Genomic DNA, 57,671 nt, shown 5'->3' with positions numbered 1-57,671 from the left:
ACATGTTTCTAACAAAAAGTAATGGCCTTCCATTATCCCCGAAGTTCAGCTATGACGGAAATTGGGTTTACTTCTCTGAAAACAACAATAATCAAGTTTCAGAAATTAAAAGAATATCTGTGAATGGGGGTTCACCTGAATTACTATCCATAAGCAAATGGGATTGGGGAACACCAACAGGTAAACTTAAAATCACCAGTCGTGTAGATGGGAAAAAAGATGCTGTTAGAATGAGTATTACAGATAATAACGGACATCCCATTATTCCTGAATCGGGTATGATTCATTCTGAAGGACAACATGGGATTGTTTTTTTCTATTCGCCTGGCGAAATTGAAATAGAAGCTCCTGTTGGCTTGATAAATATACATGTCGTTCGTGGTTTTTCTACTGTTGAACACGTTCAAAAAACTAAATTAAAAGCAGGTACAACAAGTGTTGATTTAAATTTAGAGAGAATTTGGGATGCAAACAAAGCGGGTTGGTATGCTTTAGATAATCATTTTCACCTTAATTATGGCGGCACCAATCAATTAGCTCCTGAAGATATCCTTCTGGATCTTAAAGCTGAAGACATTGATGTGGCCTTTCCATTAGTTGCGAATCTGGGAAACAGGTTTCTTGAGCAGGATTTATTTGGTTGGGAAAACGAAGCAAAGCCTTTAATTTCCTTCGGTCAAGAAGTGCGCTCACACTTTTTTGGTCACTTAAATCTTATCAAAACGAAATCGCTTTTCTGGCCGTGGGTTTGGGGTCCAAGATATGACATCTATAAAACAGACGACAGACCTAATGCAGAAGCCTTACGTTTCGCACGAAAGCAAGGTGGTCTTGGTGGTTATGTTCATCCGGTATCCATAAAAGACCCTTTCAAAGAAGGAGGAGCAAAAACCATTCCTGTGGGGTTTGTAGCTGATGCTGTTTTGGGAGAAGTAGATATTTTAGAATTAGGATGCCTATGGACCGATGAAATTGGTACAGCGGCATTATGGCATGAAATTCTTAACTTGGGTATCCCAATGGCGTTATCAGCCGGTAGTGATGTTATGAACAATATGTATCGAACTATGGCCATTGGTGCAACAAGACTTTATATTAAACCCGATGAAAATTTAACTCTTAGCAATTGCCTGAATGCTATTAAAAACGGCAAAAGCTTTATAAGTAATGGTCCACAGCTGTTACTAACTCTAGAAAACAATGAAGTTGGAGATGTCGTAAATATCAAAAAAAATAAAGCCAAATGGAAGGCGGTTGTCCACTCGCCGGTTCCATATGAAAGCATCGAGATATTTGTTAATGGCCTTGTTGTCGATACTAAAAAAAGTAAAAGGGGTAATACACAAACCTATTCCGGCACCATTAATATTCCGAAAGGTGGCTGGGTTACAGCAAGGGTTTCAGGTAACGCATCAAAATGGCCTATGATGGACAGCTATGCTTTTGCGGAAACTTCTCCTATTTGGTTTCATCAAAAAGGAAGTACCGTTCCGGAAGCTAAAATGCAGGCTGCCAAAAAGCTACTTAAAATATTAAATGTCTCGGAGGAGACCATGAAACAAGGGTATGGCGATAGTAAAATACCCCATTTACTTGATCACTTTTCCAAGGCAAGGCTGAAACTAGAAAATATAATTTCAGAAAGCAAGAACAACTAATCACCATTTACTTGTTTTCTTTGATGCTTTCAACAGTAAACTAAAAACATAACCAAACACAAAACAGGAAACTACTCCAAAAAAGGAATACATTAAAAAGTTAATATCGGTATACATACTTATGTACCAGGTTATCAAAGCACTTAATACAAGTCCAATTAATGTGCCAATAGCGTTAGCTTTCTTAGTAAGCATACCTAATAAAAACATGCCCCCTAAACCACCTGTAAAAAGACCGAGGAAACGGTAAAACTGGTCCCAAAGCGATTTAATATTAGAGTTAGCCATCCAAAGTGCTAATAAAACTCCAATAACACCAGTTAAAACAGTTACTAAACGTGCGGTTTTTAACAAGTTTTTATCTGCTGTATGAGGTTTAAAATGCAGGTGAAAATCATTACAATAGGCCGTAGAAACCGAATTCAAACTACTGCTAATGCTCGACATGGCTGCGGAAAAAATACCTGCAATTAATAAGCCTGAGACTCCAACGGGTAATTCCTTTACAATATACCACGGAAAAATAGAGTCGTTATTAGAAATTGTGGGTGATAATTTTGTAGGCATTTCGGTGTAAAAAATAAACAATAGCGTTCCGATACCGAAAAAAATTATCGAAGCCGGCAAGGTTAAAACGGCATTGGTATACAACGTTTTTCTGGAATCTTTAATACTTGAACTGGTTAAATAACGCTGTACAATGGTTTGATCGGTTCCTTGAGTAACCATAGCAGAAGCCAACCCGCCAATTAAAACGACCCAAAACGTGGAATCGCTAAAATTGAAATCCATATTCATGACGTTAAATTTATCTCTTTCAGAGGCATAGGTAAGCATATCCCCAAAATGCATTTCGGTGTGTAACATAATCCAGACTATTGCAAGAATACTTCCTCCCATTAAAACAATAACCTGCATAACATCAGTCCAGATGACAGCTTCTATACCACCAAAAGTGGTATAAAAAACGCACAATACACCCATAATTAAAATGCTTATTTCAACGGGTATACCTGTAACAATGGAAATAGCCAATGAGGGCAAAAGTAGCACTATACCAATGCGTCCCAATTGAAAAATAATAAATGACAGACTTCCAAATGCTCTTGCTGTATAATTAAATCTATCCTCCAAATACTCATAGGCTGTTTTTATTTTTAGTTTATTAAAAAATGGAATAAACAAAAACGCGATAATCGGGGTAATAAGAATAGCCGCTATATTCAGGAAAAAGAACGACCAGTCGGTTATAAATGATTTAGCAGGAATCGCCATAAAGGTGATGGCACTCAATAAGGTACCGAAAACACTCAAGCCTGAAGCCCACCAGGGTATACGTCCTCCTCCAACAAAATAGTCTTCGGTAGAATTCTGCTTACGCGAGAAATAAACACCTATTAAAACTGAAATTAATAGATATAAAATTAATACGCTGTAATTAACAATTCCAAAAGCATGGGCGGTTTCTTTTACTGTTATTCTTTGAACTTGGGGCGTTCTGATTCCGGGGGATATTTCTCCTGAAACGATAATGAAATCATCTCCATCCTTAAAACTTAATGCCGTTACCGGAAATGAGGTGTTGGATTTAGCATATACAAACCATTTTTTTGTAATAGTATTATAGGCTAAAACCTCCTTCGAAAATCCCGGATGATGATCTAAAATATCGTTTCTTTCAATTTTTAAAATATTACGAATAGAATCATTTTTTACCGATTGTATTTTATGAGTTAAATGTTCCAGTTTATCAAATAAAAGAGCATCACTTCCGCCATAAATTAAAATATGCATTGAACCAAGTGCTTCAGATGATGCCCCCATAATAACACGTGGCTGACTTTCAATTAAAATATCTCCCTCTTCTTTCCAACTGCTATGTTTTAAATCATAAGACAAATAACTACTTAAGGCTTCCGATTTTTGTCCTGTTATTTCATTTCTACCACCAAAAACGAACAGCTTTTTACTTTCAGAAGTTTCCTGAATTACTGAGGTATGAAGTGCTCTTGGGGGACCTGGAAAATCTTTTAATCTTTCCCAGTTATCTGGCTGCTCTATATTTAATCTGTAAAAAGCATTAGTCGTTTGGCGCTCATTTTTACCTCCTATCACGTAAACATATTCATCGGAAACAACAGCCGAGGAAAACGCCAGTGGCTTGGGTAAATCGGGAAACTTTTTAATTTGAACTTTTTGGTTTTCAGAATCATAACTAATTAAAAACACACCTTTACTTGTCTTTTCATGATTATTTCCACCAACACATAAAATCCCTTCTTCTATGGTTACACATGCCGCATATGCTATTGGTTCTGGTAATTGTTCTGAAGAAAGTCGCCAGTTTTCATTTTCATAAATATAAATTTTCTGACTCCATTGTTTAGCGCCTCCTTTCCATGGCATACCATTCGGAAAATTTGCACCTCCAGCTGCAATAAGAACACCTTGATGACGACCTCCTATCATACCGGCAAAACCTAATGATGATTCATTTTTTACTTGAGCTGGTAAAACTTGTAATTGAGTTTGTTCTATCTTAGAATCATCTTGTCCTGATGCTGTTAAACCTATGGACAGGATAACCAAAAAGACAAGTATGTTATTAATTTTCTTCATTACATCGGATAGTTACAATCGTAAAACAGTTAATTAAAACCATTTTCTAAGATTATTAATCGTGCTAATATAGGTATTTTTTCAATAAATGTATTATGTATTACATATTAATTATTATTAACCTATATAATAAAAACAAATTATAAAAAAAGACCTTAATTTCTTAAGGTCTTTTTACTGTTTATCGACACTGAAACGAATTTACTGTTTATCGACAGGCATCATCCAATAAGAATATGAATAATCCTTAAAAGGTAACACATATTGCCCTAAGGGTAATGCTCCCCAACTATTTATACTACCCAATCCTTGCTGAAAACCATCAATATTTACGTATACCTCTGGTCGGGCATCAAGTTCTCCGGCATGTTTTTGTGTTTTATCATCGCCGGAATCTAAATCCTCCTGACTGTAATTAAGGGCTGAAAAATAAAACGGTTTTTCACTTAAAAATTTAATTCCAGTGCCGTCCTCTTGAATTAATTCTGCCCAGCTCACATCTAATTTATTACCGGTTTCCTGCGGACGTATATAAGGAAAATACTGTTCCGCTATAGTTTGTTTGTATAAACCAAACTTTGCTGCGTGTTGTCTGTCGGCATAAGCCTCAAATGGCCCTTTTCCATAGTAATTTATCCTATTATAAGTCCTAGGCAATACCATGGTATTCCCGAATTTATACATTGCCGAATGTTCCCCCTTTATCGCTTTAAATTGATTAGAAACTTTCAGAACACCATCACCATGTATTTGATATGTAACCGTTACTTTTGCATCGCCATCAAACAAGTCGGTGGTAAACACTATTTCTATTTCAGACTGATTAATCTGCTTAACCGAGGTAGTTACATCTCCATCTTGAGCGGCATTTTTCCATTCTTTGTATTTCTTCTGAGTCCTTGCGCCATAATCGTTATCGTTAGGTGCTCGCCAAAAATTAATCTGAGGTCCCTTTTCGATAAGATTTTTACCTTTATACGTATATTCTTCCAGTAAACCCGAAGTTTTATTGAATACTAAATTAAAATGATTTCCTTTAACTGAAATCAGATTGTCTTTTGTTATGTAAGTTACAGGTAATGTTGACAATTCAGGCGCATTAAACAATCCCTTTTGCAACTGAAATTGTTCGTAGGCAATGGTGTAACCAGCTTCCAACAAAGGTTCATCTTCCTTTAACTGCACATAAATATTCAGGAAATATTCAGCTCCTGATTTGAAGCTGGTTTTAAACGGAATTCTTACCTCTTTTTTAGCTTGAGGTTGTGTCGTAATATCTTCTAAAGTTCCACTTTCAACCACCATACCGTTTTCTAAAACTTCCCAGTTTAATTTGTAATTTGACAAATCATTAAAGAAGTACCAGTTTTTTAAATCTACTAAACCATTAGCTAAATCGTTTTCATAAAACTTTACATTTTGATGAATGTATTTCACTTCATAAATATGTGGGTTTGGAGTTCGGTCTGGTTGAACTAAACCATTATTTAAAAAGTTATTGTCACTAGGGGTGCCTTCCGGACCAAAATCACCGCCATAAGCATAAATTTCACGGCCATTTTTTTCAGTTTTAAGTCCCTGATCTACAAAATCCCAGATAAATCCACCTTGTAGTTTATCGTACTTCTCGTATAAATCCCAATACTCTTTAAAGCCTCCCATACTGTTACCCATGGCATGGGCATATTCACATTGTACCAAAGGTTTATTAAATTCATCATTGTTTGCATAATTTTCTACACCTTCAGGCGAGGCATACATAGGAACAAATAAATCGGTATTCCATTCATGACCTGCTCGCTCGTATTGCGTTGGTCTTGTGGTATCCATTTTCTTAGCTAAAAGGTAAGTATTATAAAAATTATAACCATTACCAGCCTCGTTTCCTAAGGACCAGATAATAACAGAAGGGTGGTTTTTATCACGTTCTATCATACGTTCGGTACGCTCTAAATGCGCTTTTAACCAATCTGGATTATTAGCTAAAGTTCTATGTAACGCATAACCCATACCATGAGATTCTATATTAGCTTCATCAACCACATATATTCCATATTCATCACATAATTCATAGAAATAAGGATCGTTAGGATAGTGACAGGTTCTAACGGCATTAATATTATATTGCTTAAATAATTGTATATCCTTTAGCATATCTTCCTTTGATACAACATGACCTGTAATCGGATCGTGTTCATGGCGATTTACACCTTTAAATAAAATAGGTTGTCCGTTTAAAAGGTATTGTCCATCTTTAACTTCAGAAGTTCTGAAACCTAGTTTTCTTGAAATTGCCTCTAATACGTGCCCCTTTTTATCTTTTAAAGTAATATTCAAATTATAAAGGTTAGGATGTTCTCCCGACCAAGTTTTAACCTTTTCTATAATTTTTGAGAATGATACATTTGTCGCAGCACTTCCTTCTATTTCAAAATTAGACGAAGCGTTAAAGACTATTTGTTGCTCTTTTGTAAGGCTAACTTCAACAGTTCCCTTTTGCCTTTTTTCTTCTATATTTTTTATTTCCAAAGAAATATCTAAAGCGCCATCTTTATATTGATTAGTAAGTCCTGCTTTAGCAAAATAATCATTTAACTGAACTTTTGGTCTGGCATACAAATATACATCGCGTTCAATACCCGAGAATCTCCAAAAATCCTGACACTCCAAATAACTTCCATCACTCCATCGGTACACCTCAAGAGCTATAGTATTTTCACCTGGTTTTACAAATTCAGTTACGTTAAATTCTGCTGGTAATTTAGACCCCTGACTGTACCCTGCTCTTTCGCCATTTATCCAGATGTAAAATGCCGACTTCACAGCTCCCAAATGAATAGTTATATCTTGACCTTCCCAGTTATCAGGGATTTCGAAAGTACGCTTATATGAACCTACCGGGTTGTGTCCATCTGGTATATCTGGTGGTGACACCTTTCCTTTCGCGAATGGATAACTTTGATTCACATAAATAGGAATTCCGAAACCTTCCACTTCCCAGTTTCCAGGAACTTTTATATTACTCCATCCAGAAGTATTAAATTCTTCTTTGTAAAAATCCTTTGGTCTTTGTTCTGGCGATTCACTGTAATTAAACTTCCATATTCCATTTAGTAACAGATAATTATCGGCTTTCGATAATTCATTCTCCTGAGCTAATTCTATTGAACGATAAGGAAAAAAGCTTGCTCGTGCAGGCAATTTATTTATTTCGGTAACTGCCGGATTCTCCAGTACGGGATCCAAGGTTTGAGCATTAAAAAAAAGGATTCCAGAAAAGAATCCCATAATAAAAAGTGATGTTTTAAAATAGTGCATTGGTTTGTTTTGTTCTTGTTTTACTGTTAGGTTCAAAAAAATTGTTGCTGAAATTACGGAATTTTTTTTATTCGTAAAGGTTATCTAAATCTGCATCATCCAATTCTTTTAAAAAAGACGCTATTTTTTTGGTAACACCCTTAAAAAAGTGTTCACCTTTTTTTTTAGATGCCGATTTTGGGTTTCCAACACCCGTATCAACAGTAACAGAAGTCCATTTGCGTTGTGCCGTTACCCAACCTTCTTGCAATGCTTTTAATTTAAATTTTTTAGCCTTGACGTTTCCTGCCTGATCTAATGCTAGAACCAATTCTGGTGTTAAATGCATAATTACCGAAGTTTCCAATGCTCCAGCATGATCACCAGGTTCTTCAAAATAATTTTTAGTATTTTCTGCTTGCCACCAGTTTAAAGCACATATAAAAACATTGGGGAATTCGAGATATAACTCGCGTATCATTTGCTTAAAATGATTCCCTCCATGACCATTTACAATAACCAGTTTATGAACTTTGTTTCGATCTAACACATTTACGATATCTCGCAAAACTGCCGGTTGCGTGCTTGGATTCATATTCATGCAAAATGGAACATCCAACTGTCCTGTATTAACGCCAAATGGTAAATTTGGTAAGACCATTACTTTGGCGCCGTCTTCCCAGGCTATTCTGGCTGCTTCTATCGCGGCTGATTCAGACAATATACTATCTGTTGCATACGGCAAATGATAATTATGAGCCTCGGTGGCTCCCCACGGTAAAATGGCAACCCTATATTCCGAATCTTTTACTGTTTTATAATTTGTTTCAGCTAAAACGTAAGGTCTGGCACTTGTTTCCATAATGACATTAATTTACAAATTTGTTAATCTCTTTTTTCCATTTTTTATAACCTGCTTCCGTTAAATGCAATCCATCATGCGTATACTTTTCCTTCAAATACTTATTTTGATTTCGCATAGCTTTATGAATATTTATAAAGTGAATTCCCATCTCATCTGCGAGCTTTTGAAGTTGAATGTTAGCTTCCATTATTTTAATATGATTAGCCTTATGCCCTGAAAATTTATTTCCAACATCAGGATTAATTGGTAGAATACTCTGTAAATAGATTATGGTGTTTTTAGACTGGCTTTGAATCGCTTTAATAATTTCTTCCACACCCTTTAAAACATAGTTTATACTTCGACCTCTAGCCATATCATTGGTTCCTACCAGCAAAAAAACTTTTGAAGGTTGTGATGATGTTACCTCTTCTATACGATTTAAAATACCATCGGTTACATCGCCACTTATGCCTCGATTCACCACATTTTCTTTTGGAAACAAGGCCTTCCAGTTTCCTCCTTCTGTAATACTGTTTCCTAAAAAGATGATTTCATTTTCAGTATCACGCTCACTTTCAAATATATCTAATCGTTTATGATAATGACTGGAATAAGTTTTTAAAGGTTCTAAGGGAGCAAAAGTGAACATCCAGTTTTGATAATCGGAAGTTGAAGGCACCCTAAGTACAATAGTGTTTTTTCCTTTTTTAAGAGGAATTAAAACAGGTTCTCTGGTCCAGTATAATTCCTCATTACGCCACGGAATTTCTTGATCTTCCTTAGATCCCCAACCTGAAGATTTTGATGGTTTCCAACCAGGATTTGACCATACTGGTGCGGTAATTTCCTTTCCGTTAACCCAGATGGTGCCGCCGTTAGAATCCCATTTTCCTTGCTCTGCAATTCCTGTATAAACACGATTTGCTCTCAAAGGGGTCTCAAAACCAAGCCATACTTTTAAAGTTTGAGGCTGATCGGTTTCTAAAGTCCTTACAGCATAAACTGTTTTTCCTGTTTTGGCCTTCGGAAAATAACCTCCCTGCTTAAATCGATCTTTTAAAATTATAGTATTGCCATTTGCTTTTACCCATTTGGTTGTATCAATATCCAATCTCTCCTGAAGTTCCTTTTCTAACACCAGCGTTTCTTCGTGGGTTAAGGGTTGAGATAACCACCAGTCTGCTTCGGTTTGGCGTACATACTGAAACGATTTTTTACCGAAAAACCTATGCTTATGTTTTAGTAAATAATCTTCAAACACTTTAAAATATTGAAACGCCATCGTTCCTTTTCCAGGTAACATGGTGAGATAGCGGTCGGATGTTTTGGAAACATCGGCAGTCCAGCTTGTCCAAGCATAAGTTATTAAAGATGGATATAGCGGATTCTGCTCGATAAAATCGGTTTCATTAGCCAGGCGTACATCGGGCCAAAGGCTAATAATGCCTCCTAAAATGTTATTATTAGATTGATACCCAATAGGCTTAAATAAAATTTTAGGAATTGCAGTCATCGGTTCGCTGTTATTGATGTAACTATTCCAGGAATCAATTTCTCTATACCCTTGATTTTCTAGATTCTTAGATTGCCAGGTTTGTCTAATCACATCCTGATCTATTTTTAACCCTGGATTCCACACAATCACCTCACGTTCATTCGCCTCACAAACCTCTATCATTCTGTCCATAAATTCCTTTGGATTTTCAATATGCACTTCGTCGGAGCCTAAATGTACGACGGGGCACATGCTTTTAGGTATTTCTTTAAAGAATTCATTTAAAATTACTTCCAAAGCTTTCATACCTTCCTCTGAATGCATTGTGAACCCCATTGCTGTTGTGAACGCATCGCTATGCCCAGGCATATCAATTTCTGGAATCACATGAATTTGCCTTTCTTTAGCGTAAGCAATCAATTCTCTTATGTCATCGTAAGTATAATATTTACCTGGATTTCTGGTTGGTCTGTGATTTTTGGCTGCATTAAGTTCGGGATAAGCTTTACTTTCAATACGCCAGGCCGGTCTGTCGGTTAAATGCCATTGAAAAACATTCAACTTGTATTTAGCCATAATATCGAGTTGTTCTTTTAATACATCTAGGCTTATAAAATTACGCCCTACATCTAATAAAAATCCTCGAATCTTGTGTTTAGGGGCATCAATTATTTCACATAATGGAATTTCCGTTTCCTCTCCCCTCTTGGTACTTAGCTGAGACAAAGTTTGCAGGGCATAATATTGTCCTGCCTCATCTTTAAACTGGATGTCTATGCCGCTTTCGTTAACTTTTAAAATATACCCTTCTGGTTGAATCCCTGAATTAAATGATAATTTCAATTTAAAATCAGAAGAAGTTTTATTATCGTTTATTTCATTAAAAATATCTTCTAAAAGTGTTCTTGAAGTTTCACTTAAGACAATATCTCCTTCCATTTTTAATGTCGGTATCGTCACTACACCTTTGTTCCATTTCACTGTTTTCGGATATGGAATAAGTTTTACAGGGGCATTCTCAAGTTCTTCAATAGAAAGCCTGCTTTCAAATGTATTGCCGAAATCCTGTGCGTTTAAATTGGTTATCAAACCTAAAACAAACACCAGGATTAATTTAAAAAAAGAATTCATTTATGGTACTTTAAAAATTAGTTTTATTCATTGCTAAATGTAGATGCAGGCAACCCTGTAATGTTGGTTAAATTTCCCTCCGTAAAGGAAGTATATCCATATTTTACATAACGAGGCTGACTAATATCTTCAGACCAAACATAAAGTAAATCATTTACAATTTGTGTTTTGGCCTCAACAAATATTTTATCTGAACCGGCAATCTGAATATCCTTTACCGGTCCTCCTCCCCTTGTACTCAAACCATTTGAATAGGTAAAATGTATTTCGAGCTTATTATTAACAACATTGGTATAATCGAATAAAGGTCCTGAAAAATTTAGGTTTTTATGGTAAGTCTTTGCTAAAGCAACTTTAGCTAATCGCTCACCTACTATCCATTTTCGCTTAGGGTGCACATCGGTTGGATGACCTACATCTAAAGTGACCGCCATGCCCGTGTACTCTAAATCTAAAAGTTTTCTCTGACTATCTCTAAACCTTCCCCAGTACGGTCGGTTGATACTGCTTAATTGAGAAAAGTAAAAAGGTAATTGTGATTTTTTAAAATGCACCCGCCAATCTTTTACGAGCATTTTAAATAATCTTGAATGTAATTCTGAATTTTCGGTATTCGATTCACCCTGATACCAAATAACACCCTTAAAATTATAATTTAGAATGGGTAAAATTCCAGAATCGAACAAAAATGTGGGATCATATGGATGTCTGACACTTAATTCCCTGTTTCCAAAATTTTCGGCCTTTCTTTTAAAAACCCAGTCATCCACCATTGGATTAAACCAAGTATCATTTAATAAGCTAATTGTCTCATGAGTTTGTTCCATTTGTTCCCTACTAATCCATGCCTGGGTTGGAGAACCGCCAACAGCGTTACACAAGATACCTACCGGAACTTTTAATGCCTTTTGAAGATTACTGGCAAATGCGTAAGCAATAGCCGAAAACTCTTTAATTGCGATAATTTTGTTACTCGTCCAACCGGAATATTTAAAATAATTATTTGATGTACATAAGGTTAAAGCTTCATCAGAAAACTGTTGAGATCCAAGGATTTTAGGATCCATTGAAAACACAAAAACATTCGGGTTAATTGAATCTCTTAAAACCGTCTCTACGCCTTGCATTTCCTTTACTTTAAAGTCCATATTGGATTGTCCGGAAGCCAGCCAAACCTCACCAATATACACACTGTCTAAATCAATATCTTTAGACATTTTAGAATTAATTTCAAATTTATATGGCCCTCCAGCCTCCATAGCAGGAAAAACAACCTGCCATTTTCCGTCATTTCCTGGGCTTGATACGCGTTTGCTTCCGTTTAAATTAACAGTAATTTTATCGTTTGGATTTGCAATACCAGATACACGAATAGGTTCATGGCGCTGAAATACCATATTTTCACCATAAAGTTTTGAAACTTTTAAACCTCCAAAGTTTTTAGTTATCGCGCTGTAAACTTTATTCGCAATAACCAAAGCTCCTTCTTTTGTTGGATGCAACTGATCCGGAAAATATTCCGGAAAGCGGTACAGCGGTTCGTGCAAATCAATCAATTCAACCTGTGCTAATTCCGCAATGGTTTCAATTTTATTCTGAACGTCTTTAAAATTTTCGCGCATCCCTTCTTCAAACCAATGATGCCCAGAAAAAGTTGGTGTCATTCTGCAAATAAACACGTCTGGTTTAGTTGGAAGGTTTTTGTAAACAGAAATCAACTCTAAATAATCGTCTATAAATGCTTCCTTGTGTTCTGGCCAATTGTTATTTCCCTGATCATTCAAGCCTAGATGAATAATCACAATATTGGGTTGGAAAGCTATTGAGTTTTTAAAAGCCTTCTGATTCCAATAAGGTTTATGACCATTCTTAAGCATGGTCGCTCCCGAATGCCCAAAATTACCTACTTTGTATTGATTTCCTAATAACGTTTGCAGCTGAGCTGGATAACTTAATGTTTCCCTGTTTTCGATATTGTAACCGAATGTAACACTATTACCAACACAGGCCACCTTAATTTTTTGGGCATAATTAGATCCTGTAATAAGCAATATAAATAATGCTGCTAATTTTGAAAACATCGAAAATCGATTATGGTTAATCTAATGTATCTTTACCATCTGTTAACCATTCTAATGTACACCTTACAAAATCGTTTTTGGTGTATTCATCTTTTTCAAAAAAGACACCTATATCTCCATTCTTTAAAACAGTTAACGAAGAGTAAGCCGACGAACCTGCATAAATAGTTTTACCTTCGCTCCATGTTTTACCTTCATCATAGCTAATTCTTAAAGTTAAATTGACACGATTAGATTCCGATTTCGTATTAGAAAAAAGTAATCTGTTTTTGTTGTCTCCATTCTTTACAGATGTGTAGCGAACGATACTTGCATTACATCCAGGATCAATTAATTCAGGAATCATTTTTGTTTTCCAGGTTTTACCATCATCATTTGATGTATGCACATAACGCATTCCTTGCTTATTTACGCGTGCATTAATCATTAGACTACCATCGGCAAGTTCAATAATTTTAGATTCATCTGCCGGCATAATAGGACTATCAATAAAATACCAGGATTTACCATGGTCGTTACTACCAAAAACATGTAATCCGCGATTCAAATTCACCATAGTATGCAATAACTTGCCAGAACTGGTTTGAATGCCACGTCCTGAAGTGATGAATTTAAAATCGTTGTGCCATTCTGGTTTTGAAATTTGGATAGTAATATCTTCTGGACTAGACCAGCTTTTACCATTATCGTTACTTTTTACAACGTGTAAATAATAGACATCCTTTTCCTTATCTAAATCCATAAAGTTATAAAACATAAAAATTTCACCGGTTACCCTATCTACAATCATAGAAGGATCGGATGCCGATTTCCCTTCAGGAAAATCCACTACAGTTTCAATAGGAGTCCATGTTTTGCCATTATCCTTACTTCTTCTCACAATAATATTAATATCTCTGCTCCATTTTAAATCTCCACAAGACGGCACTCTTTGGTCTATTGCGGCTATTAAATCGCCATTAGGCGCTGTAACTATGGATGGAATTCGGTAACAATTCACACCATTTTCCATGCCTTTTTCAAATAAGGTTACAAACTCAGGATTCTCAATTATCTGATTTTTATTTTCCTCTTTAACATGACTCTTACAGCAACTCAAAATAATTATTGCGAAAAAGACTAAATAATTTTTTATCATTAGTATTCTATTTTTAAATTTTAAGTTTTTTGGCTTCAATATTTTCAAAAGATTTCCAGCATTGATACATGGCTCGGGGCACATGAAAACAGCCTTTCCATTTTCCGCCTTTTAATGGTAATAATACCTCACCCCGCCTATTAAGATATCCAAACCATTCGCCATTTTCAGGGTCTGAAAAATGCTGCCAGGTATAATCATGAACTTTATTGTACCAACTTAAAACCATTTTACTCTGAGTATGCTCATAGGATTTTGCTAATGCCACCAAGGTTTCAAGGTGTACCCACCAAAGTTTTTGATCCCACTCCAGTTGCTGGGGAGGATGCCCTTTAACATCCATAAAATAGAAAATACCTCCATACTTTTTATCCCAGCTATAGTCTAAAATAGTTAAAATGGTATCTGTAGCTTTTTGTATTAACACCTGATCTTTTCTTCTAACGCCAATATCAATCATAAACCACATAGCTTCTATACCATGCCCCGGGTTTAACAATCTACCGTTAAAACTGTCGTGGTGGCTACCATCGGGCATAACATTTTCAAATATTAAACCAGAAGATTCGTCCAGAAATACATTCATAACTTGATTGATACTAAAATCAATTGTTTTTTCAATCTCATCATCTAACAATATTCCCTCTAGTTCTAAAACTAAATTAGATAAAATCATAGGTAAAGAAAATCCAATTAATGGCCTAATATCGGTTTGCTTCTCATATATTCCTTTCGGGTTATTAATACGGTTAAGAATATTATAATAAACTGTTTTAGCCAATGTTTTCAGTGATTCGTCGTTTGTCGCTATAGCAAACTGACTAAATGCCATGGCTGCAAAACAATCTGAAAAAATGTTATAGGCTTTAACTAAAGGCTTTCCTGTTTGCGTTACTGAAAAATAAAACTGCCCTTCAGAATCCATCGCGAAGCGTTTTAAAAAGTCTATTCCGTTTTTCGCTATGTCCAGCCATTTCGGATTTTTTTCAACGTTATTATACAACATTGAAAATGTCCATGCCTGCCTGGCCTGTAACCAGATAAATTTATCGGTATCATAAACTTGGCCCTGCGTATTTAAACAAGTGAAATAACCACCATGCTCCCAATCGATGGAGTATTCTTCCCAAAATGGTAAAATATCATTTAATAAAGTATTTTTATAAAGTGTACTGTAGTTCATTACGCTATTTTTATTCCATACCTATTGAAAAAAAGATTATCTTTGTTTTAATATGTATAACATAATACAAATTTAGTAAAATAAAATTTATAAATTACATTTGTCTACAAATTAATTCCTGATGAAAAAAGATTTAAATATTACGCCATTAAACACCCTTAGTTTAGTTGACAAGGTTGAAATGCGTATTACACAGTATATTAAAGATAATAATCTTTCGGTTGGCGATACTATTCCTAAAGAATTACAATTTGCTGAAGCTTTAGGTGTGAGCCGAACAGTAATAAGAGAAGCCTTGTCTAGACTACGAACTATAGGTATAATTGACTCGAAAAAACATAAAGGTATGGTACTTTCTCATCCAGATTTTATTCAAAATTTCGAGAAAGTTATAGACACCAATTTACTAGAAGATGAAACTTTAAAAGATATTTTTGAGCTTCGATTAATTTTAGAAATGGGAATGGTGGATGTATTGTTTGCCAGAAAAACCAAAGAAGACCTTAAAGAACTTGAAGAAATTGTTGACCGAATGGAAACGAATAATTCTGAATCTACCATATTTAAGCTTGAAAATGAAGTCGCTTTTCATGGAAAATTATACGAAATGTCGGGAAATAAAACATTGCAACGTTTTCAAAATCTGCTACTTCCAGTGTTTCAATATGTTCATGAACACAAATTACCAGACGCAGAACCCTACAAATACTCGAAAAAATTCACCACCCACCGCGAGCTTTTAAATTACCTAAAAGAAGATGATATTAAAGCTTTTAAAAAAGGTCTATCTAATCACTTGGAACCACATTTAGACCGCATTTTGGAAAAATCTAAATCTTAACTTTTACGACCACTTTCTTAATATCTGAAATCTTACAGGAGGTGATTTCGGGTAAATGGATATCATCGGGAAATAAAATCACAAACATACCTTCATTTAAAGTAAATATGTCAAATAAAGATTCGTATAAGGCATAATCTCCCTCAGAGGTGTATGCCTTAATCTGTTTTTGTTCGGACAATAACTTTATCCCTACCTGCTCTTTACCTTTAATCAAAAAATGAATATCTATATATTTCATGTGACCTTCTAAAATCTGAGTCTTTTCAAAAACCCTTTTAGTCTGACAAGATTTAATTATAGCATAAATACGATCTCCTTCTACCACATACGCACCTTCTTCCATGCCTAAAAAATTGGTATTGCTGATGTACTTTAACGCTTTATCCAGATATTTATGCGTACCTGTATACATGTTTATATTTTCAATTTTGTCTAAAATCATTTTTAAATACGTTATAAAAAAACCCAAGCAAAAATTAACTTGCCTGGGTTGAACTATTATTAAACAATAAATTATTTACCTAAAAATTCGGAAAGTCCAATATTATCCAGTTCCTTCTGAATCTGTTTGAAAGTATTATCATCTAGGGTTGTATGTGGGAATCTACTCGGTCCGCAATCAATTCCATAGAATTTCATGAAGCTTTTAGCAACACCATTAAATCCGCCTTTTGCATCTAAAATTTCAACAAATCGAATGGCTTTTGTTTGTAATTGAGCTGCGTCCTCAATATTTCCTGCTTCAAACAGTTCTTTTATTTTATAATACAACGATGGTATATGATTGTATGTGCTTCCCACCCATCCTTTAGCACCTAACGGTAGGCTCGATAGAAAAATTTCGTCATATCCAAAAAGAATATTATACTTACCATTATCGAAATTTTTGGCATGCAAATAATCTATTAAATTGTTATTAGTAAACTTAATACCAGCAAATGTTGGTATTTTCTGAGGTGCGATTTTAAGAAACTCATTCATATTCAAATTGGCACCACTCAATACAGGAATATGGTAATAGTAAAACGGTAAATTTGGTGCACAATCGGCAATAGCTTTACAATAGTCTACCAGTTTTTCAACACTATTTAATCTAAAATAATATGGTGCCAAAACCGCAATAGCATCAACCTTATCGGAAGCATAACTTGCTAATTCCTTTGAAACCTTTAAACTAGGGTCTCCAACATGATCTATAAGATATAAATCCGAAGTTTTATTTTCAAACCACGCTAAGGTTATAGCCTTACGTTCCTCTACAGACAAGGAGACAAAATCTCCAGTAGACCCATTCATGAATACGCCGGAAACCTTATTCTTAATCAAAAACTGTGTATAATCATTTATGACTCCGGTATTCAATGAACCATCCTCATACATTGGTGCGTAAGTCGCCGCTATTAAATTTTCTATTATCATGTTAAATGCCATTATTGCTTTATCTTCTCTTAAAAACAGTAAGTAAAAGAGGGGTTAGGCTTTACCCTTTGCCCTCTTTTAAGTACTAACTCAACTAAACTTAACTATTAACTTAATCTGTATATCCTTCTGTTTGTTCAAGTAACGGATTTCTTCCTATCATATCATTGGTGATTGGCAATACTAATTTATACTCATCACCAGCATTTAAGAAGCCTATATTATCTATTACATAATTGTCTCCAGCGCGACGCAAATCCCACCAGCGTTTTCCTTCTCCTATAAATTCTTTGTAACGCTCGTTCAAAATGGCATTGGCATTGGCTGTTTTAGAACCATTTACATAGGCATGGGTTGCTGGTATATAGTTAGCGCCATATGCTCTTTGACGAATTAAATTGATTTCAGCCGAAGGGTCTTCACCTAATAAATTTTTTGCTTCAGCTAAAAGCAATACTACATCGGCATATCTGTATAAGGGCACATCATTTTCGAAAATACGCTCAGAACCTTTAACTATACCCAGAAATTTATTAAAAACAGAACCGAAATATTTTGATTCATTATATGTTGGATATCCTTGTCCAGCATTATCATCGACATACAATCTAATAAATGTAGCACCTTTTCTTGAGTCTTGGTTATCATCAAGAAGTAAAATAGTTTTCTCCGATTGCCCGTAACGGTTTGCTCCAGCTATCACAAAATCACTCATAGAAGTACCTTGATCATTAAATTGAGGGTTAATCTCGGTGCTTCTTCCTGTTAAACTGTTATAAAAGTTAGAAGCTTCATCCTGCTTATATTGTATGGCAAAAATGAATTCATTATTGTTTTCATTTTCTACCCCCCATAAATCAGAAATACTAGATTCTAATGCTATCCCAAAAGTGGCTATTTGCTGTAGAGCTGTTTTTGCTTCTGTAAAATCGGCATTTCCACCTCCCAAAAGATTACCAGACCATATAAAAACATCTCCTTTTAAAGCTAAGGTTGCTGCTTTAGACCAATAAATTTTTTGTCCTTCAAAGAAACTATTATCAGAACCAAAAGCCGATAATGACGCCGAAATATCAGATTTAATCTGTGCCATGACCTCAGTTTCTGATGCTCGTGCTCTACTTAAAGATGAAGGATTAACTGTTGTTAAAGGCTCTAAAATAATAGGCACATCACCCCAGGTTTTTAAAAGTGTAAAATAATACAAAGCTCTCAAACCATAGGCCTGCCCGATTAAATGATTTTTATCTGCCTCATTAATAAAACTCACATTAGGTACGTTAGCCAAAAAATCATTAACTCTGTGAATATTGGTATATAATCCTGCCCAACCGCCAAAAGGAGCTGTAGCAACTGTAATATTAGATTCTATTAAAGCTTCGTTAGCAGGAGACTCATAAGTTCTACCTCCCCAAATATCACTTCGCATTTCTCCTAAAAGCCATAATGTACTTGCCGAAGATCTAAGATTGGCATACATTCCTGTTTGAGCTGTTCGCGCACCTTCTTCTGTGTCCCAGAAACCGGCTGCTGTTAATTGACTCGGACTAGTTAATTCCAACTCACTTTCACAAGCACTGAATGTGCATACTGCCAATAATATATAAATATACTTTTTCATCGTTTTTAAAATTTAAAATGTTACGTTAAGTCCTATTGTAAAAGTTTTAGGCACGGGAAATTCACCATACTGTACACCTCCAACTTCAGGCGTATCTCCACTCATACTTTTAAAATAATGTAAGTTGGTTCCGGTTACATAAACGTTTAGCCTTTTAATTACATCTTTAAAATACTGGGCAGGAACATTATAGCTTAATGTAATTTCGCGTAACGCCAGATAATCTCCTTTCTCCCAGAATTGACTATTTGCTTCGGTTTGCAGGCTACCCGCACTTTCATTGCCTCGCCAAACATTTTTAGCACCATTTACAAACACAAAACGAGGCCAGTTTGTTTCGGTATTATCTGGTGTCCAGGAATCCAGCACTTCTATAGGTTGTTCTAAATTACCTTGTGTTTGTCCATATCCTTTGGCTCTTATATGATTCCATACTAAATGCCCGGTGGCAAAATCCGTTTTTACAAATAAGCTGAAATTTTTATAGGCCAAACTCGTTGTAAATCCTCCAACAAAATCTGGCGTTGTGCGACCTATAACTTTTCTGTCCAGATTATCTATAACCCCATCGCCATTCTGGTCTACCCATTTTACATCACCTGCCCAACGTTTGTTTCTGCTTGCTGCTGGCATGTATTGGTCGGTAATGGCATTATCGGCATCGGCTTCTGTCTGAGTCGCATATATTTTTTCCTGCTCGAAGGCTACTACCAAATCACCACCAAATCGTTTTCCTTCCTGTAATCCGCCAACCCATTCTTCCTGACCAGTCTTTGGATTCCAGATTAAGGTTCCGCCTTGTCTGTTGAACTCGTTATCATTCTCCGGAAGTTTTACGACATAATTCTTGTTTGCTGTAAATGTTGCACCGAAATTCCATGTGAATTGATCATTTTTAATGATATCGGCATTCAATTGTAATTCAAAACCTTTATTTCTTAAAGTTCCGTTATTTGTTAAAATAGATCCGAAACCTGTATAGTATGGTAAAAGCTGATTTGCTAACTTATCTTCAATATCTCGAGAATACACATCGGCAATAAAGGACAATCTGCTATTAAAAAAGGACATATCTAAACCAACATTAAAGGTGGTGGATTTTTCCCATTGTAAATCTAAAGTAGGTAAACCTGAATTTGCATACCCGGTTTGTCCGTTATAAACGCCCTGCTCTCCATATGAACCATAAACTCCATAGTTACTTAAAACATTCTGGTTACCATTAACACCATAACTTAACCTAGGTTTTAAAGTAGTAATAACATTGCTTAAAGATGAATTTTCAAAAAAGCTCTCATTATGCGCATTCCAACCAAAAGAAACCCCTGGAAAGAATCCAAATTTCTCATTTCCTAATCTGGATGACCCATCATTTCTGAATGTGAAGCCAACTAAATATTTATTATCATAATCATATAATAACCTACCAAAAGCCGATACGATAACATATTCGGTTTCTGAAGTAGAGGGAATCCCATCGGCCTCGGCGCCAGCATTTAACGTTTCTATTAAATCGGTTGGAGAGTTTCTGGTACCTGCTGAAGACGCAAAAAAGTTGTCTTTAAAATATTCGGTACCCAGTAAAGCATTCACATTATGATTTCCAAAACTCTCCATGTAATTTAATGTTCCGGTTAACTGATTTCTTAACGTTCTTCCTAATGATACTGAAGCTTCACGTCCGGTTCTTAAGGGGCCTGTTGTACTCCCAGTACGATAAGCGCGATTAAAATTTTCGTTATGATTATTAACTGCAAAATGACTTCCATTTACCGAAAATGTTAATGGATCAATAATTTTCCAATCTAATCCAACCGAAGCCGATAATCGTTGTTCTAAATTTTTTCTAACAAACTTATCCTGATAATATAAAGGATTACCGAACCCCTGATTAGTTCCTACAGCATATTGATCGGACCACGTACCGTCTGGATTGCTATCATAGGTTCTTGATGTGGCTGCCTGCCCTTGAAACCTTCTAAAAACGGTGTCTTCTCCTCCTAAAGGACTTAAACTTAAATTAGAATGCGAGTATAAAATGTTGGAATTCACCTTTACTCTATCGTTCACTTTATAAGATCCGCTGAATTTTCCTGAATATCTTTTAAAACCAGAGCCCAAAATCAATCCGTCATTATCCAGTAATCCTAAACCTAAATAATAAGAGCCTTTTTCATTACCGCCATCGAATGATAAATAATGATCCTTTGTTGTACTGTTTTGATAAATACGGTCCCCCACATTTTTGTTATCATAAAACAAAATACTTTGATTCGGATTTAATATATCTGGAATTGAACTCCATCCAGGCTGACCAAGTAAATAATCATTTTGAGCTGTTAAAAGCTGTGTGGTATAAGGATCATTTGTAGCATTATTTCCTGTAGCGGCACTGTTTTGGCCGTTTAAAAAAGCCCCAAATGCTCCAGGATTATTCGCCACTTCTCTAAACCAGGCAATACCTTGTCGGTTGTAATTAATATGATCGGCTGCACCAATATATTGTTGATCATCTCTTTCCTCATTTATACTGTACTTGTATTTATAATTAATAGAAGATTTGCCTACTTTACCTGTTTTTGTGGTTATTAAAATTACCCCATTTGCTGACCTTGCGCCGTAAATTGCAGTAGCCGCGGCATCTTTTAAAACCTCAATAGACTCGATATCATCGGAATTCAATGCATAAAATGAACTCGGAATACCATCAACTAAAATTAAAGGAGCGTCATTCCCGCTAAAATTAGTTCCTCCACGTAAAACAATTGATGGCGTTGCCCCAGGTTGCCCCGTGGTATTGGTTACTCGTAATCCTGCAATGGTTCCTTGTAAAGCGGTTGCCGCATTAGAACGGGTTGAATTTTCTAAAATTTCAGTATCTAGTTTGGAAACAGAAGTCGTTAAGGTCGCTCTGGTTTGTTGGCCATATCCTGTGATAACCACCTCATTAAGCATGGCCACATCGGCCTTAAGCATAATATTAATGGTTGATTCGGCTCCTACAGAAACCTCACTTGCGGCATAGCCCACATAAGTAACTACAAGCACTTCACCAGAATTGGCTTGAATGGTATAATTGCCATCAAAATCTGTAGTTGTTCCCCGCTGCGTCCCTTTTACTATAACGGTAGCTCCTGGCAATGGGAGGTTATCTCCCTCAGAAACAACTTGTCCTGTAATTGCTTTTCCTTGTCCGTAAGTAAACATTGGGAAACTAAAAAGCAATAAAAATACCATAGAAATGATATTAATGTCTTTGTTTTTCATACTTAGTAAATTGATTAGTTAATTTTGCTTTATCGTATTATGTAATACATAATGCAATTTTATAATAAAATTATAAGAATCCCATACTTATTTTCAAAAAACTTTGAATTAGAATAGCTTTTGTATAAAAAATCAACTTGATATTGTAAAAAATGGCCTCAAAAATGCCATTAAATGTTTGGAATAACTTTTACACGCAGTTTCAATAAGTTTATTAATATGTCCTATATGTTTGTTGATTGTAGACTTCATAAACTTCACCTAAAATATTACTAACAAAGAACAACCAATACAACTAAAACCTTCATTTACAAGAACATAATTTATAAATTCAAAAGAATAATAGTTATATTTAAGGAGACAATTATAATATAGACATATCTAATTGTGATTCTTAATTGTTGTAATTCAATATGGTAAAATCTTAATTGGTTTAAATTCCAGGTAAACTGACCAAAAATGGATATGGAAAAAGAAACTTATGAGTATTTAATAACCAACTGAAACTAAACTAATGAAAACTGAAGAAAACATTAAAAGCATTAATATATTGTATAATGGGTTCGAAACAGGCGATATGCCTACTGTAAATTAACTAAACTAATAGTGATTAAAAAATTAAGACAGTACCACAGCGACTATAACTCATTGCGTGTCAAAAGTTAAACCAAAAATAGCTATCTTTAACTTAATTCCTACGTCAGAAAATCCATAGGTTTTTTTAATAATCATAAGCCTCAAACCGTTGCGCATATTAAGTTTTAATGGATGATACGAGACTTTACAAATATTGAATATCTAAAATATGGAAATAAGGAGCAGCAGCAAGCCTATATCGAATTAACTAAACTTTCAATTTTTGAGGACCTACAAGCTTACAGTCCCATTTTAACAGGAACTATACCAATTGGGATTAACATACCAGGAAGTGATTTAGATATTATTTGTGAATGTTCCAATCACCAGAAATTTGCAGAAACGCTTACCTATTTGTACTCGGATAAAGACAAATTTGAAATCCGAACAAATACTAGAGCCAACCTATTATCAACAATTGCAAGCTTTCAAGTAGGAGGGTTTGAAATAGAAGTTTTTGGACAAAATTGCCCGACAAAAAAGCAAAATGCATACAGGCATATGCTTGTTGAGCATAAAATCCTGAATTTAAAAGGTGGTACCTTCAGAAGAGAAATCATTCGACTTAAACAAGAAGGGTTTAAGACAGAACCTGCATTTGCAAAATTGTTAGCATTAGCTGGAGACCCTTATGTTGAATTGTTAAAATTAAAAGTATAATATTCAATACCAAAAGATATTAAAGTGAAATGTAAAAAAAAGAATTAACACTTATTAGTATTAGCCTACAGCCGATCTATTTGACCGTTGGCTACAATAAAATTTAAAAGAAATGAAACAATCTAACATTTTAACCCATTTTAAACCAAAATCTTACTTAACTATTGTTGTTTGGCTAATCATATCTATCCTTGCAGCCAAATTTATTATTAAGGACGCTATCCCGTACTTCAGTTTTGAAAAAGAAGCCTTTGGAAGATTTTTTAACAATAGACATATACTAATTCTACATATCAGTTGCGGGATTTTAGCTATGCTTTTGGGACCATTTCAATTTTGGAAATCTTTCAGAACTACTTATCCTAAGAGACATAGATTTATTGGTCGGTTTTATATCATTGCTATAATTATTGGAACTTTATGCGCCACATTTTTGGCTTGGACTTCAGGAATCGCCATTCACTGGTCTTGGGCTTTTGGGCTCCAAGCTTCAGCATTGGTTTGGATAATCTGTGTCCTACTTGCTTATAGGGCTATTATTCAAAAACGATTTCAGCAACATCGCGAGTGGATGATTAAAAGTTATGTTTCAACTTATTCATTTGTCTTTTTTCGCTTAATGAATGACGCGCCTTTTGCAGAACATTTAGGTAATTTTATAGAACGTGGTCCAACCTTAGGGTGGATATCATTTGCTGTACCGATTTTTATCACAGAGATTATTCTTCAGTGGAATAAAAAATAATTTTTACCAACATAAACGAATACTCATGAGAGTAATGAACCAACAAAATAGTAGTATAAACTTTAAATGGATTGCGCTCATGTTAATGTTACATGGTGTATGCAACTTTATTCATGCACAAAACGACACTACAAGTATCTCTAATGTTATCTGGAGCAAAATAGAATCTTTGACACCCACCATCGTTACGCTGCCAAATGGTTATAATTCTAAAAAAAGTCATACTCTAATCATAGGACTTCATGGTTTTGGAAGTACCGCCAAGAGTTATCAAAATATAAGCAAACCTTTTACTGATGCCGGATTTATTTTTGCAACGCCTGAAGCGCCATATAGCTACCTAAGACAAGATGGCACTATTGGGTATGAGTGGTTTCTTTACGATATTTCCACATATATTATGCTGGAAAGACCTGCTACCGATCTAGAAATATCTGCAATGCGGGTAACCACTGAAAAGCATATGGACCAGGTTATTACGGATTTAAAATCGCAGTACAACATAGGGGAAATTTATTTTGCAGGCATGTCTCAAGGAGGCATAATCACTTACCTCGCAGGAATTCATCACCACGATAAAATTGACGGTATGATTATATTCGCATCTGTGGTTGATGAAGATTGGCTGGGAAATGATGACATTAAGGACGGGAATGGCGTAAGAACTTTAATCATACAAGGGAAAAAAGACAGGGCTGTTCCTTATAAATTTGCTGAAGCAGCACGTGATCTTCTTATTAAGAACGGCTATAATGTGACGTACAAAACTTTTGATGGCGGCCATATTGTTCCTAAACATCTTTTGCCTTTTGTAATAGATTGGATAAATAAAAAATAAGACTAACAAAATTTCGTTAATCACGTCTCAATTAAGATTGTAATTACGTTAATAAAAGCCCAAGTAATATTTTTATAAAGAAAGTTTTTTTATATCTTCAATATCTCAATTGAAAAATATAAACCTTTAAAACCATGAATAATCTTTGGCTGATAATAACAGGGGTTTCAGTTTTCCTAATATTAAACTTACTGTACTATATAGGTATGCGCGGCTTTATTAAGGAAAATCTAGGAAAAAAATGGCTTAGCTTATGGGGCAATAAGGTTTATTTCTGGCAAAGCTCTATTTTTGTGAGTACCGCCGGAACAATTATTATTGTTTATATGTTAAGGTAATCAAATATTTTAATCCCTTAATATGAGTTAATTTATACTCACCTACAAATCAAAATCCAACCAACCCACTATTTTAAAACATTCAAAAAACACTCACACCCTCAGGCCTTGGTTTTACTGGAATTTACAGGCTAGTTGTGTACGTATTCATCTTTTATATTCTAAGCAATTACTATAAATTCGACGAATGAATAATAAAAAACATACTAGTAAGTTTATACACAAGCTGTAACTTATGCGGAAAATGATATCCCCGATAAATAATATTGATGAAAATTAAAAAATTTCTTCTGACTGTAAGTGTCGTTGTATACTTGATTTCATTATCTCAAAAAACGTTTTGCACACCAAATGGTTGTGGGTACTTTGCAGGAATACTTAATCTAATTTCTGGTTGGATAGGTGTCTTTATGGGGAATTTTCCGGCTTTCCCTTGGTTAGCCAATCCATTATTATTTCTTTCATGGTATCTCTTTAAAAAACAAAAAACAAACTGGTCTTTTTTATTGAGTGTCATTTCCTTTATACTGATGTTGTCTTTTTTATTAGTAGATGAAATTATACACAAGGGAGGGAGTATTGTATCTAGAGTGTTATCCTATCAAATAGGATATTGGCTATGGGTTTTAAGTTCACTTATAATGCTAACAGCCAATTTAATGGTTTATAAAACATCGATAAAATTGAATAAGTTAGTTGCAAGGTATTAGAACATTAGCGCGACTGCATGCCATAAGACATCCTTTGAATGGAGCATATTTACATTGTAATTGACTATAGTTCACACCAGATTGCTATCTTAGTGCTATGCAATGCTCCTAATACAAACCTGTGGCTACAATTTTAAAACACAATTATGAAAAACAACCTTGCTAACATGACTTGCTTAGACATCTACTTATCCAGTCTAACAAGGGAAGAAACAGAAAAAATAAAACATATAATACAAACGCCAAAAACTAAGCCTATGCCATTGATAAGTTGGGATATTTTTATGACCAGTTTTCAAAATGAAATAATTGATGCTAAAAAAGAATTGGAATTTAACCAAGTACGGTCTCTTTCCAAAAAGTTCAATTGGAAAAACGACCTTAATTTAATTTTTTCTGAAAATGATTACGAAGCCCTTATTATTTCTGACATACATCAAAATATTATTTGGGTAAATGATGGCTTTACTTCTATGACAGGATATTCAAAAAAATTTGCTCTTAATAAAACACCTAAATTTCTACAAGGAGAGAAAACATCGCTTAAAGTAAAAAATAGAATTAGAGAAAAAATTGCCCTCGACAAACCGTTTAAAGACACTATTGTTAACTACAGAAAAGACCTGACAACCTATAAATGTGAGATTAAAATAATTCCTTTGTACAATGAAAACACTTCCCACTATATAGCCTTTGAAAAAGAAGTTGTATAAGTTCCTTAAGCTATATCGATTATAATTACCCTGAAAACACCTTTTTTAATGGAAATTTCCGTATCATGAACAATGCAAATTATAAGGATTATAAATCATTGATAACTGAACCTCCGGAAGAAATATTCGATGAACCAAATGGCTTTTTAAATTGCACAGATTGCACAAATGCAAACGGAGGATTTTATTTAGAATATAAAGCTAATAATGGATTTCATAAATCTTGGAAATTTAGAAATGCCATTTATCCAGACTATATAGAAAATTACAGCAGTTTTTTGCTCGACAAAATAGCAGAGTTAAATAGTTTGTATCAACTTTGAGCTTCATTATAAAAGCTGTAAAAAACAACCTTAATGCTAAATATTATAACTCCAATTTTATCTATGAAATTAGATAGACTTGATAGGGCAAGTATCAGGATGTAGTTATTTCATTTTTTAGCCATTTAGCGTTCATAATAAAATTATTTATCAACCAAAATCGTTTTTCAAAAAATAAACCAAGTCTACAAAACTGAAGGCGCGCTCATGTATTTATTGTTTAGAATGCCGTTTTAAGTTTTCATGTCTTTCTATTTCAAAATTTAAATGAAATAAAAGATAAAAGACTTAAAATAACGATGACACATTAATTAAAATTAGTACAACCCTACTCTCAGCGCTTTGGTTTTTTTTTATTCAGAATTTATTTACTAAATTGTAACCTAAACTCCTCAACTACCTAAAATTCAAACCATTTTACTTTATTATAAGCATTATGATAAAAAGTAACGCTTTACATTTTTGCTGTAATAATAATAAATTACTAAAATCTTTTATTATGAAAACAAGACGAACAAGTACAGTATTCATTCTTGCAACGTTAATAACATTGGCTTTATCTTCTTGTAAAAAGAAAAAAGAAGCTGAAGTCATCGATGATATCGTCGAGAAACAGAATGCATATGTAGAAGTAATAACAAATGGCATGGATTTCGAAACCGTGGATGAAATTGAATCAGGCTGGACTACTTTTAAATACATAAACAAATCGTTGGAACCCCATTTTTTTATTTTAGAAAAAATGCCTGATACTTTAGGTTTATATACTTATAAAAAAGACTTGTTTCCTCCATTTATTTCGGCATTTGAACATTTTGAAAAAGGAGAAATGGAAGAAGGCATGAAGGAATTTGAACAAATACCACCTTGGTTTTTTAATGTTGAATTGGCTGGCGGTGTCGGGTTAACCTCTAAACAAACCACATCCCAATCAACAATTTTCCTAGAGCCTGGCACATATATCATGGAGTGCTATGTTAGAATGCCAAATGGTTTAGGCCATGTGTTTATGGGCATGATTAAAGAACTTAAAGTAATTGAACAATCTAATAACAATAAACCTCCAAAGGCAGATTTTAATATAGGAGTTTCAAGCGAAAGAGGCATTACATTTAATGACTCCATTAAGTCAGGCTCATATGCTCTGTCAGTAAAATTTGAAGACCAAAAACAATACGAGCATTTAATGGGACATGATGTAAATTTAGTTAAGATTGAAAATGACAGCTTAATAAATGATTTAAATAATTGGTTAAACATTGTGGACTTCCATGCATTTAGAACACCAGAACCTGAAGGACTATTATTTTTAGGAGGCGTTGAAGACTTACCTGCTGGAAAAACAGGGTACTTTGAAGCTACACTCGAAAAGGGGCACTATGTACTTATATCTGAAATTCCAAATGCCATGGATAGAAAAATGTTTAAACGTTTTACCGTGTATTAGTAATAAAAATTCATAAAACTATAAAATGGCGTTTCAAGAGAAGAAAAATACCATTGAATGGAAAGTTCATTTTAACTCCACTATTAAAAAGGTTTACGAATTTTTAACAACAGACAAAGGGAGAGCTAAATTTTGGGCCGAAGAGACTAATGAGAAAGATGGATTTGTAGAATTTATTATACTTAATTATCCCAAATATAAAGCACGAATTATTGAACAAAAACCAGATAAATGTTTCAGATTGGAATATTTTGGGACTGATGTTACCTTTAAACTAACTGAAACAGAAAACCAGGAAACAGACCTTTATTTAAAAGCAATAACACCGAATGAACACATAAAAATGGAAATGACAGCCGGTTGGGTATCTGTTTTGATGGCTATGAAGGCCGCCGTAGATTTTGGAATTGACTTAAGAAATCATAACCCGGAAAGAGTTTGGGAAAATGGATATTTAGATAACTAAACTTAAATTCAGATATCTTTTATCTATACTGAAACTTCACCCAAACAAAAAATTCAAATTTACTGATTTGAGTAATTATTGAAAAAAATCATTTTAAGCTATATTGATTTATCCCAAATAAACTCCACCTACAACGGTACTATAATTTTAGTTTTACTTACATGCTTAAAATATGAAAACTAATTTCTGTTTACTATTCTGCTTGCTAACACATGTGTTTTCGCTAGCGCAAATTCTCAATCGTACAACTACAATTAACTATGGGAATAACGAAGCCCATGGTCATTATGCTAAAGTAAATGGTATCAATATGTATTACGAAACCTACGGCGACCCTAAAAATCAGCCTCTCTTATTAATTCACGGTAATGGTGGTTCGGTTAAAGCAGCAGGCTGTCAAATTGAATTTTTTAAAAAAGATTACTATGTTATCATTACAGATAGTCGATATCATGGAAGGACAGACAATGGCGACAAAGAACTGACATACAGATTAATGGCGAGTGATTATAATAAACTACTAAATAACCTCAACCTTGATGCTGTAAATATCATTGGTCAAAGCGATGGTGCGGTCATAGGATTGCTTTTATCAATTGAATACCCATCGAAAGTAAACAAACTTATTGCTGCTGCACCTAATTTAAGACCAGATGCAACAGCTTTGTATCAATGGAATATAGATAAAAATGAAGCGAATCTTAAAAAACTACAAGACAGAATTGAAAAAGGTGAAAAATCAAAACAGTTAAACAGAGAGATAATGTTGTTGAAACTACTAATAAACTATCCCAAGATTAACATAGAGGAACTTAAACAAATTGAAGCTTCTGTTTTACTTGTTTACGGTGATTCCGATTATATGCCGTATAACCATATTGTTGAAATTTACGAAAACATACCTAAAGCAAATCTTTTAATTGTTCCTTCTGCAGGCCATAGAGTCTACAGGTTGGAACCAGAAATATTCAATTCATTCTCTAAACGATTTTTTGATAACCCTTTTAAAAAACCATCTGCAAGAGATGGATTTTAACAACAGAAGAAAAACAATCTACTTTATAAATTCAACCTACACTAACAAACTAATAATCAACATGAAAACAACAAACAAAATCCAAGTAACGCATTATTTTATCGTTTTATTCATACTGTTAACCAACGCATGTAAATCAGACAAAAAGCAAAATATTCAGATAGAAACTGCGAAAACAGAAAGCAACACTATTGAAGTAATTACGAGAGGTATGGATTTCCAAACCGTAGACACGTTAAAATCTGGTTGGAACACATTTGCCTATAAAAATCTATCTGGGGAGGTACATTTTTTTATAATGGATAAATTGCCTTCGGACACCATCGTAGAATCCGATGTTAAAGATCACTTATTACCACCTTTTGATGATGGTATGAAATTTCTAATTGAAGGAAAAAGCGATAGCGCCATGGCTGCATTTGGTAAAATCCCAGCATGGTTTAACGCAGTTAAACGCTATGGAGGTACAGGACTATTATCGCCAGGTGAAACAGCTGTTTCAAGTATTAAGTTGGCCCCTGGGAAATACATGATGGAGTGCTATGTAAAAGCTATTAATGGCGAATGGCATACATCGCATGGTATGTGGAAATTTATAACGGTAATTCCAGAATCCACAACATTTAATCCTGAAGAAACCAATCAAACTATAAGCGTCTCAAGTGAACATGGCTATGTTATTAATGGGCAATTAAAAAAGGGAAAAAATAGATTTAAAGTAGAATTTATTGATCAGGTTCCCCACGAACATTTTTCAGGGCACGATGTTAATTTAGTAAAATATGATGCAACGGCGAATGTAGATTCATTAATCTATTGGATGAATTGGATGAACCCTAGGGGTTTAAGAACACCTTCGCCCAAAGGCTTCATCTTTTTGGGTGGCATGAATAATTGTGAAGCTGGCGAAACAGGTTATTTTGAAGCCAATTTAGAGTCTGGTAACTATCTTCTAATTTCAGAAACACCAACTGCAGATGAAAAGGGTATGTTAAAAACTTTCGTTGTTAGCGATAACTAGCAATAAAGATTATGGGACCATTAAGTGATAAAAATTGAGTTATTTCTTGCAATAAGGAAATGCTATTCTTAAGTCCTTGGAGAAAAATCTCGATCAAAAGTTATTTGTAGAATTATTAAATCCCCCCTTTGTTGACTCATGACTTTATTTTGCTTAGTCAATATAAGGAGTTGAATTGGTTAAGAAGTTGAAAAGAAAAAACATTAATGTAATTTTTTGTATCAAGAAGGGACTGCCCTGATATAGGATATCAAGTAGGAATAGGTTTAGCGTATGTCATAAGTTTTATGAGACCAAACACACATCTCATATGAAATCTTATTGAAAAATATAATCTATTATTTGAAAATATATTCGGTAGGTATTTTATTTATGCCGTTAGGGAAATCGATCTTATTTTGAAAATAAGCCCAATAATTAATATTGAAAATTGCGTTTATAAGTGAGTAACCAAACAACTTTGGCTAACACAAAATACAGATTTTAAAATTTCCTTCAAACAATGATGCCGAAACATCCTCCCTATTTTATTAACAACCTAACAATTAATTCATTACCTTAAAGAATGAATTATTCTAATCACACACAAATTAAATTAGGTTTTATACTTTTTCTTCTATTTTTTTCGTGTAAAAAAGACAAGCGAAACCAAAATTTAACAGGGTTAAACTTATTGAGAGGAGAACTACAATTGTGCGGAACCGGCCAATTTGGAGACATCAACTTTTCCGAATCCTGTAGTTACGAAACTAGGGAAACATTTAATCTGGCTATTGCTTTGTTGCACTCCTTTGAATATGTGGAAGCCGAAAAAGCATTTGTAAAAGTTATAGATCAAGATCCGGAATGTGCTATGGCCTATTGGGGTGTAGCCATGAGTATTTACCATGGACTCTGGGCACCTCCAACCCCTTCGGTGTTAACAAAAGGAAAAAAGCTAATTGCGATTTCAAAAAAATTACCAAAGTCTGAAAAAGCCACACAGTATATAGAGGCAATAGGTGCGTTTTACGATAACTGGAAAACAATAGACAACCAAACACGAAAAGAAAAATATGCCCGTAAAATGTTAGAAATGTATCAAAAATATAATGATGATACAGAAGTTTCTGTTTTTTACGCGCTGGCATTAAGGGCTTCCGCTTTACCTACCGATCAATCATATTTAAAACAGCGTGAAGCAGGAAAAATATTAGAAGAATTGTTTAAAAAAGAACCTAATCATCCAGGAATAGCACACTACATTATTCATTCCTACGATTATCCAGAATTAGCTAAACTTGGACTTAGTACTGCAAGACGCTATGCTAACATTGCTCCAAATTCGGCACATGCACAGCACATGCCTTCACACATTTTTACCCGTTTAGGTCTTTGGGATGAATCCATAAGCGCAAACCTTCGGTCTGCAGAATCCGCTATTTGTTATGCCGAAAGTGTTGCCCCTGGTGCGCATTGGGATGAAGAGGTTCATGCTATGGACTATTTGGTGTATGCATATTTACAAACAGGAAATAATAAACTTGCCTACGAACAATACAAATACCTTAAATCATTTAAAGAAATATTCCCACCAAATTTTAAAATCGCCTATACGGCTGCTGCTATACCAGCTCGTCTGGCGGTTGAAAACAAAAACTGGTACGAAGCGGCTCAGTTGAACTTACTGCAAAACCTTGATATTGAATGGAATAAATTCCCATGGCAAACATCGTTATTACATTTTGCAAAAGCATTAGGAAATATTCATTTAAACAATTTAGAAGCTGTTCAAAATGAATTAAACGTTTTACATGCTGCTAAACAAAAATTAACGATCATAAATGATGATTATAAAGCAAATCAAGTAGCTATTCAAATTAAAACAATCGACGCATGGTTAAACTTTAAAAACGGTCATACTGATAAAGCTATCGAACTTATGAAGACAGCTGCTGAAATGGAAAGTAAAACTTCAAAACATCCGGTAACTCCTGGGGAAATATTACCTGCAGATGAACTTTTAGCTGACATGTTTTTAATGCTTAAAAAACCTCAACAAGCGTTAAATTATTACGAATTAAATCTAAAAAAACATCCAAATAGGTTTAATGGACTTTACGGTGCTGCTGTCTCCGCTAACCAACTTGGGAATAAAAATAAAGCCTTAAAGTATTTCAATTTATTGATTCAACAAAGCAAAAAATCAGATAGTGATAGACCAGAAATTGCAGAAGCAAATACCTTTCTTAATCAATATGTTCCTTAAAATGAAATTTAAAGCGTTACTTCTTATTGTACCCCTGTTGTTTGTTTGTCAACTAATATCATGTAAACAAACTAAAGAATTACCCGTCTATAATCCATCTGATTTAAATCCTGAATTCGTTGATGTGAATTTACAAAACACCAATAAAAACCATACCGTTTCAGATTTTAAATTAATCAATCAGTCGGGCAAAATCATTACCCAAGAGGATTACAAAGACAAAATTTATGTTGTAGATTTCTTTTTTACAGGTTGTCCCAGTATTTGCCCTATAATGACAGATAATATGGTTAAAATTCAAAACAAATTTTTAAATATAGAAGACGTTATGTTGTTATCGATCTCTGTAACCCCCGAAATAGATAGTATATCTGTATTAAAAAAGTATGCCCACACAAAAGGTGTTATAAACACCAAATGGCATATTACCACTGGAAACAAAAAGCATATTTACACCTTAGCGAGAAAAAGTTATTTTGCTGTTGTAGAGCAAGGCGACGGCGGATTACAGGATTTTATCCATACTCCAAACTTTATTCTGGTCGATAAAAAAAAACAAATTCGAGGTATTTATGATGGTACAAACGAGTTAGATATAGATCGACTTGAAAAGGACCTTCTAATATTGATCGATTAATTTTTCGGGGTTCAATTCCCACAAATTCATCACCTCCAATCAACCTCTAGAATAACATTAACATATTTCACAACTCATTAGTTAGAGTAGTAATTTGAAAAAGGCACAAAATCTTGGAATGATTTGAATGAAAATCAAAAAAGTACTTCCAACTTCACATAAATTCAAGCTTTTCGAATTTGTGAAAATTTATTTTATAAAAACAGAATGAACGTTCTAAAACTCTGGTTTTGGGAGAGAAATAAGAATACAATTATATCCAATTATCATTTATATAGCATCGAGAAACGGTGGCAGTTTCGAAAGCACTGTTTCTCGAAGGAATTTGTTAATTGTTTTGGAAACATCAGAAAAACCAAAAAATCAAAAAGTTAATTCCATCCTATTTCATCACCAGCTTAAAGGCACTATATTAAGCATTTTTTACTTGATTTTTTATAATTTGATTCAGTAAATGGCGGTTGTTTCGGATTAATAGTTTGGGGTCCTACTTGTTTTTTTTTGTTATATTTAAAACACTAGAATTGATGCTACTATTTATGGAACAATTTAAGTTGTTTATGTATGATATTGGGTAGCGTGCTTTTCCCTAATAAAAGGCATTTTGAAAACAAAAATTTAATGATTAAATCTCAACTCGTATCCTTTTCATTAGTATTATTAACCTTTACTGGCTGTATATCTAACAACAAAAACCCTAACAAAGAAAATAATCGTTTCACTGAAACGTTTAAATTTCCCGATAGTATTTCCGCGAAAAGAATTTCGTTTGTATTAGACCTTAGAAATAGGCTGGCCGAAAAATACTGGCATGATTTTGCAAATAAAAAAGCGGAAGGCACATTTATTTATTTTAATGGAACATGCTCCGAAATCTTCTTTCCATCAAAACAGGTTTTAAATAAATTAAAAACTTACAAGACTTTTAGTGAAGATTATGTTTTAAGCCCAAGAACCGATTCAATTCCTTATCATTTTGAATTAATGATAGCGTTTGATAGTAGTCAGGCAGACAAGTTTTATTTTAAACATCCCGTACAACAGTTTCTGTCTGTGGAAGAAATTGGCGCTTTTATTCCTTCCATAAAAAGTACAGAAATGTGGGCAACACTTGTCATTCATGAAATGTTTCATCATTTTCAATACAACAATTTAAACTTTAAAAATTATGCTGAAAGCATAGCCTCCCTTAATTACGATATTCGTAACCTAATAAAATTAGGTCTGGATGACCCCGATTTTAGTAGTGCAATCCAAAAAGAAAATGAACTTCTTCTAAAAGCTATTGATGCTAATAATGAGATGAGCATTATTCAAAACATCACAACTTATTTTAATGAGCGTAAGAAAAGACTAGAAGCTTACAAAAGCGAACACCCTTTAATGGAAAAAGTTGAAAATTTTTATACCTTACAAGAAGGATCAGCCAGATATATGGAGTATCAATGCGCAAAAGAACTTTCCGAATTCGCAATAAATCAGCCAGACTCCCTTACATTAACCAATGACCCAAAATTTAATTCTTTTAAAGCTTTTGAGAATATAAGTTTAAATCATCACGAATTTAGTTGGATGACTTATGCCGATGCTTCAACATACCACTATGCCATTGGGTTTAATTTAATGCGACTATTCGATAAACTGGGTATTAATTACAAAAAGAACCTCTTCGATAATTCTGGTTATAATTTGCATTTCTATCTAGAATCCTATCTAAAAAAGTATTTATAGGTACTGTATAAATTAAAAATAACGGGATGAATACTTTCCTATCCAATCTTTTATCAAACTAGATTTTACTTAATCAAAAATGAGTATATTTAATTCCTAATTAAACGATATACCAACAACTATTAGAACTGGAAAACAGCAATGAAAACTTCCCTTAAAAACACCACATTTAACAATAATATTTTTAAAATTATAGTCATCATAATTCACACCGTTGCTTTTACAGCATGTAATAATATTCAGGAAAAAGCGCTTTTAGAAAACAATCAATTTAAATTAGCGATAGATCAAGAAGGCAATTTATACGAGTTACTAGACAAGAAAACAGGTAACAATTTACTTATTCCCGATTACAAAGTTTCTTTATTTACTATCGAACACGATGGCAACCAATACCCAATTACAAAATGGGTACAAAAGGATGATGTATTACACCTTAAATTTGATGAAATCAATGCAGATATCCGTGTTAAGGTGGAAAGTAAAAGCGATTATCTCACATTTGAAATAATAGAAGTAAATAGTGATAAAAATATAGACAAAGTTATTCTGGGGCCTTACCAGGTAAAGCCTTCAGAAAAAATAGGACAATCAATTGGCATTGCTTACAACGATACCATTGCCGCTGGGTTAATGGGACTAAACCTTAAAAGTCGCGGCGGATACGAGGTTGTGGCACGTCAAAGATTCGGTAATACAGCAAAACGAATTGAAGATGGTGCAAGTTTGACCGCCTTTGTTCGTAACCGATCTCTAAACAGAGTGGTCGATAATTATGTTCAAAAATTAGGTCAGGCAGTACCTTTAAAAGATAGTGATGCTGAAATTAAAGGAGCCAAATATGCGCTTTATTGCACCCCTACCTCAGAACTAAAAAAAGTTATAAAAAATATTATTCAAAACGAAAATTTACCTTTTATAAAAACCAAGGGGGTTTGGAATAAAGAATCGAACTATTCAACTTCGTCTAAATTTATAATGCCGTTTAATATCAATAACATTGACGACTGCATTAAAGTGGCAAAAAAGGCAGGAATAACATGTATTTATCACGGAGGAATTTTTACTACCTGGGGAAATTTTGAAGTTAATAAGGAGGCTTTCCCAAATGGGTATCAATCTGTAAGAGTATGTTCCGATAAAGCGGAAAAACATGGCATTAATTTAGGAGCACACACCTTAACTAACTTTATTACCACCAACGATTCCTTTGTAACACCTACCCCACACCCCGATTTAGTTTTAGCAGGAATCACCAAATTACAAAAAAGTATATCGGCTATTGAAACTGATATTGAATTAACCAACGAACATGTTCGTCCGGCATACCACGAACCCGATTTGCATAAAGTAAATCCAAGATGGCGTGAACATACTGCAGTTAGAATTGGTGATGAAATTATTGAATATACCTATACCACAGCTAATGGTAAACTCATTTTAAAAGACTGTAAGCGCGGTGCTTTTGGAACTACTCCAACAGAACATCATAAAGGAGATCAGGTAGGACGTCTAATTTCTCACGGTTACAAAGTGTTCTTCCCTAATATAAACCTACAGGATCAAATGGCTAAAAACCTGGCAAAGTTCTTTAATGAAGCGCATCTGAAAAGAATTAGTTTCGATGGTTGTGAAGGTGGACAAATTACGGGCCACGGTAGTTATGGTACCGACCGATTTATGAAAGTATTTTTTGATCATCTTAACGATAAAAACATTGTTGTTAATTCTTCTGACGTTACTCATTACGGCTGGCACTATCTATCTAATGAAAGTTGGGGAGAACCATGGGAATCTAAAAATTTCCGCGAACCACATTTAGAGCACCGTATTCAAGTACAGCAAGAGTTAAAAGAAGATTTGTTACCACGAAAAATGGGACAATTTAGAGTGGATGAAAACACAACCAAGAGAGATATCGAATGGCTCATGGGATTATGCACTGGTTTTAATGCTGGTGTAGACTTTTACATAAGTCCTGATTTTGAAACCATCAACAAAGAGTCTGATGCTATACTATCAGAAATAAAACGTTGGGAAGAAGCTAGATATAAAAATATCTTTACTGAAGAACAAAGAACAGTGCTACGTGACCCTTATTCTGTATATGGATTTGAAAAAGACGAAAATGGTGCTCGCCTTATTTTTGTTGAATCCTGGAAACCTAAAAACAAAGAAACTGTAGTTGATGAAAAAACCAACACCTTACCTGAGCATATTTTAAAAGGAACAATGGAAGCTCCTGTATCAAAAGATTATAAACATACAAATATGACAACCGAACCTGGGCAGCCCACAGCGTCCATTTGGAAATATGTCCAAAGTGGGTCTGAAGGTAAACTGCAATTTGCAATTCGCCTACCTGAAGCCTCAAGCAAAACGGCAGAAGGTATTTATTTAAAAGTTGGCACTCAAAAAGTAACCATCCCTTTCAAATTACAACCAGGCGAATATATTGTAAATACAGGCAGTACAACCTACACCCATTATTCCGAAAATAACGCAATAAAAAACAAAGTTAATATTGATAACGGTAATTTTACAGTCAAGGAAGGAGAAAATGTAATCGAGTTTGATTACAAAGGTGAGGACAGAGTTACTGGGCCTGAAATTATTGTCAATTTTCGTGTAAAACCTTAAAAACAATTAGTTCTTATTAAAAGATTTGCACAAAAAATCGAATGATATTTTGTATATTATATCTCACGAAATTAGTCGCCCCATTAAACAAATAAAAAGGTAAAATGAAAAGAAGACAATTCGTAGGAACTATTACAAATTCAAGTTTGTTTCTTTTGGCTGGAGGGTTTTCATCCTTTATTTCACCAAACAGAAATTTATCCAGTGAGGAATTTGCCTTTGTAGAAGCTGAACAATTTTCAACATATGGTGGTTGGGATTTAGACCAACAATCCATGGATCAAATGGGATCTCCTTATTTGTTGGCACATGGTTTAGGCATTCCCGTAGCTGATGCCGTAACTACGGTTAATTTTCCTTCTCCAGGGAATTATCGAGTATGGGTTCGAACCAAAGATTGGGTGGCACCTTGGAATGCCCCTGGTGCTCCAGGAAAATTCCAATTAATTATAAATAACGAGCCTCTTGCTGAAATCTTTGGAACAAAAAGTGCAACTTGGCACTGGCACGATGGCGGTGTTGTAAATGTCCCCTCGAAAGCTACTGTGGCGTTGCATGACCTCACTGGTTTTGAAGGAAGATGCGAAGCCATATTATTTTGTAAAGATGTTAATTTTAAGCCTGTAAACGATATAGAAGCCCTTACCAAATTTCGAAGAAAATTGTTGGGACTACCCGACAAACCTGATGATGGAGGCTCTTATGACATGGTAGTAACTGGCGGTGGACTTGCAGGTACTTGTGCTGCGATCTCGGCAGCAAGAAACGGCTTAAAAGTTGCACTAGTGCAAGACCGTCCTGTACTTGGCGGCAATGGAAGTTCCGAAGTTCGTGTATGGCCAGAGGGACATACTAATAAAAAACCATATCGGCATATTGGTGATATTGTAAACGAGATTCTTCCGCCTATAAAAAAAAGAAAAGGCCAGGTGTTGAATGGTGTCGATTCTAAATATTATGATGATGCCCTTAAATTAAAGGTGGTTCAAGATGAACCAAATATTACTCTTTTTATAAATCATCGAGCCATAAACGTTAAAACCAAAAAAGATCTCATCCATTCTATTACCATTCAAAGTACAACCTCCGCGCGTCAAAAAACATTGCGAGCAGAGCTTTTTGCCGATTGTACTGGAGATGCAACAATTGGATATAAAGCAGGTGCCGATTACGAGTACGAAATTAAAAACCTTATGGGAAGTAGTAACCTTTTTAGTGTTTTGGACGCATCAAATCCGGAGGAAGTCTTAGCTTGCGAATGTAAAGACAAAAGTGCACTGGCTATGAAATGTGAAATTGGAAATGTTGAACAACCTTTCCCTCGTTGTCCATGGGCTTTAGACTTATCCGACAAACCCTTTCCTGGCAGAAAAGGCGTTAAAACTTTTGGTCGAGAGGGCCTCGATGGTTTTGCTAATAAATGGTACTGGGAAAGTGGCTTTAATCAGGATCAAATAAACGATATAGAACTCATTCGAGATCATAATTTTCGTGCTATGTATGGTGCATGGGATGCACTTAAAAATGTAGATGGCATGTATCCCAATCATCGTTTGGGGTGGTCTGCATTTATTGCTGGCAAGCGTGAATCACGACGTTTATTAGGTGATGTTATTCTAGATGCCTCCGATTTTAAAGACAGGCGCAAATTTAATGACCCTGCCTTTCCCTGCTCATGGCATGTAGATATTCATTCACCTAACAAAGCTTATCAAAAAGATTTTGAAGGCCATGAATTTGTATCCGATTTTACTCGTGGTAAAGACTATGAATACGGTGGTCTTTTTTGGGCGCCTTATCGTACACTATACAGTAGAAATATAAAAAACCTTTTTATGGCAGGCCGGGATATTAGTGTAACAAAATCCGGGTTAGGTCCTGTAAGAGTCATGCGAACAACTGGCATGATGGGAGAAGTTGTTGGCAAAGCAGCCTCAATTTGTATTAAGAAAAACACATCGCCAAGAGGGGTTTATGAAAATCATCTTAGTGAATTAAAAAAACTTATGTCAAAACCAGGAAGTTATCGTTCCTAACAACTTCTGTAAATTCTTTTTTAACTAAATTAACCTTGAATTTTTGCGTTCATCATTTAACATTTAAATCATGTTTATAGGACATTACGCCATCGGCCTGTTATCTAAAAGAAGTAACGCCTTACCTTCTTTAGCTCTTATGTTTATAGCCGTACAATTGCTAGACCTAATTTGGCCAATACTAGTACTTCTGAATGTAGAAAACTTATCTATTGATCCGGGAAACACTAAACTAACCCATTTAAGTTTCGACTTCTACCCTTATTCACATAGTCTGTTATTTGCATTGGTTTGGAGTATCATTTTTGGCGCTGGTTATTTCTTTTTCACTAAAAACAAAAACGGAGCACTTTTACTCGGCGGACTAGTTTTTAGTCATTGGATTTTAGATTTTTTAACGCACAAACCCGATTTACCATTATCCCCTTTTTCAGAAATTAAAGTTGGTCTTGGGTTATGGAATCATCCGGTTTTGGAAATAATCTTAGAAATGTTGATGTTTACGCTTGGGGCAGTTCTGTATTATAAAAGCCCAGTATATAAAAGAAAAGTTCCATTTTGGTTGCTTATAGGCTTCCTTACGCTTATTCATGTAATGAACATAATAGGACCTCCACCACCAAACACCATGGCTGTTGCATGGTCTGCCAATTTAATGTGGTTAATTATAATTTGGGCATGGTGGATAGAGAAAAAACCAAACCAATTACGACTATAGAGGTACATATTTTTTAAGGAATAACATAGGCCGCCACTTTACCATATACAAAGGAACGATCATTATTAAAAATATGCTTGCTCAACGTTTCGTCTTTAATAATAAATTTATTTAAATGCTCAGGAACTTCTCTGGGAATCATTAAATTTCTAAAAATTACTCTTGCATTTTGTCTGGCTGTACGTTTTACAGCTTCAAATAACCGATTTGTTTCATCAACACTCATTAACTCGCAAATATTTGATAAAGCAAAGCAATCTATACTATTATCGGGTAAACTATTAAGCCAACTCTGAGCATCCGAAGTATATAATTCAATTCGGTCTACCCGTTGTTTAATGATATTATAATTTTCTTTTTTTAAATAGTCAGGAACTTCTCTTTCATTCGTATAGCGCCCAAGTAAATACAAAGACACAAAATAATTTCCCTTTACCGGTAAATTTCTAAAGGCTTTTTTAGACCGATTGTAAAAACTTTCGGCAAATGAAGAACTACCATCATCAAAATGAAAATAATCGGCCACAAGTCCTCTTTTAGCTAAGATGTGTTTATTGAATAAAATCTTGAACAAATATTTAAATCTATTGGTGTTCCAAACCTCATCAAAATACCTTTTTTGTTCATCTAAACTTTTATCCTGAAACAAACCATTAATTCTTTTGTGTCCTTGAAGTAATGTTAAAAATTTACTTGAAAACTTCACAAAAGTTTCATACTTACCATTCATAATAAATCCTCTTGAAATAACTCCATATTTTGACTCCCAAAATTTCAAGGCATCGGAACTTAATTTATACTTTAATTTTTCGAATAAGGCGATTCTATCCTGGTGCTTAGCCAGTCCAGAAAAAGCAATAAACTCTTCAAAATTTAAAGTTTTTATAGCTGCTATTTTAAGTTCTAATAAATAAGATTGCGCAAGATTAATATCGATACTTTTAACTTCTTTAGGATCTTTTAAAAGAAAACCTAACACATTACACCCCCCGGAAGTTATTGCCATTACAGTATCTCCCGACTTTATCTTTAAAGCCTGTTCGTCACTAATGGGGTCTTCCCAGTTATGTGTAAATACTAATTTCGATAATTGTATCTGTTCTCTATTGTTTTCCATTAAACTTTGGTATTAAATAATTTACACAAGCCCTTAGAATTATAAAATGGGGCTAATTCCACACCATGTTTTAAGGCCCATTGGTAAATATTAGATATGGCTTCGGGTGTTATATTTCCCTTTCCAACGGAGTAATTTTCATATTTCTTTTCAAAGGCCAGAATAACAGCTTCTAGAACACATCCGTGTGCAACGTTATCTACGGGATAATTGTAAAAAAATGGTTTATAATTAGGGCTAAATGTATATCCGTAGTTTATGATGCCCATACCTCCATGAAATAAAATAATATCTTCTTTTTTCAACAGTCTATTTTCTAAATTTTTAGGATATCCTGCATCACAAATAATAACGTTGTTCTTGGTGTTTCCAATTAAAATATCTTTCGACGAGGCTACAGCTATTATGATATCAGCTTTTGGAACCAGAGACTCTAAATTTGTATCACAAAAAACATTTACACCTTCGTTTCTAAGGCTTGTAGCTAAGGTTTCAAGACGCCTCTGGTTTCTTGCATTTAACAATAAGGTGCTTACCTTTTGTTTTAAATAATGGGTGCAGGCTAATCCTATATCTCCGGTAGCCCCAATAATTAGCACATTACTTTCCTCTAATCTGATGTCGTATTGCACGCATGCATGCTCTATTCCTTTTAAAATAAACCCAGCTGTTAATGTATTACCAGTCGTTAATTTTATGGAAATATCTTTAAATTCATTCCTACTACCTTCTAGAACAATTGATGTAAAACCTCCTAGTGTAGCCAGTTTTGCATTTAATTTAGATGCCAAACTTATTGCCTTTTTTACTTTACTAATATTCGTTTTTAAGTAACGAGCAGACAACTTATCGGGATCAATAAACGTTTCGATAAATACACCATTAACTTCATTTCCTGTTTTCGATTTAAGGGTAATTTTAAAAAGGTCACGTGGTGGCATAAATCCAAAGACGTCCTTAATTTTATCTACAGGTAAAGGTTCGATACTAGCATTACGGATACCGTTGATAAAAGACGTGATGCTTTGCCAACTTTCTTGGTGACCAATTATAGCGAAGTCTAAGCTGGTAGATTTGCTATCCATAACACCGATTTTTCACCAGGAATGCCAATATTATCTAAAGCTTCGGCATAGAGAGCCAATGCATTTCCTCGCATGGTTACTACATCCAACCCAATGTGATGTAAACTGTTTTTCATGCAATCTCCATGACACACGCCACAGTGTCCGCTTAAATCTGTTCTTGCCGAGAATTCAGATAGAATAGTCATACACTCATAATGAATGATTTCTATTTTTCTAATAAAGTCATCAGGATTTTTTTTTAATTCAGAACGCAATATTTCTGTAGAGTGATCCATGTGTTCTTTTTCTTCTTCGGCAATTGACAAAAACAGTTTCTGCGCTTCGTCCTCAAGAACACGACCAACATCGGTATACATGGAAACAGCAAAGGCTTCCAGCATAACTTCCTGAATCATTAAACAGGCGATAAAATCATTTTTATTGGCATAACTCAAAAACACATCTCGAATTCTACCCCAATACGATCCATTTAAGTTTATATTAATATTTAAGCCCGTTTTTTTAGCATAAGCCATAAAACCCTCGGCATGTTGTCGCTCACCATTAGCATGTTCAATAGCTTCCATTTTTTCAAAAGGATCTTCAATAGTTCCCGAAAGTGATGCAAAATTAGACATCCCTATAAGTTCTCCTGTGATAGCTTGAGAAAACACATCGGAAATAACTTGAAACTCCTCTATACTTTTAAAATTATTAGTTAAGGTTTCCATCGTTTTTAATTTATAGTTTGGTTATACAATTGAATAGTCTTTATAAGGCACTCCGTTTATTATTTTTCTTAATAGATCTTGATTATCTTTTAAACTAACAATCAGTCCTGTAGAATTAAACGTAAATCTGATTTTTAAGGGCAAATATTTTAGTAAGTCATCTTTTTCATGTAAACCAATAGACACAAAAGAATAGGATTTTAAAAACGCACAATGCTGCGCATGCGTAATTAGTTCTGAAATAAGATCTCGATTCAAATCTTTTACCGCCAGATACTTTATATATAACATGTTAATTGCTTCATTTTTTTGCGGAAGTTTAGATATTTTTAACATTAAACTCATACGATTTAAAACCATTACCATCTTTTCTAGAAACCAAGGCAATTTCACAATAACATTTTGTTTCATATTCATGGTATCGACTAGACACATAACTGCAATTAATTTATCCTGATAACGCACTTCAAACAATTGGGTGTTCTTTACTTTATCATGTGTTATAAGTGATGCCAATTCGTATTTGGAATAGTAAGCATTTAAAAATTCTATATTTTCATTATTCGCTTTGGTTTCTCTAATTTGGTATTCAAACGATTTATTGGTTTTGTCTGAACCAAGGAATTGAACAACCTTAAATACCCCTAATGATTGAAAATCTGGGTATGATGCGCTTTCACACAAAAAAACAAAAGGTCTTTTATTACCTTCGGCGACATTTACAAACAATATATCGGCTTCTACCCTTTTTAAATATTTATAAGTTTCTTGTACCAAACCTAATGCTATGCCTTTCTTTTGGTGTGTAGCTGCAACTCTTAAATCACTTACATACCACATGGGATGCGCTTTATTTAATAAATAAACATTTTGACGTGATACACTTATACAACCTATAATTAAACCGTTATCTTCAGCAGCATAAACTTTGGTTTCTCCACGTAATTCATTCAATCTAAAAAAATCAGGAAACCGATCAATACGCAATGAAATAGTACCCGGCATTGCAGTTGCACTTGTTAATTTTAAAAGTTGATCATTATCTTTATAAGTTGCCAATCGATATTTTACCATAGAAATATACTTTAAAAACTTAATGGTCTAATAGTAGATAAAATGACATAATCAAAACACCAAAAACACAAAACATTAATATACAATTATTTAACGAGATTAATCACACTCATTGTCACGAAATTATATGCAAAAATCATTAATTCCATTACACTTAAAGTCCTGATTTCTATTCAATGGATATATTCGGATAGATTGAAAATGAAAAACCGAAAAATATGTTGCCTTAGATTTTCAATTCTTAGTGTAATGTTTAAAATGATATGGTTATAAATATTTTCATATCTTCAAACTCCCTTTAAAAAAGTTTATAAAAAATAAACTATAGCATTCATTTCACCGTAAATCAATACCAGTAAAAAGAGAACACATATGAACCAAAACCTGGCACCAAATTCGACATATGAAAAGAATTGAAGAGATAGATGCATTACGAGGTTTTGCTCTGTTTGGTATTGTAATGACCCATATGTTTCAAGGTTTTCTTGCCAGTATAGTACCTCCAGAATATATTGGTTTTAACATAATATATTCCATAGACCATGTTTCGAAGTTTATCGTCGAGCAGCTATTTGTTAGTAAATTTTATGCTATTTTCTCCATGTTATTTGGTCTTAGCTTTTATCTTATTCTGGACCAAAAGAAACATGCTAGTCCTGCAAAATTTGCTTGGCGCTTAATCTTACTTTTCATCATAGGATTTGTTCATCATATACATTACAGAGGAGACTTCTTAACGGTTTACGCAGTTTTCGGAATGATTTTAATATTATGCCGAAAATTAAACAATAGAATAATTTTAATATTAGGTCTTTTCCTTGCTTTTAACGGGCCTGAAATTATTATTAAAACAGTAGCTTTATTTAGTAAGCCTATTCCCCGAAGCGAACTAATATTACTAAAAAATATCCGTATTGAAGAAGCAAGACGGTATTTCGATCTAATAATAGGTGACGATTATTTAAAATTATTCATTTCAAATAGTACAGTTGGTGTCATTAATAAGTGTCATTATTTATTGATAAGTGGAAGACTTTGGGTTGTACCAGGACTTTTTCTTTTAGGTTTATGGATTGGGAGAAAAAAATGGCATGAAAACATTCATAAACTCAATTTAAAAAAATTAATAAGGATTACTGCGCTTTTTGGTTTTCCATTAATCGGTATTTATTACTATTTTGCGGTTACGCCATATTCTAAATTAGGTCGATTTTTTGGATATATCGCTAAGGATGCAGCCAACATATTTATCCCCCTACTCTATATATGTATTGTTTTATTTTTATATAAATTGCGTGTTACACAAAATGTGATAAAACAATTTATTCCTGTTGGTAAAATGGGGCTTACCACCTATGTAGCACAGTCGGTTTTTGGCATATTTATTTTTTATGGTTATGGCCTGAATTTACTTTTAGAATTGTCTGGAACAATGGCTCTCATACTTGGTTTGTTTGTGTTTATTTTGCAAGTATGGTTTAGCAAATGGTGGTTTAAGTTGTTTAAATACGGCCCGTTAGAGTGGCTATGGCGATGCGGAACAGAACGGAAATGGATTCCTAACAATATTAACAAGTAAATTATTTATATACTAAGTTATTTTCTGCAAATAGTTAAAATAATTAAGGGTTTATACTATGACTGAATCCCATTTAATTTAACCTGATTTCCAGCCTTTACCTGTCACTTTTAACTTAATATTACCAGACTATGAAAATTACCAATTGCCCTTTAAACAGTTTCAATAATAGCAAAGGAAACTCTTTTAGGATGTCACTTTCAATTCACTAACTCCTTGACAAACTAATAAATAATCAGTAATTATCTGGTAAAACGTATTAATAAACTTAAAAGTAAATACATAAACATGTGTTACTTGGGATTCTTAGTTGTTACAATGAAGCCTCCAGGATTCAGACAATTAGACATAAGAAACTTCAGGAAAAATAAAAGAAAAAAACTACAAAAAAATATAGAATTATCCTTCAAATTTGTATCTTTCCAGCTCTTCCCAAAATAATAGAAAAGTTTCTTTAACGTAGCTTAAGAAGCTATTTCAAATATTTAATTTTTCAAAAGAAAGAAATTGAACTTAAAAAATATACTTTCAACCACCTTAATAATGGCCTCATTATTAAGTCTACTAAATTGTGAATACCAGTTTTCTGAAGATGCTTTTACCAATATCGAACAACCCACACCTACGGTTTCACTTAATTTATACGACCTAAGCGATAATCAGGAATTTTATGTTCCCACAGAAATCGTGTACAATTATCAAGGCAACAACAAACACTATTTATACCAAATAAATATTTATGTTGACGACGAATTAATTGAATCTGGGAGCGGAATAAATGGCAAATTCACCATTAATACCGAACGCTTAGAAGACGGCACGCATAAATTAAAAGTAGAATATGTTTTTTCGTCAGGCTCTGGAAGCTTAGCCGATTTAAACGGCCAGGAAGGGTATGTAAAAACAGAAGAATTCAATTTTATAGTCGATAAATCTCTTCCAGAAACTATTGTTTTAAAAAATGCTGAAATTATTGATGGTTCCATATACTTCACATGGAATCCTATAAAGAAAATGAATTTCGATAAAGTACTGCTTATTGTTATAGAAAATGACGTTCCTGTAGGTCATAGGCAACTTTCAAAAAAGGACCTTTTTAAACTAAGTTATAACGACATCATAGTGCCTAACTTTAGCGACGCTCGTAATAAAAGTAACAAAATCGCATATCAAATTTCGCTTGAGAATACCAGAGGAAAATCAACTAGTAATGTGGTTGGAGTAGAATTAGTAAAAATTATACCGGAAATGCGCATTTTAAACGAATACCAATACAAACTCATTGTCCCCAAGCATCCCTTGTACGGTAATTTTGATTATTATACTTACACAGATTCAAACCAAAAGATTCATACAATTAGTTCTTTAGGCGGCGAAACCACCGTTAACGAAACCATCGTGTTTGATAATTCTAAAGCAGGTATTACTTTGGAATTATATGCCGAAAACGCAGGTCAGAATCAATTTAAAACCAGTATTTTCTACTTGGTATCCTACTACCATAAATTTCAAGACGATTATGGCCCAGGTGGTTATCTCGAATTTATGTATAACAACTGGAACAGTAACACTTACAGTTTACGAACATATCGTGTTTGTCCTAGCTGTTTGGTAAAAATTACCCTCGAAAAAAGAAATGCCTCCAATTTAAATGTCGAACTATCTAAACAAATTTCTGATCAGGATTACTATTACAATTCAAGGCTTACTATTAATCCAACAACGGGTAACCTCATTATTGACGCTGGTAAAACAACTTTCTTAATAGACGAAAATAATTTGTCGATTATAAAACAATGGTCTCTTTCAACCTTTGGAGAAACGAGCGGAAAAATATATTACAGAAACAACGTAATTGCAATTGTTAACGAGGATACCATTTCATTATTCGACCCCATTACAAAAACCAAATTTTATACTTCTAGTCAAACAGGATACTTTAAAATAGCTGATAATGGTAAATACTTTTTTGCTAACAACAGCATCTTCGAAATTACCAACCATACCGTAAACCTAATATACCAAACGGAAACAAATAATGAAATAAACGCCGTAGCGTTTGTAGCAGCCGAAAACCTATGTATTTATAATACCTACGACGAACATCCTGTAATATTTAATTTAAAAAATAAAACAAAATCCACTATCGAAGAGCTTACCCGCATTAACATTATAGATTACGATTATGGCTCTGAAAAAATGTTGTTTGTTAGAAGTGAATTTGGTTTTGAACAAATTGGCCCTCCTTATGCGTATTCTTATAATTTTTCAAATAATACTTTTAAAAGAATTCAAGTTAGAGGAGTCGTATCTATTTGGGACAAACTACCTCCTAATGGCTATTGGTTTGCTAATGGTATAATGATAAACCGTAACGGATATTATTTAGATCAATACATGAATGAATAAAATGAAATACAACTTAGTCACTCTATTTATAACCAGCTGTTCGTTGTTTTGCATTGGTCAAAACGATGGTGTTTTTTTTGAAATAAATTACAATACATTTTCTCATAACTCATTAAAAGAATTTCAACAGGAATTCATTAATGATGTTAGCGAGGTTGAATTAACAGTTAACGATAATTTCCCTGCTAATATAGGCTTCACTTTGGGCTATAATTTTAATTACACTAATGCCGCCATTTTTCTAAGCTACAATACTACTGGTGGTAAAATATCTTATTCAGATTATTCCGGTATACTTAGGATCACACAACCATTAACCGCCTTTACTTTGGGAGGCGAATATTTAGTTCACTTATCCAAAACTAATAATCGATTTAATTTAGGTCTACGTGGATTTGGAATGTTTAGTTTAATGAAAATTGAAAGCTACACACAAATTTTAGATGATAAAAGAACAGAAAACATAAGGTTTAACGCCATTAATTATGGTGTTGGAAGTCGCTTAATTTATAGCTACCCCATGTCATTTTTTATTCTAAAAGCATCTATTGGTTTTGATCTCACTTTTGGAGGAAATCTTAAATTTCAAGAAAATAACGACTTTCAATTAGAAAATGACCGCGGAGAAAAAGTAAAAACAAATTGGTCTGGACTTAGAACTGGTATAGGAATAGAAATTCCCCTTTAAACAATTTCTAATTTAATTTTTAATAGACTTCAAATGTATAACACCTTTTTTTAATCCTTTCCCACTTACGTTTAATTTAATATCTCCTGGTTGCTTACTAGCTTGAACCAAAACAACCAATTGCCCGCTAAACAATTTCATGGTTGGCAAATGAAACAACTCTAACGAGGTAGCATCACCGTTACACGCTGCTCTATAGATTCCTTCTCCGGAAACTTTAAAATTTAGCTGATTAGTTGCTTTTGGGCAAGGAATGCCATTTTTATCGACTACTGAAACTCTCACAAATGCTAAATCCTCGCCGTTTGCTTTTAAGATTTGTTTTTCAGGCTCCAATACAATTTTATAAGGCTTTCCTGCGGTGTGTATTTCTTTTTCTTCTGTAGGATTTCCATCATCATCAAAAGCAACCACTTTTACAGTTCCGGGTTCGTATTTTACGTCCATCCACATGAGGCGGTAACGATTTTGTGGCGAATCGTGATTCTTTTTTTGTACGCCCATACTTTTTCCGTTAATAAACAACTCGGCACTATTATAGCTCGTGTAGACAAAAACTGGTGTAGTTTCGCCTTCACGACCTTCCCAATTCCAATGTGGCAATATGTGCAACGTTTCATCTTTGGTGTTCCAACGGCTGCGGTATAAGTAAAAACGATCTTTTGGTAAACCCGCCAAATCATTAATACCAAAATATGAACTACGCGACGGCCATTTGGTATCGTAAGGTGTTGGTTCTCCCAAATAATCGAAACCTGTCCATACAAATTCGCCTATAACCCAAGGTTTATCATCCTGAAGTACAAAATCATCGTCGGGAACATTAGACCAACTGCAATACTCTAAATCGTAAGACGAACACTGAAAATCATCGTATTGTTTCATCTTCGCCTTTTCAACGGGAAATTTATAAACACCTCGAGAACTAACTGTAGAAGCTGTTTCGGACCCCAATATAAACCCCTGCGGAAATTTTTCGAATGCTTCTTCGTATAAATGTAGCCTATAATTTAAACCTGGAACATCTAAAAGGGCTCCAAAGCCAGATTTCATAGTTTGATCAACACGATCCATACCTACTGTTACAGGACGTGTTGGGTCTTCACGATGAAAAACATCCTGAAGATACTTAGCACGTTTAACACCTGCTGCTCCAAATTGATCGGGCACTTCATTTCCTGAACTCCACATGACAATGCATGGATGATTTCTAGTGGCATGAATTAAATTAACTAAGTCTTTCTCGACATCGGTTTCAAAAAACTGATGATAACCGTTTTTCACTTTCGCCTTAGCCCATTCATCAAAACTTTCTGCTAAAAACATAAAACCCATTTCGTCGCATAAATCCAGCTGTTCCAAAGATGGCATATTGTGCGAACTCCTAATGGCATCGACACCCATGTCTTTTAAAATACGTAACTGTCTGCGTAACGCCGAAGTGTTTATCGCTGCACCCAAAGGGCCTAAATCGTGGTGTAAACACACGCCTTTAAATTTTCGAACCTGTCCATTTAAACTAAAACCTTTGTTAGCTTCATAAGCAATATATCGAATTCCAAAACGAGTTTTAACCTCATCAATTAATTGATTATTTTTATACAATTTTGAAATTGCTGTATATAAATACGGTGACTCTGGACTCCATAAACTTGGATTATTAACAGGTATGTTTTGTTCGAATTGATTCTGAAAAATCGTTGTTGTTTCGTTTGAAGCTACCTTATTACCTTCTGTATCAAAAATATCGGTAATTAATTTCAGGTTGTTTCCTGAAATATTGGTCTTGACATTAATTTTAGCGATGTCTTTTGAAACCATAGGCGTTGTTATAAATGTTCCCCAATGATCTATACTTTCTTTATTTTTAACTATTACCCGCACTTTTCTGTATAATCCTGCTCCTGGATACCAACGAGAAGACTCACCTTGATTGGTTAAATGAACTGCCAATACGTTTTCTGTTTCCAAAACATCAGTAATATCGAAATAAAAATAGTTGTAACCATAGTTCCACTCGCCTACTTTTTTACCATTGACATAAACTTTTGGCTGACTCATAGCTCCATCAAATGTCAACAATACTTTTTCGTTTTTATTTAATTCTGAAAGTTTAAATGCTTTTCTGTACCAGCCATCGCCAATATAGGGTAAAGCACCTGTACGCCCTGTTTTTTCTGTTGCCGTTTTTTCGCCGTTTTGCTCTATGGCTACGGTTTGTTTATCGATTTCCTTATCAAAAGGTCCGTAAATGGCCCAATCATGTGGTACGGTTACGGTTTCCCAAGTTGTATCGTCGAAGTCTTTTTGAGATGCCTTTTCTATATTTCCTTTAGAGAATTTCCAACCATCCTTTAAATCGATAACCCTGCGAGATTGTGCAAAAATTGAAGTTGAATGTAAAACACTAAAAAAAACTATTAAAAATAAAAATCGCATGAAATATATGTTTAGAAATCAAAATTGTAATCTAATTTCTTTTTTGCATTGCCCAAAAAAGAAACAAAAAAGTCTAGGCTTACGAATCTAAATTTATCGTTCGACACCTAAATTTTAGGAACTCACCGCGCTCAAACAGCCTAAAATTTCAAGGTATTTTCACTTCAAATTTTACGATAAATTTTCGACAGGCCTATTTAATCACTCTATCATTTTTTATATATAAATTGAAAAATAATTATTCTTATCAACCTACTTTTAATTTAAACTACTAATCTAAATGAAACACTTCTTTTAACGGTATAGCAACTGGAGAATTATCTGGGTTTGTTTCCATTATATCAGCCATGTAAGCCCACCATTTTTTAACAATAGGATGATTAGGCAGTAAATCGTGATCGAAATTGTCGCTTATTTTTTGAACTGCAAATAAAGTTAAAGTATCCTCATCGAGAAAAATACTATAATCTTGAATACCTGTTTCTGAAAGTAATTTTGAAAGCTCTGGCCAGATTTTATCGTGACGTTTTTTATACTCGGCTTCAAAACCAGGCTTCAGCTTCATTTTAAAAGCATTTCTCATACTGTTTTTATTGATTTAATTCTTATTTAAATTGATGTAAACTGATGCATTTCGATCGCATATAATATTACCATCAACATATTTTAATTCTGCCACTTGAATGGACGTTCTTCTGGTGTCGTAAGTATCCTTTCCTTTATTTTCAGGGGTTCGACCTGGGTGCGTAAAATAAAAGACGTATGCTTTCTCTCCCCGAACTACAACATCGGGATGCCCACCAATAACTTGATCATCCTTACCTGTCCCAGGAATTTGTAAAATATTTTTCTCCTGACGATGCCAAACTTCAAAATCATCTGACCAGTAAACACCAAGTCCACGCCAGGCGTCATTAACCATCCAGTTTTTACCTTTCCATTGAAATACATTAGGACCTTCACCCCTATCTTTTATAACTTTTTTTCCACTGTCCTCCCAATGATACAAATCTTTACTATCAGCATAATAAATAGATTTTCCGTCGTTTTCATTATTGTAATACATGCGCCAGGTACCGTTAGGCAATCGAAATACATCGGCATCGATACAACGCTCTGATGCTAGTTTTAATTCAGACTGGAACTCCCAATCTATCATATTTTTACTGGTTAAATGTACAATATATCGTGGGTGGTACCACCCCTCGAAAATCCCAGGAACAATGGTTAAATACATATGATACAACCCATTAAACTCTAAAACATCGGGAGCCCAGTGTGTAACATTTTCAATATTATAATCGATATTACAAGTACCTTTATACGACCAATGTGCTCCATTTTTAGATGTCGCTACACCAATTTTAGTTCCATGCACCCAAGCTACACCACCTAAAGTGGTATCTTTTGCCCGGCGGTTGGTGTAAAACATGTACCAAAGTTTTTCTTTGTCATTATAAAGAATAGAAGGATCGGCAGCCCCGTCGAAAACCGGGTCTCTAAACAAAGGTTTATCGGCAACTTCTGTTTGGTTTGATTTTGTTTTTTGGGATACACATGCTGACATTACAAATAATAAACATATAAAGTGAATTAGCTTATTTTTCATTTATTCTAAAAAGTGTCTATTTTAATTCTACGTTTACTGTTTTATCGTCCTTTAAAAACTGTTTTTCAAGTAAAATTTTCATTTGTTTAGCAATTTCAACTTCATCATTAATCAGGTTGAATTTTTCTTCTGGGTCATTTTCAATGTGATATAATTGATATACTGCTAATGAACCATTTTTGTGACGATTTCTAATAATTTTCCAAGGTTTATGAATAAGGCTTTCCTGAATATGACCTCGTATATAAATATCGTGATTGGTTTCTATTTCAGCATTTAAAATTGAAGTCCAAACATTTGTTCCTTCAGCATAATCAGGAATGTCTGCTTCAATTAATGATAAAATGGTTGGCATAATATCGCTTACTGACATGTAATTTGTATTGTCTTGAGGACTTAGATGATCTTTCCAATAAGCTATTGCAGGTACTCGAATGGCGCCTTCAAAATTAGAAGTTTTCCAATCGCGCAACGGAAAATTACTCCCTAAAACATCATTTCCTTTAAATTTTCCATCGTATTGATAAGTTGGATACCAATGTTCCATAGCTCCATTATCGCTCATAAAAATAACTAACGTATTTTCTTCAAGATTTTCAGACTTCAATGTTTCCATAACTTTGCCAATACAATAATCCATATGCGTCATGGCTGCTGCAAAATCCATTCTCGAGCTATCTTTTATTGTATTATAATAGGGTGCTTTCCATTTTTCTTCTTCCTGCAACGGAAAATGTGGAGCGCTGTAGGCTAACTGCACATAAAAACTCTTGGAAGTATCGCGTTTTTTAGTTAACCAATCAATCGCTTCTTTTGTCACTAAATCTGTGGTATGGCCTTCTTCATCAATCATTTTATTATTTCTATACCAACTGGCATCACCATTTTTATATCGGTGTGTATACTGATCGATTTGACCATGCAAAAATCCATAAGAATAATCAAACCCGAAAGCATTAGGTCCGTTATTAATATCTAACCCCAAATGCCATTTTCCAAATAAAGCATTTTGATAATTGTTTAGTTTTAAAGCTTGTGGTAAGGTTGTTATAGAATCAGGTAAAGTTTTATTACTTTTTCCGCTAATAGGGGCAACAACACCAATTCTACTTGAGGGCATGCCTGTTAACAAAGAAACCCGCGAAGGTGAGCAGGTAGGGCTTACATAAAACCGATTTAATTTTACTCCGCGGTGCGCTAAACTATCAATATTCGGCGTTTTAATTTCAGAACCATTATAACCAACATCATTCCAACCCGCGTCGTCCGTAATTATTACTAAAAAATTTGGTTGGCTTAGGTTTTCTTTACTAGTTCTTGAATTTGATATTTTTTGACAACTTATAAGTAAAGACAATACGAAAAAACTTAAAGTAGCTTGTAAATACCTATTGATCATAAGAAATTATATTCAGATTTAATTTTGATAGTAAATATATTAGTTTAGAATTTGAAGAGTATCCTGTGGTATACTGTAAAAAAAATGCACTGCAAAATTACTGCAGTGCATTTTAATTATTAAACTCAATACTAATTAGTTCGGGTACCCTGGGTTTTGTGTTAATTTAGGGTTAGACTCGATAGCTGTTTTAGGAATTGGAAAAATAGTTCTATAAGGCTCAGACACCTCTTTAAACTCCCAAGCATCTCCGAATTTCCCAAAACGAATTAAATCACGCCTTCTACTCATTTCGAAGGCTAATTCTCGACCTCTTTCGTTTAAAATATCATCTAAAGTCACGCTATCTAATTGGTTGGCATGACTTCTTAACCTTACTCTATTTACCCAGTCCTTGGCTAAATCAAATTTACCTTGTCTTGCAAGGGCCTCTGCCTTTATAAGTAGAATATCTGCAAACCTGATAAATGCAATGTCATTTCCAGCATTACCGCCATTGGTATTAGGGTCTAGGCCCCATTTAATCCATTTTAAACCTGCATTCATTGGTTGTAAACGAATTCCTGTTGCTGGAATAATTTCATATGGAACAGGTCCTTCTGAAGACACACCTTCTTTATATAGAACTGAGTTATTATCTGGAACAATGCGCTCAACCATTACAGTCTCCCCTGTTCTAGGATCTTTTAGTTCTCCATAAGGTATTATCAGTTTTTTTCTATCGTCTTCATCTTCATACAGTGCCAAAATTGATGGTCTAGTACCAAATCCATTCTGAGGAGTGTACGGTAATCCAAATAATCCACCCTGTATTCCTGGAAGTACTTTTTGAACAAGTGGATGCCCTATACCTCCAGCAATATCTGGTGAATAAATTGCTCCAAAAATAAACTCGTTATTATTTTGGTTATTATAAACGAAATTATCAAAATAATCAGGTAATAAACTATAAGCGTTAGAGTTTATTACAGAGTCTGCATATTTTTCAGCTAGTTCATACTCTGAGGTTCCTGTATACACTTCAGCATTTAAATAAATAGTTGCTAATAATGCCTGAGCTGCTTCTTTTGTAAAACGTCCATAATAGCCATCTCCTGAAGCCGCCTTAGTTGGCAAATTTTTAGATGCTTCTATTAATTCAGAAGTTACAAAATCAAAAACCTCTGCCCTAGTATTTTGTTCAGGTAAATTTAGAGCATCAACCTTTGGAAGCGTAAAAATCGGCACGTTTCCGAATAAGTCCATTAAGAAGAAATAGGCATAAGCTCTTAACGAATGTAATTCAGCAAGTGGCCCTGCAATTTCCTCTTCACTTAGTGCTGAACTTTCTAATGAAGCTATTAAAGCATTTGTTTGCCCAACTGTTCTAAAATAGGAATTCCATGTACCAGCTATATAAGCATGACTCGGTGTCCAGGTGTGTTCCATAAGTTCTGCAAAATTAGCTCCGCCCCACCAGCCTTGAATTTTTTCATGCACGACTACCTGATCGGCAGGAAGTTCTAAACATCTATACTCTACTCCCATACCGGTAGTAGCAGCAAAGTTCCTATAAATACCTGATAAAGAAGAAAGCACTTGTGCTTCATTTGAATAAAATGTTTCTGGCGTGTATATAGAATACACGTCTTCTTCAAGACTACAGGCTGTTATTACAAGCAACGTGCAGCTAATAACCAGAAACTTCACCTTTTTTATTAAATTATATATATTTTTCATTTTGTGATTCATTAAATTTTACTGGTTTTAATTAAAATGAGATACTTGTTCCTATCTGAAAAGTCCTTGGTCGAGGGTAAACGAGATAATCTATTCCTACAGATCGTGTTCTTACTTCAGGATCGTAACCTGAATATCCCGTAATAACAAATAAATTACTACCTGTTAGATACAATTTTGCTTTATTAATAAAACTTACTTTATCAACATTAAAATTGTATCCTACGGTTAAATTATCTAACCTTAAATAACTTCCATCTTCTAACCATTGTGAAGAATATTGTGCTGTTTGGGTTC

At 34.2% G+C, this 57,671-nt stretch carries 42 protein-coding genes (2 of these 42 cut by a window edge); 21 read left to right on the top strand and 21 right to left on the bottom strand.

All coding sequences use genetic code 11. The features are described 5' to 3' along the window. Positions 1–1,658: the 3' portion of a CehA/McbA family metallohydrolase gene (locus ICJ83_RS05625; RefSeq protein ID WP_188229401.1), read on the top strand. 775 nt of this gene lie to the left of the window's left edge; 1,658 of the gene's 2,433 nt are visible here — the last part of the coding sequence; the start codon falls outside the window, past its left edge; the stop codon is at positions 1,656–1,658. Here the strand turns inward: ICJ83_RS05625 and ICJ83_RS05620 are convergent, their stop codons facing one another. The 7 genes from ICJ83_RS05620 to ICJ83_RS05590 all read right to left on the bottom strand — a co-directional run bounded on the left by ICJ83_RS05620 (position 1,659) and on the right by ICJ83_RS05590 (position 15,449). Further along, entirely contained in the window at positions 1,659–4,277 is a 2,619-nt protein-coding gene (locus tag ICJ83_RS05620) for a sodium:solute symporter family transporter (RefSeq protein WP_188229400.1), read from the bottom strand. A gap of 201 nt (positions 4,278–4,478) precedes the next feature. Further along, complete coding sequence (locus ICJ83_RS05615) at positions 4,479–7,595, bottom strand: glycoside hydrolase family 2 TIM barrel-domain containing protein (RefSeq protein WP_188229399.1); 3,117 nt, start codon at positions 7,593–7,595, stop codon at positions 4,479–4,481. A 67-nt stretch (positions 7,596–7,662) separates the two neighbouring features. Then, positions 7,663–8,436: a creatininase family protein gene (locus ICJ83_RS05610; RefSeq protein ID WP_188229398.1), complete on the bottom strand. Its 774-nt coding sequence runs from the start codon at positions 8,434–8,436 to the stop codon at positions 7,663–7,665. Positions 8,437–8,443: 7 nt separating this feature from the next. Next, positions 8,444–11,047 (bottom strand): family 20 glycosylhydrolase, encoded by a 2,604-nt coding sequence (locus tag ICJ83_RS05605; protein ID WP_188229397.1) that lies wholly within the window; start codon positions 11,045–11,047, stop codon positions 8,444–8,446. A 23-nt stretch (positions 11,048–11,070) separates the two neighbouring features. Beyond that, positions 11,071–13,128, bottom strand: coding sequence for a GDSL-type esterase/lipase family protein (locus ICJ83_RS05600; RefSeq protein ID WP_188229396.1), 2,058 nt, complete (start codon positions 13,126–13,128; stop codon positions 11,071–11,073). Positions 13,129–13,144: 16 nt separating this feature from the next. Further along, positions 13,145–14,266, bottom strand: coding sequence for a sialidase family protein (locus tag ICJ83_RS05595; protein WP_188229395.1), 1,122 nt, complete (start codon positions 14,264–14,266; stop codon positions 13,145–13,147). Between the two features lie 13 nt (positions 14,267–14,279). Next, positions 14,280–15,449, bottom strand: coding sequence for an AGE family epimerase/isomerase (locus ICJ83_RS05590; RefSeq protein ID WP_188229394.1), 1,170 nt, complete (start codon positions 15,447–15,449; stop codon positions 14,280–14,282). Positions 15,450–15,570: 121 nt separating this feature from the next. Between ICJ83_RS05590 and ICJ83_RS05585 the strand changes: the two genes are divergently transcribed. Continuing rightward, the gene (locus ICJ83_RS05585; RefSeq protein WP_188229393.1) at positions 15,571–16,290 is read left to right on the top strand and encodes a FadR/GntR family transcriptional regulator; all 720 of its coding nucleotides are present in this window, start codon (positions 15,571–15,573) and stop codon (positions 16,288–16,290) included. Here ICJ83_RS05585 and ICJ83_RS05580 read toward each other — a convergent pair. The 4 genes from ICJ83_RS05580 to ICJ83_RS05565 form a co-directional block, all read right to left on the bottom strand. Then, positions 16,280–16,735 carry a YhcH/YjgK/YiaL family protein gene (locus tag ICJ83_RS05580; RefSeq protein WP_188229392.1) on the bottom strand — a complete coding sequence of 152 codons (456 nt, stop codon included), beginning with the start codon at positions 16,733–16,735 and terminating at the stop codon, positions 16,280–16,282. The two genes, ICJ83_RS05585 and ICJ83_RS05580, sit on opposite strands and share 11 nt — an antisense overlap. 71 nt (positions 16,736–16,806) lie before the next feature. After that, on the bottom strand, positions 16,807–17,712 hold the full coding sequence (locus ICJ83_RS05575; protein WP_188229391.1) for a dihydrodipicolinate synthase family protein: 906 nt from the start codon (positions 17,710–17,712) through the stop codon (positions 16,807–16,809). 112 nt (positions 17,713–17,824) lie between these two features. After that, positions 17,825–19,333: a RagB/SusD family nutrient uptake outer membrane protein gene (locus ICJ83_RS05570; protein ID WP_188229390.1), complete on the bottom strand. Its 1,509-nt coding sequence runs from the start codon at positions 19,331–19,333 to the stop codon at positions 17,825–17,827. Between the two features lie 12 nt (positions 19,334–19,345). Beyond that, complete coding sequence (locus tag ICJ83_RS05565) at positions 19,346–22,600, bottom strand: SusC/RagA family TonB-linked outer membrane protein (RefSeq protein ID WP_188229389.1); 3,255 nt, start codon at positions 22,598–22,600, stop codon at positions 19,346–19,348. Between the two features lie 768 nt (positions 22,601–23,368). Between ICJ83_RS05565 and ICJ83_RS05560 the strand changes: the two genes are divergently transcribed. The 16 genes from ICJ83_RS05560 (at position 23,369) to ICJ83_RS05485 (ending at position 41,543) form a co-directional block, all read left to right on the top strand. Then, a complete protein-coding gene (locus ICJ83_RS05560; protein ID WP_188229388.1) occupies positions 23,369–23,896 on the top strand; it encodes a DUF4269 domain-containing protein in 528 nt (175 codons plus the stop codon). A 112-nt stretch (positions 23,897–24,008) separates the two neighbouring features. Next, positions 24,009–24,641: a DUF2306 domain-containing protein gene (locus ICJ83_RS05555; protein WP_188229387.1), complete on the top strand. Its 633-nt coding sequence runs from the start codon at positions 24,009–24,011 to the stop codon at positions 24,639–24,641. A 25-nt stretch (positions 24,642–24,666) separates the two neighbouring features. Continuing rightward, positions 24,667–25,479, top strand: a complete 813-nt coding sequence (locus tag ICJ83_RS05550) for an alpha/beta hydrolase (protein ID WP_188229386.1) — start codon at positions 24,667–24,669, stop codon at positions 25,477–25,479. 607 nt (positions 25,480–26,086) lie between these two features. Next, on the top strand, positions 26,087–26,527 hold the full coding sequence (locus ICJ83_RS05545) for a hypothetical protein (RefSeq protein ID WP_188229385.1): 441 nt from the start codon (positions 26,087–26,089) through the stop codon (positions 26,525–26,527). 146 nt (positions 26,528–26,673) lie between these two features. Further along, positions 26,674–27,240 (top strand): PAS domain-containing protein, encoded by a 567-nt coding sequence (locus ICJ83_RS05540; RefSeq protein ID WP_188229384.1) that lies wholly within the window; start codon positions 26,674–26,676, stop codon positions 27,238–27,240. Positions 27,241–27,305: 65 nt separating this feature from the next. After that, the gene (locus tag ICJ83_RS05535; RefSeq protein WP_188229383.1) at positions 27,306–27,563 is read left to right on the top strand and encodes a hypothetical protein; all 258 of its coding nucleotides are present in this window, start codon (positions 27,306–27,308) and stop codon (positions 27,561–27,563) included. 499 nt (positions 27,564–28,062) lie between these two features. Next, a complete protein-coding gene (locus ICJ83_RS05530) occupies positions 28,063–29,010 on the top strand; it encodes a hypothetical protein (protein ID WP_188229382.1) in 948 nt (315 codons plus the stop codon). A gap of 25 nt (positions 29,011–29,035) precedes the next feature. Next, entirely contained in the window at positions 29,036–29,476 is a 441-nt protein-coding gene (locus ICJ83_RS05525) for a hypothetical protein (protein WP_188229381.1), read from the top strand. A gap of 172 nt (positions 29,477–29,648) precedes the next feature. After that, positions 29,649–30,512, top strand: coding sequence for an alpha/beta fold hydrolase (locus ICJ83_RS05520; RefSeq protein WP_188229380.1), 864 nt, complete (start codon positions 29,649–29,651; stop codon positions 30,510–30,512). A gap of 61 nt (positions 30,513–30,573) precedes the next feature. Further along, on the top strand, positions 30,574–31,533 hold the full coding sequence (locus tag ICJ83_RS05515) for a cupredoxin domain-containing protein (RefSeq protein WP_188229379.1): 960 nt from the start codon (positions 30,574–30,576) through the stop codon (positions 31,531–31,533). Positions 31,534–32,206: 673 nt separating this feature from the next. Further along, positions 32,207–33,781: a tetratricopeptide repeat protein gene (locus tag ICJ83_RS05510; protein ID WP_223154611.1), complete on the top strand. Its 1,575-nt coding sequence runs from the start codon at positions 32,207–32,209 to the stop codon at positions 33,779–33,781. A gap of 1 nt (position 33,782) precedes the next feature. Continuing rightward, positions 33,783–34,418: an SCO family protein gene (locus ICJ83_RS05505; protein ID WP_223154610.1), complete on the top strand. Its 636-nt coding sequence runs from the start codon at positions 33,783–33,785 to the stop codon at positions 34,416–34,418. 621 nt (positions 34,419–35,039) lie between these two features. Further along, positions 35,040–36,149: a hypothetical protein gene (locus tag ICJ83_RS05500; protein ID WP_188229376.1), complete on the top strand. Its 1,110-nt coding sequence runs from the start codon at positions 35,040–35,042 to the stop codon at positions 36,147–36,149. Between the two features lie 141 nt (positions 36,150–36,290). Next, positions 36,291–38,789 (top strand): hypothetical protein, encoded by a 2,499-nt coding sequence (locus tag ICJ83_RS05495; protein ID WP_188229375.1) that lies wholly within the window; start codon positions 36,291–36,293, stop codon positions 38,787–38,789. Positions 38,790–38,893: 104 nt separating this feature from the next. Then, on the top strand, positions 38,894–40,825 hold the full coding sequence (locus ICJ83_RS05490) for an FAD-dependent oxidoreductase (RefSeq protein WP_188229374.1): 1,932 nt from the start codon (positions 38,894–38,896) through the stop codon (positions 40,823–40,825). A gap of 70 nt (positions 40,826–40,895) precedes the next feature. Then, positions 40,896–41,543 (top strand): metal-dependent hydrolase, encoded by a 648-nt coding sequence (locus ICJ83_RS05485; RefSeq protein ID WP_188229373.1) that lies wholly within the window; start codon positions 40,896–40,898, stop codon positions 41,541–41,543. 13 nt (positions 41,544–41,556) lie between these two features. Here ICJ83_RS05485 and ICJ83_RS05480 read toward each other — a convergent pair whose 3' ends face one another. Genes ICJ83_RS05480 through ICJ83_RS05465 form a run of 4 tightly spaced genes read right to left on the bottom strand, consistent with a single transcriptional unit; the run spans position 41,557 to position 45,532 of the window. After that, positions 41,557–42,660, bottom strand: coding sequence for a DUF3419 family protein (locus tag ICJ83_RS05480; protein WP_188229372.1), 1,104 nt, complete (start codon positions 42,658–42,660; stop codon positions 41,557–41,559). After that, positions 42,660–43,745, bottom strand: coding sequence for a hypothetical protein (locus ICJ83_RS05475; RefSeq protein WP_188229371.1), 1,086 nt, complete (start codon positions 43,743–43,745; stop codon positions 42,660–42,662). The genes ICJ83_RS05480 and ICJ83_RS05475 overlap by 1 nt, the downstream gene beginning before the upstream one ends. Next, positions 43,721–44,458, bottom strand: coding sequence for a long-chain fatty aldehyde decarbonylase (locus ICJ83_RS05470; protein WP_188229370.1), 738 nt, complete (start codon positions 44,456–44,458; stop codon positions 43,721–43,723). The genes ICJ83_RS05475 and ICJ83_RS05470 overlap by 25 nt, the downstream gene beginning before the upstream one ends. Before the next feature lie 21 nt (positions 44,459–44,479). Then, positions 44,480–45,532: a GNAT family N-acetyltransferase gene (locus ICJ83_RS05465; RefSeq protein ID WP_188229369.1), complete on the bottom strand. Its 1,053-nt coding sequence runs from the start codon at positions 45,530–45,532 to the stop codon at positions 44,480–44,482. A 403-nt stretch (positions 45,533–45,935) separates the two neighbouring features. Between ICJ83_RS05465 and ICJ83_RS05460 the strand changes: the two genes are divergently transcribed. From ICJ83_RS05460 to ICJ83_RS05450, 3 genes are all read left to right on the top strand, one after another. Beyond that, positions 45,936–47,111, top strand: a complete 1,176-nt coding sequence (locus tag ICJ83_RS05460; RefSeq protein WP_188229368.1) for a DUF418 domain-containing protein — start codon at positions 45,936–45,938, stop codon at positions 47,109–47,111. A gap of 543 nt (positions 47,112–47,654) precedes the next feature. Beyond that, complete coding sequence (locus ICJ83_RS05455) at positions 47,655–49,520, top strand: hypothetical protein (protein WP_188229367.1); 1,866 nt, start codon at positions 47,655–47,657, stop codon at positions 49,518–49,520. Position 49,521: 1 nt separating this feature from the next. Then, the gene (locus ICJ83_RS05450; RefSeq protein ID WP_188229366.1) at positions 49,522–50,208 is read left to right on the top strand and encodes a hypothetical protein; all 687 of its coding nucleotides are present in this window, start codon (positions 49,522–49,524) and stop codon (positions 50,206–50,208) included. Positions 50,209–50,220: 12 nt separating this feature from the next. On the opposite strand, the gene ICJ83_RS05445 is transcribed toward ICJ83_RS05450, so the two are convergent. The 6 genes from ICJ83_RS05445 to ICJ83_RS05420 all read right to left on the bottom strand — a co-directional run. Beyond that, positions 50,221–52,647: a DUF4982 domain-containing protein gene (locus ICJ83_RS05445; protein WP_188229365.1), complete on the bottom strand. Its 2,427-nt coding sequence runs from the start codon at positions 52,645–52,647 to the stop codon at positions 50,221–50,223. Between the two features lie 271 nt (positions 52,648–52,918). Next, a complete protein-coding gene (gene rhaM, locus ICJ83_RS05440) occupies positions 52,919–53,230 on the bottom strand; it encodes an L-rhamnose mutarotase (RefSeq protein WP_188229364.1) in 312 nt (103 codons plus the stop codon). Positions 53,231–53,245: 15 nt separating this feature from the next. Then, positions 53,246–54,214 (bottom strand): family 43 glycosylhydrolase, encoded by a 969-nt coding sequence (locus ICJ83_RS05435; protein WP_188229363.1) that lies wholly within the window; start codon positions 54,212–54,214, stop codon positions 53,246–53,248. Between the two features lie 58 nt (positions 54,215–54,272). Then, positions 54,273–55,613, bottom strand: coding sequence for a sulfatase-like hydrolase/transferase (locus ICJ83_RS05430; RefSeq protein WP_223154608.1), 1,341 nt, complete (start codon positions 55,611–55,613; stop codon positions 54,273–54,275). 177 nt (positions 55,614–55,790) lie between these two features. Continuing rightward, entirely contained in the window at positions 55,791–57,374 is a 1,584-nt protein-coding gene (locus ICJ83_RS05425; RefSeq protein WP_188229361.1) for a RagB/SusD family nutrient uptake outer membrane protein, read from the bottom strand. 31 nt (positions 57,375–57,405) lie between these two features. Further along, on the bottom strand, positions 57,406–57,671 hold the 3' portion of the coding sequence (locus ICJ83_RS05420; protein WP_188229360.1) for a SusC/RagA family TonB-linked outer membrane protein. The gene runs 2,704 nt beyond the window's last position; the window shows 266 of its 2,970 coding nt (coding positions 2,705–2,970); the start codon falls outside the window, past its right edge — the gene reads right to left on this strand; it ends in the stop codon at positions 57,406–57,408.

Origin of the sequence: Aestuariibaculum sediminum, from assembly GCF_014596945.1 — a bacterium.
GTDB classification, from domain to species: Bacteria; Bacteroidota; Bacteroidia; order Flavobacteriales; family Flavobacteriaceae; genus Aestuariibaculum; species Aestuariibaculum sediminum.
Note: the sequence above shows the minus strand (reverse complement) of the source record. Positions and strands in the feature narration are given on the sequence as shown.

Excerpts from the sequence above, each read along its gene's own strand:
- ICJ83_RS05620 (WP_188229400.1), bottom strand. The coding sequence starts at position 4,277 with ATGAAGAAAATTAATAACATACTTGTCTTTTTGGTTATCCTGTCCATA.
- ICJ83_RS05615 (WP_188229399.1), bottom strand. The coding sequence starts at position 7,595 with ATGCACTATTTTAAAACATCACTTTTTATTATGGGATTCTTTTCTGGA.
- ICJ83_RS05610 (WP_188229398.1), bottom strand. The coding sequence starts at position 8,436 with ATGGAAACAAGTGCCAGACCTTACGTTTTAGCTGAAACAAATTATAAA.
- ICJ83_RS05605 (WP_188229397.1), bottom strand. The coding sequence starts at position 11,047 with ATGAATTCTTTTTTTAAATTAATCCTGGTGTTTGTTTTAGGTTTGATA.
- ICJ83_RS05600 (WP_188229396.1), bottom strand. The coding sequence starts at position 13,128 with ATGTTTTCAAAATTAGCAGCATTATTTATATTGCTTATTACAGGATCT.
- ICJ83_RS05595 (WP_188229395.1), bottom strand. The coding sequence starts at position 14,266 with ATGATAAAAAATTATTTAGTCTTTTTCGCAATAATTATTTTGAGTTGC.
- ICJ83_RS05590 (WP_188229394.1), bottom strand. The coding sequence starts at position 15,449 with ATGAACTACAGTACACTTTATAAAAATACTTTATTAAATGATATTTTA.
- ICJ83_RS05585 (WP_188229393.1), top strand. The coding sequence starts at position 15,571 with ATGAAAAAAGATTTAAATATTACGCCATTAAACACCCTTAGTTTAGTT.
- ICJ83_RS05580 (WP_188229392.1), bottom strand. The coding sequence starts at position 16,735 with ATGATTTTAGACAAAATTGAAAATATAAACATGTATACAGGTACGCAT.
- ICJ83_RS05575 (WP_188229391.1), bottom strand. The coding sequence starts at position 17,712 with ATGATAATAGAAAATTTAATAGCGGCGACTTACGCACCAATGTATGAG.
- ICJ83_RS05570 (WP_188229390.1), bottom strand. The coding sequence starts at position 19,333 with ATGAAAAAGTATATTTATATATTATTGGCAGTATGCACATTCAGTGCT.
- ICJ83_RS05565 (WP_188229389.1), bottom strand. The coding sequence starts at position 22,600 with ATGAAAAACAAAGACATTAATATCATTTCTATGGTATTTTTATTGCTT.
- ICJ83_RS05560 (WP_188229388.1), top strand. The coding sequence starts at position 23,369 with ATGATACGAGACTTTACAAATATTGAATATCTAAAATATGGAAATAAG.
- ICJ83_RS05555 (WP_188229387.1), top strand. The coding sequence starts at position 24,009 with ATGAAACAATCTAACATTTTAACCCATTTTAAACCAAAATCTTACTTA.
- ICJ83_RS05550 (WP_188229386.1), top strand. The coding sequence starts at position 24,667 with ATGAGAGTAATGAACCAACAAAATAGTAGTATAAACTTTAAATGGATT.
- ICJ83_RS05545 (WP_188229385.1), top strand. The coding sequence starts at position 26,087 with ATGAAAATTAAAAAATTTCTTCTGACTGTAAGTGTCGTTGTATACTTG.
- ICJ83_RS05540 (WP_188229384.1), top strand. The coding sequence starts at position 26,674 with ATGAAAAACAACCTTGCTAACATGACTTGCTTAGACATCTACTTATCC.
- ICJ83_RS05535 (WP_188229383.1), top strand. The coding sequence starts at position 27,306 with ATGAACAATGCAAATTATAAGGATTATAAATCATTGATAACTGAACCT.
- ICJ83_RS05530 (WP_188229382.1), top strand. The coding sequence starts at position 28,063 with ATGAAAACAAGACGAACAAGTACAGTATTCATTCTTGCAACGTTAATA.
- ICJ83_RS05525 (WP_188229381.1), top strand. The coding sequence starts at position 29,036 with ATGGCGTTTCAAGAGAAGAAAAATACCATTGAATGGAAAGTTCATTTT.
- ICJ83_RS05520 (WP_188229380.1), top strand. The coding sequence starts at position 29,649 with ATGAAAACTAATTTCTGTTTACTATTCTGCTTGCTAACACATGTGTTT.
- ICJ83_RS05515 (WP_188229379.1), top strand. The coding sequence starts at position 30,574 with ATGAAAACAACAAACAAAATCCAAGTAACGCATTATTTTATCGTTTTA.
- ICJ83_RS05505 (WP_223154610.1), top strand. The coding sequence starts at position 33,783 with ATGAAATTTAAAGCGTTACTTCTTATTGTACCCCTGTTGTTTGTTTGT.
- ICJ83_RS05500 (WP_188229376.1), top strand. The coding sequence starts at position 35,040 with ATGATTAAATCTCAACTCGTATCCTTTTCATTAGTATTATTAACCTTT.
- ICJ83_RS05495 (WP_188229375.1), top strand. The coding sequence starts at position 36,291 with ATGAAAACTTCCCTTAAAAACACCACATTTAACAATAATATTTTTAAA.
- ICJ83_RS05490 (WP_188229374.1), top strand. The coding sequence starts at position 38,894 with ATGAAAAGAAGACAATTCGTAGGAACTATTACAAATTCAAGTTTGTTT.
- ICJ83_RS05485 (WP_188229373.1), top strand. The coding sequence starts at position 40,896 with ATGTTTATAGGACATTACGCCATCGGCCTGTTATCTAAAAGAAGTAAC.
- ICJ83_RS05480 (WP_188229372.1), bottom strand. The coding sequence starts at position 42,660 with ATGGAAAACAATAGAGAACAGATACAATTATCGAAATTAGTATTTACA.
- ICJ83_RS05475 (WP_188229371.1), bottom strand. The coding sequence starts at position 43,745 with ATGGATAGCAAATCTACCAGCTTAGACTTCGCTATAATTGGTCACCAA.
- ICJ83_RS05470 (WP_188229370.1), bottom strand. The coding sequence starts at position 44,458 with ATGGAAACCTTAACTAATAATTTTAAAAGTATAGAGGAGTTTCAAGTT.
- ICJ83_RS05465 (WP_188229369.1), bottom strand. The coding sequence starts at position 45,532 with ATGGTAAAATATCGATTGGCAACTTATAAAGATAATGATCAACTTTTA.
- ICJ83_RS05460 (WP_188229368.1), top strand. The coding sequence starts at position 45,936 with ATGAAAAGAATTGAAGAGATAGATGCATTACGAGGTTTTGCTCTGTTT.
- ICJ83_RS05455 (WP_188229367.1), top strand. The coding sequence starts at position 47,655 with ATGGCCTCATTATTAAGTCTACTAAATTGTGAATACCAGTTTTCTGAA.
- ICJ83_RS05450 (WP_188229366.1), top strand. The coding sequence starts at position 49,522 with ATGAAATACAACTTAGTCACTCTATTTATAACCAGCTGTTCGTTGTTT.
- ICJ83_RS05445 (WP_188229365.1), bottom strand. The coding sequence starts at position 52,647 with ATGCGATTTTTATTTTTAATAGTTTTTTTTAGTGTTTTACATTCAACT.
- rhaM (WP_188229364.1), bottom strand. The coding sequence starts at position 53,230 with ATGAGAAATGCTTTTAAAATGAAGCTGAAGCCTGGTTTTGAAGCCGAG.
- ICJ83_RS05435 (WP_188229363.1), bottom strand. The coding sequence starts at position 54,214 with ATGTCAGCATGTGTATCCCAAAAAACAAAATCAAACCAAACAGAAGTT.
- ICJ83_RS05425 (WP_188229361.1), bottom strand. The coding sequence starts at position 57,374 with ATGAAAAATATATATAATTTAATAAAAAAGGTGAAGTTTCTGGTTATT.